We start from the raw sequence: 57084 nt of genomic DNA on the forward strand, positions 1-57084 counted from the left end.
AACCTTACCCCACCGCGTGTCGAAGAACAAATCCACCATCACTGGTGAACACTGCCCCAACAACCGGCTTCCAATGTTTCATCGGCACAACGAAGTACCGAACAAAATGTGGAAGGGGATTGAGTAGAAATTCGGTCGCCCGGCGATTTTCTCCGCAGTATTCCCGCGGTGTCCCTCGCGGCGACTTAGAAAACTATACACACAAAACACCCGAAGGGGAAATCAGCCCACTCCCCCACCAAGAACCGCGAAAACCCCGTATATATAGGGATTCTAGGTCCTTCCGGAAACAAAAAGTCGGGGCAGGGAAGCTGCAGTGATCAGCAGCACTCCCCCACCCCGACTTTTCCTGCCTTTCGGCAAACCAGGCGTTGTTCCCCTAGCTAGGCAACTTCAACGACAGCCAGGTTCTTCTTTCCGCGTCGTACCAAGAGGTAGCGGCCATGAAGCAAATCATCCTTGCTAATAACCGCATCAAGGTCCGAGTACTTCACGTTATTAACGTATGCCCCACCCTCATTCACCGTACGGCGAGCCGCCGACTTCGATTCGGAGAGTCCCGAAGCCATCAACACCGAAACGATGTCTAGGTCATCACCGCTAATAGTGGTGCTCGTCAGTTCCTGGGTTGCGGCGCGAAGTGTCACTTCATCCATGTCGCTCAGTTCGCCCTGGCCAAAGAGTGCTGCAGATGCCGCGATAACCTTCTCGGTTGCATCAACTCCGTGGACCAACGAGGTAACCAGGTAGGCAAGTTCCTTCTGACCCTTGCGGGCAAAGGGACGATCTGCCACTTCCTGCTCCAGAGCTTCAATCTCGGCGCGGGTCAGGAAGGTGAAGACCTTCAACCGCGAAGCAACATCGGCATCGGCGGTGTTCAGCCAGAACTGGTAGAAGGCGTACGGGCTGCACATCTCCGCGTCCAACCAAATGGCATTACCCTCGGACTTGCCGAATTTGGTGCCATCGGAGTTGGTGATCAACGGCGTTCCGTAGGCGTACGCGCTCTTGCCCTCGGCCTTGCGAATCAAGTCGGTACCGCTGGTGAGGTTTCCCCACTGATCCGATCCACCGGTCTGCAGGGTGCAGCCGTATAGCTTGTGTAGCTGCAGGTAGTCGTAGCCCTGCAGCACTTGGTAGCTGAATTCGGTGTAGCTGATGCCCTCATCGGAGTTCAGGCGAGCAGCAACGGTTTCCTTCTTGATCATGGTGCCCACGCGGAAGTACTTGCCCACTTCACGCAGGAAGTCGATGGCGCTGAGGTTGGCGGTCCAGTCAAGGTTGTTGACCATGCGCGCTGCATTCTCACCCTCGAAGGATAGGAAGCGAGCGACCTGCGCTTGGAGCTTACCGACCCATTCGGCCACCGTCTCCTTGGTGTTCAGGACACGTTCGGCGGTCTGGCGCGGATCGCCAATCAACCCGGTGGAACCACCCACCAGTCCGAGAGGCTTGTGACCGGCCAATTGCAGTCGACGCATATTCAGCAGCTGGACCAAGTTGCCCAGGTGTAATGAGGCTGCCGTGGGGTCAAACCCGCAGTAATAGGTAATTATCTCCTCGGAGAGCACCTTTTCGAGCTCGGTTTCATCAGTGGAAACGTGGACCAGGCCACGCCACTTCAGCTCCTGCCAAATGTTGGCAAACGACGGATCATTACTCTGTCCCGACAAGGCGGGATTCTGCTCAATTTCAGACACCCTACTAAATTAGCAGTCTCCGCGCGGAATTACTTCTCCGAGTCAATGCCCGCCGGAATCGTACCCTCAGCCAGAATGCGCAAGCGCTGCGTCGTACGGGTCATCGCGACGTAGAGGTCACCGACGGTGCCTTCTACCTCATCGATCAGTTCCTGCGGCTCCAGCACCAGCACCACATCAAACTCCAGGCCCTTGGCTTCGCGTGCGCCAAGCACCACAATGTCCTGGCTCAGACCACCGGATCCGGTTCCTACGCGGCGACCAAATTGCTCCACCACTGCCGCGCGCACCACCGGGAGCCGAGATTCGGGAACGATCACTGCCAACAGCCCGCCATCGGCGATTGCCACCTCACCGGGCAGCACCTCGCGCAGCTTGGGCAGCAGCTCCCCCGGGGCCAAGCGATCAACCAACGGCGGCCATTGGCCCTCGCGTACGGCCTTCGGGGTCGAGATTTTTAGTCCTGCCGCATGGGCAACCCGGGTGGCTGCCTCGGCAATCTGCATCGGCGTGCGGTAGTTGACAGTGAGTTCCTCGAGCGTAAAGCGCTCGGCAACAAACGGCTTCATGGCCTGCGCCCAGCTGGTGGCGCCGGAGGCCGAGGAGGTCTGGGCAATATCGCCGACCACGGTAAAGGATTTCAGCGGGCAGCGACGCATCAACAACCGCCACTGCATTGGGGAGAGTTCCTGCGCCTCATCCACCACCACGTGACCATAGGCCCATGAACGGTCGGCGACGGCCCGGTCGGCAGCTGATTGCCGCACGGCGGTCTCCTGATTCATGTCCGCCAGATCTTGGGCCTCGACCAAACCGTCGATGCCGGCGTTGAACATCATTTCGCCTACGTTGCGCAGTGTTGCCTCGGCGTTCTCGAGATCTCGCTTCAGCTGCGCTTCGGTTCCGTTATCGGCGTTGCCCACTGCCTTGAAATCGCCGAGTAATTCTGCCGCTTCATCAAGCAAAGGTACGTCGGCCTCGGTCCAGGGTGAACCGGGGGTGCGCTGCAGCGCCTTGAGTTCGTGCGGGCGCAGCTGTGGAGCGGCGGCGGCCAACAGGTGTTCCTTGGCGAATAGCTCCTCCAGCAGTGACTGCGGAGTCATCGGCATCCAGCACAGGTTCAACGCGATGCGCGCGTCTCGTGATTCGCGGACCTCTTGGAGAAGGTAGCTGCGGTCCACGGCGTTGCCGTTTCCCGAGGAGTCCTCGAGGATTTGCTGCAATTGTGCCGCCAACTCGCGCACCAAAATCTTGGTGAATACCTCGCGGGCCTCATTGTGCGGTTTGCGCGAAGCACGTGCCTTTTCCCGGGCATGGCGAACCTGTCCGCGACTGAGCACCAGCCGGGTGCCCTCCACCACCACGCGGCGATCTTCGTGCAGCAAGCGTTGGCGGTTGGACACCGCCTTGGCGACCACCTTGGCCATGAAGGCCTTGCCCTTGATGCGCGCCGTCTCACGGTTGTGTTCGGCCACGGCGACCAGACCCGGGTAGAGTTCGCCGACCGATGACATCACCACGCCGGTCTCACCCAGGGAGGGCAGGACGCGTTCGATGTAGCGCATGAAGGAGGACGAGGGGCCCACCAACAAGACGCCGGCGGTATTGAGTCGCTCGCGGTGTTCGTAGAGCAAGAAGGCTGCGCGGTGCAGAGCCACGGCGGTCTTCCCGGTTCCCGGGCCACCCTGAACAACCAACACCCCGGCCAGTGGGGAGCGGATGATCGCGTCCTGTTCGGCCTGGATTGTGCCGACGATGTCGCCCATGCGACCGGTACGTTTTTGCGTCAGGGCCGCCATGAGCGCGCCCTCGCCCTGCAGGTTATCGTTTTCGATAAAAAGGTCGGTGTCCAAAACCTCATCATCAATGCCCAGCACGCTGCGCCCGCGCAGCATCAGGTGCCGCCGACGCCGCACTCCTTGTCGGCGCAGGGCGGTGGCCTGATAGAAGGCCGCGGCTTCGGGAGCACGCCAGTCCACCATCAAGCGGGTGAGGTCTTCGTCGGTCATACCGATGCGACCGATGTAGCGCGGAGCACCGGCTTCCTCACCGGCACGGTTCACATCATCGTCCAGATCCAGCCGACCGAAGACCAATCGGTCCTCTACCGCGTTGAGCTGTGAGAGACGATCCTCGTAGAGCGCGGCAAAGGAATCGCGTTCGGACACGTTCTGGATCGATCCCTGAGCACCGCCGCGGCGAGTCCGGGTGAGCTGTGCGAGCTTTTCGGCGCGCAGTTCATCCAGGCGGGAGTAAAGCATCGAAACATACTTGCGTTCGGCTTCGAGCTCCGGTTGAACGGTCGTGGACTCTGGCATTCAGCACTCCGATGATGTTACGAAATCGTGGACAGACCAGTTTACGCTCTGTCGAAGGAGGGGTTTGACCGGATGTCATAAAGACCTCCGGGCGAGGTGCGGTGATTAGACCAATTGGAGGGAATGGACTTCAAGTCCCTCGAGCTTTTCACGGCCGCCGAGTTCTTGAAGTTCAAGGACCACACCGATCCCGACAACCTGTGCGCCGGCCATGCCGAGCAAGCGGGCAGCAGAGCCGACGGTACCGCCGGTGGCCAGCACATCGTCAAGGATTAGCACACGGGTTCCCGGAGCAATATCGTCGCGATGAAGCTCTAGCGTCCCGGTCCCGTATTCAAGGGTGTAATCATCGCGGTGCACGGCACGAGGCAATTTGCCGGCCTTGCGAATGGTGATCATGCCCGTGCCGGTGGCGTAGGCGGCCGCGGCGGCCAGCACGAAGCCGCGCGCCTCAAGTCCGGCGATGACATCAAACTTCCCGGCGAAGGGTGCGATGATCTCATCAACAATGCGGCGCAGACCCTGCGGATCGGCAAAGACCGGGGTGAGGTCCTTGAAGGAAATGCCGGCAGAGGGGTAATCGGGAACGATTTCGCTCAACCGGTCAAGAAGGTCATTAATGGTTTCGGGCTCTGGATTCACCCAATAAGTCTAGTCCCTTGGGCCGCGGGCCCTGCGCGGCGCCGCCTTGCGGTAGGGCGAGACGCTGGGCTCGCCCGGAAGCCAGAACCGGTACGGGTACTGGTCCCCGCCGCCGCTGCCGGCCACGCCGGTGCGCGGGCCGGTAAGGTGCGTCGTCGGGGTTGGGGCCAGCCTGTCCAGGCCGAGGTCCGGGCCCGGAGGCGTCGCGGTGCCTCGGCGGAAACGCGCGAGGTTGTGTTCCAGCGTCAGCCCGAGGCCCTGCGCCAATCGCGCGGGGCCGCTGAGCAGCCTGGCTGCCGGTCCCCCGGGGTTGCCGCGCCTGGCCGTCGCCGTTTCGAGGCCGGATACGACTTCGCCGGCGCGCAGCAGCACCGCCGAGGCCGTGCCCTCGGTCCCGCACACCACATTGGCGCAAAAGTGCATCCCGTAGGTGAAGTAGACGTAGGCTGTGCCCGGAGGGCCGAACAGGCCGGCGTTGCGTGCCGTCTTTCCCCGATAGGCGTGGGATCCGGGGTCCAGGGCACCCTCGTATGCCTCCACCTCGGTCAGCCGGACCACCACCAGCTGCCCGCCGATGAAGGTCGAGACATGGGCGCCGAGCAGGTGCGGCGCCAGCTGCAGCGAACCCAGCCGCAGCAACGGATCTTCCATGTCCAGCACCGTCGTTCCTCCCTCCGGGACTCGACGCTAGTTGGGGGCCTTGAGCCCGGAGGGCCAGGGGCCCAGCTCCGGAAGGTCGGCACCGTCCGCGCCGGCGGTGGCCTGCACCGGCCCCAGTGGCTGGCGCCCGGCCAGCCACGCGGCCAGGTCGAAGTCGGTGCCACTGAGGACAACGGCTTCATCGCCCGAGCCAAGAGAGATGCGCTGGGCACCATGTGGCTGCAAAATATAGCGTTTGGACTTCGGGACACGAGATGCCAGCTCGGTGAATAGGTGGGCATTAAATTCTGGTTCCCAGTTAGCTGGCGAGTGCGACCGCAACAGGTCCGAGGAGTGGATGACGCTTTCGCGCCAGATGGCCTCAAAGAGTTCTGCCACGGAGCCTGCGCCACGGAATCCGGTGGCTAGTTCCCAGTGTTCCGCCTTTATGGCGTTCACCCCAGATCCCAGAGCAGCGAGGGATTGATCAACTCGCTCGACCAGGGCGTCTGCGCGCATCAATGCCAACAGCTCAATGGCATTGTTTCTACCTTCGGCTCCCCCGTCATACATGGGGAAAGGTTCGGTTGCCCCGATTGATTCAAGTTGCCGGGTTGCCGCCCGGGCGAATCCATCGATGTGGGCTAGGAGGTGAGCACGACTCCAGCCGGGCAGGGCGCTTGGTTCGGCCGCTGCAGCGGCATCAATCGTGGCCACCAGCGCGCGAAGCGTGGTCAAGGAGGCAACAATCTTGGCGGTCAGTTCTTGTTGTGTCAGCTCACTCATGCCCACAGCCTAGCCGCACGAGGTGCGTTAAATGGCGAAGGTAGGGTTCCTGACCGTGGTGGCGGGGAACCCCACCTTTTGCATCGGGCCGGTTCGTTTTAGGCCGAGTAGGCCCGCAGCGGAACCAGCGCTTCCTTCAGGGCGAGAAGTTGCGCGGCCACGGCCGAGGGTGCGGTGCCGCCCTGGGCACTGCGCGAGTCAAGTGATCCCTGGGTGGAGAGCACGGTGCGCACCTCGGGGGTCAGGTGTTCCGAGATCCCGGCGTAGTCTTCGTCGGTCAGGTCCCAGAGTTCGCCGCCCTTGGATTCGGCTAGTTTAACTGCGGCGCCGGAAAGCTCGTGTGCCTCGCGGAATGGCACACCCTGGCGGACCAACCATTCGGCAATGTCGGTGGCCAGGGCGAAGCCCAGCGGGGCCAGTTCGGCCATGCGTTCGGTATTGAATTTCAGGGTGGCGATCATGCCAGACACCGCCGGCAGGAGTAGTTCAAGAGTGTCGGTCGCATCGAAGACCGGCTCCTTGTCTTCCTGCAGGTCGCGGTTGTAGGCCAGCGGCAGGGCCTTGAGTGTTGCCATCAGTCCGGTGAGGTTGCCAATGAGGCGACCTGCCTTGCCGCGCGCCAGCTCGGCAACGTCCGGGTTCTTCTTCTGCGGCATGATCGACGAGCCGGTGGAGAAGGCATCGTCGAGGGTGACGAAGGAGAATTCCTTGGTGGACCAGAGGATGACTTCTTCGGAGATACGGGAAAGATCAACGCCGATCATGGCGGCGATCCAGGCGTATTCGGCGAACACGTCGCGGGCCGCGGTGCCATCGATCGAGTTCCAGACCGCGGAGTTGAAGCCGAGTTCGGCGGCCACGGCGTTGGGGTCAAGACCCAGCGAGGAGCCGGCCAGAGCTCCGGATCCGTAGGGGGAAACTGCCGCGCGCTTGTCCCAGTCGGCCAGGCGCTGCACATCGCGCAGCATGGCCCACGCGTGGGCCAGAAGGTGGTGGGACAGCAAGATCGGCTGCGCGTGCTGCAGGTGGGTACGTCCCGGCATCGCGGCGTTGGGATGCGCCTCGGCCTGTTCGATCAGGGCATCGATGGTGGCCAGCACGCCAGCGGCAATGATCCGCGCGTGGTCGCGCAGGAACATGCGGCCCAGGGTGGCAATCTGGTCGTTGCGTGAACGGCCCGCGCGTAGCTTGCCGCCCAGGGCGGTGCCAGCGCGCTCGATCAGTCCACGTTCAAGAGATCCATGGACGTCTTCATCGGCGTCGGAGGCAACATAGGCACCCGAAACAACATCGGCCTCTAGGGTGTCCAACGCCTGGATCATGCCGGCGAGTTCCTGTGCATCAAGAAGACCGGCAGTGTTTAGCACGCGGGCGTGGGCGCGGGATCCGGCGATGTCATAGCGGGCAAGCCGCCAGTCAAAGTGTGTGGACTTGCTCAGGGCCGCCAGCGCGTCTGCCGGGCCTCCGGCAAATCGTCCGCCCCAGAGTGCGCCTTCGTTTGTTGCCGATGCCATGTTCATCCTTCCGTGTGCCCATGCCGGGCGCCGGTTCGCGAGGTGTCCAAATCCAGTGTTCATCCTAGTGCAGGGCAGTTCGTTGGCCCCTGATACAACACCACTCTTCTAATACTTATTCACAAGTCTACATAAATATTCACTTGCTTGCGCTGCACGACTCCCTCGCCTCCTGCCGCCGGTACGATTTGGCTATGACCGACCCGAACGCCTCCGCGCCACTGTCCGACGAAGAACTCGCCTACCTTCACTCAATCTTCGACCTTGCCCGCGAGGGAAGTACCGAAAAACTCATGGCCGTCATCGACCAAGGAGTACCGGCCGACCTGACGGACTCCAAGGGTGACACGCTCATGATCCTGGCCGCCTATAACGGCCACCACCAGATCGTAGCGGGACTCCTCGAGCGTGGAGCCGACGTCAATCGACTCAACGACAAGGGTCAAGGCGCGCTGACATGCGCAGTATTCCGCAAAAATGAGGCACTCACCCGCCTCCTGCTCGAAAACGGGGCGGACCCCCAGCTGGGGGCACAAAATGCCATTGCCGTCACCGAGATGTTTGACCTCCCGGAACTCAAATCCGTGATCAGCGAATACCTCTAGGCACCAAAGCGCTGCCGAAACGCGGTGGGGCCGTCAGTCCCACCGCGTCACAACAATTCAACGATTCCTGTTCGAGCCACGTTGCCCAGCGTCACAAAACACCGCTTATCAGCCAGCGCTTCGCAGCATCCCCGCGCGCTTCTCGGTCACAACTGAGAATCCGCTGTGCGTCCCTCCACAAGACCCATACCCGGGCGTATTGTGTTGCTTATCAGGTGTTTTAGATCACTGACAGGAGCAGAAAAATGCTGATCGAGATCGTGCGCGGAGACATCACCGAACAAAAGGTTGATGCGATCGTCAATGCCGCAAACCCCTCACTGCTAGGCGGTGGCGGCGTCGACGATGCGATCCACGTTGCAGCCGGCCCTTCCTTGCTGGCCGAATGCCGACAGCTGCGAGCAACAAGCCACCCCGACGGACTTGCCTCGGGGCTCGCCTTGGCAACGGGCGCCGGCAATCTTCCGGCACGCTGGGTCATCCATACTCCCGGACCCAACAGGCACGTGGGACAGGTAAATCCCAAGACCTTGGAGAAATGCTTCAGCAATTCGCTCTACGTCGCCTCACGGCTTGGCGCCACCAGTATCGCTTTTCCCGCCATCGGCGCAGGATCCTATGGCTGGTCACCCGAAGATGTCGCATCCATTGCTGCCCGCACGATTCACGAGTGGTTCGGAATGTACAGCCATTCGACGTCGATTCACCGCGTAGTGCTCGTCGCGTTCAACGACGAGGTCGAGACGGCGTTCCGCAAGGCTTTTGAAACACCTCGCGTCGAAAGCCAGCTCGTCCACGGCCCCTGACCCAAAATGACACGGCACGGCCTCCGCGCACAAGTCCCTCAGTGGGACTGGCGCGGAGGCCTTTTTCTGTGCCGCGCCCATCAACCCAGCCCCCTCACCCAAGACCCAGGATAGAAGGGCCACGATCCCCTATACGGACCCTCGCCGAATATATCCATCGGGTAGTCTTCTAGGGTGCCTAGCTCACGTCACTCGTACCCGGGCACATCATCAACCGAAGATTCGCACCTTGGAGGGCCCCACATGAAGAAGTTCACGAGCAAGATTGCACTTATTCCCATTACTGCCGGTCTGGCTTTGGCATTGGCCGGGTGCAATGGCGCATCCACACCACCGGATCAATCTTCAACTTCCACCACGGCTGCCGGGAGTGCGGAAGTCGCCGCCGAGACAACCACCACCGACACCATCGTCGTTCCGGAAGCTTCCGACATTTTTCCGCGGGCCCTAGAAGCAATGCAGTCGGCGTCTTCGGCCGCTCTGATCGGTGACCTCACGCGGGGTTCTGAAGCGATGACGCTCAAGCTCTCCGGAACGCGCGATGGTTCCAACACGTTGGCAGAAGTCACCGCCGAGGGGTCCACCATCCAGATTCTCAACGTTGGGGGCACGGGATACCTCAAGGCTGACAAATCATTCTTCTCTCAACAAGCCGGTGAGGATGCGGCCAAGATGATTGACCTCGTCGCCGGGGATAAATGGATCTCGGTCTCTGACACCAGTCAGTTTGGAGACTTCAGTGTGGGCAGCCTCATCGACTCGTTCGGTGAAGATGGCCTCAAAGAAGCAGATTTGGCCAAAATAGAGCCGGGCGCGATCGAGGATGTCAACGGAGTAAAAGCCTTCAAATACTCCGACGATGAGACCGATATGTGGTTCGCTGCCGAGGGTGAACCCTTCCTCCTAAAGATGTCTAGCGACGGAACGGCCGGAGACGACGCGGGAACCATGACCTTTAGCGATTGGAATGCAGTACCACTGCATGCCGCCCCGGATTCTTCGGAAACGGTGACGATCCCCGGACTCTAGGCCGAAGCGTTCCATCAGGGCTGTGACGGCACGTTCGCTTGCGAAGCTGCCGTCACAGCCGAAAATCACCGGGCCGTCTCCGAACAGCTTTCATAAAATACCCCGACGAGATGTGCCGCTCGCGGGATAACTAGGCGCGGCGATCTCCTCGCAGCTGATTGATGAATTGCGAGACAGGGGCCAAGCCCTCCACCACCGTCTCAAAAACTGTCTCCCGACCGGTTCGGTTTCGCTTGACCAAGCCCGCCTCCAAAAGGATTCGCAGATGCTTGGCTACCGCTTGGCGGCTGATCCCCAGTGGAACACTCAATCGTGAAGCACTGGAGGCGCTTTCACCTAGGAGATTAAGCAGCCGAATTCGGGTGGGGTCCGCAAGTGCGGCAAAGACCTGCCGCGTCGCCTCGGGAACCGACCAAGAACTCATGAATCGCTCAAATATCTCTGTGCTGCAAGCATCTCTGCCGCCCAGCCCCGGGCATTAGCTCCGATGACGCGGTCGTACTCCTCATCACCAAACGCGGTAAAACCACTTTCCATCACCCGTAGTCGGACGTCGCCGGAGTGGGTGGTTTCGACCCAAAACTCAATCAGGGTATTCGGGACCGGGTCGTCCCATTCGTCCCCGCCCAATGAGCGGAACGCTGCATACCCAGGTTCCTCCAGCCGAACAGTTTCAAATTCAAACGTCCCGTAAATGGCGTCGTGCACGGTGGAAAACGCCCCCCGCTGCTCAATGCGGTGCTCGGTAATGACGCCACCATTGATAAACCATCCGGGTTCGCTGACAAGCTTCCACACCGATGCCGCGGTGGAGTGAATGTCGATGGACGCCTCAATAGCATCTTGGCGTTTAGTGTCCATCAGATCCCCCTCAAACGGCAAAGCCCCTATGCAACATCATGGTTGCATAGGGGCTGGAGCCACACAAGACTTACCGACCGGTAGCTGCGAGTGCTTCCCGCGCCTCCGCGTGGGCGTTGAATCCGGACGTCACGGTAGAGATCGCATTCAGCGCGCCGAGGACACCGACGATGATGGCCACGGCGATGAGTAGCAAGAGAAGAACAAGCACAATGGAGCCCACGACAACCGCTATCTTGGAAGTTGCCATCGGCCCCCTCCGTTTCATCGGGTCAACTACTCGTCGTTTCGACTCTTTTACTGCGGGTCCGCCAACGCCAGGAAGCGGGCCGCGACATCGGCACCGCCATCCACATCTCGGGTCACCAACATGACCGTGTCGTCTCCTGCGATGCAGCCCAAAATCTGCGGCATGGTCGAGTGGTCAATAGACAATGCCAGGAAGCTCGCTGCGCCCGGTGGGGTGCGAAGCACCACAATGTTTCCCGAGGCCTCGGCGGTAATCAACAGTTCCGCACATTGCTTGGCCAGCTTGGCATCATGCACTTCTTGAGTGACGCCTGCCTGTGGGCTGCGATCTCCACCTTCCTGACGGACGGCATATACCAAACCGCCATCGACACCGCGAACCCGCACCGCACCCAGTTCCACGAGGTCGCGCGAGAGCGTCGCCTGAGTGACGGCCATTCCCTCATCGGCCAACAAGGCCACCAATTCGGCCTGTGAACGAACGGTTTTGGTCGATAAAATGGCGCTCACCCGAGCTTGGCGGGCGATCTTGGTGGTGGGCTGGAACGATGCGGGGGTGCTCATCGCTTGGCGCTTACTCCGGCGACCTCGGCCAGGTTTGACTTGGCCATCAGCCAGCCCATGATCGCCTTCTGCGCATGAACTCGGTTTTCGGCCTCATCAAAAACGACCGACTGTGGGCCGTCGATGACGTCCGCGGAGATTTCATAACCGCGGTACGCCGGGAGGCAATGCAGAACTACTGCGTCCTTATCGGCGTGGGCCATTGCAGCGGAATCAACAGCGTACTCACGGAACAGTTCCATGCGTTGCGCCTTCTCATCTTCCTGCCCCATGGACACCCAGGTGTCGGTGGCCACGACGTCGGCACCCGCTAGCGCTTCTGCCGCATCGGTGGTGATGAGCACCGAACCGCCGGTTTCTGCCGCACGCTCCTGAGCTGCAGCGATAATCTCGGCGCTGGGCAGGTATCCGGCGGGGCCGGCGATACGTACGTGCATACCAGCGGTGACGCCGGCCAGCAGGTACGAGTTGGCCATATTGTTGGCCGAGTCACCCAGGTAGGCCATGGACAGGCCGTCAAGCGCACCCTTGTGCTCGCGCACGGTGAGCAAATCCGCCAGCAACTGGCAGGGGTGGTAATCATCGGAAAGCGCGTTAATGACCGGGACACTGGAGTTCTCGGCCATTTCTTCGAGCCCCGACTGTGCGTAGGTACGCCACACGATGGTGGAGACCATCCGCTCAAGAACCTTTGCGGTGTCGGCGATCGATTCCTTGTGGCCCAGCTGGGATTCACCGGAGTTGACGATCAGCGGGGACCCACCAAGTTCGGCAATACCAGCGGCGAAGGACACCCGGGTCCGCGTGGAGGTCTTATCGAAGAAGACAACGACCGTCTGCGGACCGGCATACGGCTTGTATCCGTATTTGTCTTTTTTCATGGCCAGGGCCAGATCAAGGACCTCGGTCTGTTCGGCCTGCGTGAGGTCGAGGTCGGTCAGGAAGTGGCGAACTGAATTGCTCATGGTGCGATGTTTCCTATTCCTTGGTATCGGCAACAACGCCGGCGTAGAGCGCCGGCAGGGCTGCGACGAAGGTGTCGAGTTGTTCGGTGGTGACGATCAGTGGCGGTGCAAGGCGCAGCGTATGCGGGCCCGGCGCGTTGATGATGAACCCGGCATCCAGTGCCGCGTTGACCACGGTGGGGGCCACTGCCTGTTCCAAGTCCAAACCGATCAGCAGACCGCGTCCACGAACGTCGGTGACGAAGTCGAGGGCCGCGAGTTTGCTGCGCAGATCCGCACCGACGGTTTCGACGTGGGCCAGCACGTTTTGGGACTCAATCACGTGCAAAGTGGCCAGCGAGGCCGCGGTGGCCACCGGGTTCCCGCCAAAGGTCGTTCCGTGTTGGCCGGGGGTCAACAGCGTGGTGGCGCGAGTCCCGAAGACGATCAACGCACCAATCGGGAATCCGCCGCCCAGACCCTTGGCCAGGGTCATGGCATCGGGAAGTACGCCGGCGGAGGCAAACCACTGCCCGGTGCGACCGATACCGGTCTGGACCTCGTCAAAGACCAGTAGGGCTCCGGCCTCTGCGGTGATCTCGCGAGCCGCCTGAAGGTAGCCGGGCGCAAATTCGATCACCCCGGCCTCGCCCTGGATCGGTTCGATAAATACCGCGGCGGTGGTCTCATCAACCGCCGCACGCAGCGCCTCGATGTCCCCGGCCGGAATCCATTCAACGCCACCGGGAAGCGGCTCGAAGGGTTCGCGGTAAGCCTGTTTCCAGGTCAGGGCCAAGGCACCCATGGTGCGGCCGTGGAAGGCATGCTCGAGCGCGATGATCTTTCTCCGCGGAACCTCCGGGGTACCGGCGTTGCGCCGCGCGAGCTTAAAGGCCGCTTCGTTCGCCTCGGTTCCGGAGTTGGTGAAGAAGACTTTGGAGCCCTCCGGGGCTTCACTCAGTGCCAGCAGTTTCTCGGCCAACGCGATCTGTGTGGGGCTGGTGAAGAAGTTGGAAATGTGGCCCAGCGTGGCCAGCTGGGAGGAGATCACGCTGGAGAGCAGCGGGTGGGCATGGCCCAAGGCGTTGACGGCAATGCCGGCGAGCAGATCAAGGTATTCCTTGCCGTCGGCATCCCATACGTGGCAGCCGGCCCCGCGAACCAGGACTCGCTGCGGGGTACCGAAAACACCCAGTAGTGAATGGTTGTAGCGGGCCAAAAGCTCACTGCCCTGCAGCGCGCCGAGCTCCCCGGTTTCCTGTTCAATAATCTGGTTCATGCCCGGTCCTTCGGAGTAACTTGGGTGCCCACGCCCGCGGAGGTGAAGACCTCGAGCAGCATGGAATGTGGTTGGCGTCCGTCGACGATGTGGGCCTGACCCACGCCCTCGTCCACGGCCTTGAGGCAGGCAGCCATCTTAGGGATCATGCCCGATTCGAGCCGCGGCATCAAGGCCCGCAATTCCTCGGTATCAAGAGAGGTGATCAGCGAGGATTTATCGGGCCAGGCACCATAGAGACCTTCAACGTCGGTGAGGATGACCATCTTGGAGGCACCCAACGCGCTGGCCAGGGCCGCTGCTGCGGTGTCGGCGTTGACGTTGAGCACCTGACCGGTCGGGTTATCGTGTTCGTCGACCTCGGGGGCCACGGTGGAGATCACCGGGATCTTCCCCGCCGCCAGCAAGTCAAGAATCTGATCGGGCTTCACACCCGTCACCTCACCCACGAGTCCGAGGTCTACGTGTTGGCCGGCAATGTAGGTCCCGGTTCGCACGGCGCGCAGCAGCGCACCGTCTTCCCCGGAAAGCCCCACCGCGTAGGGTCCGTGCGAGTTGATCAAACCGATCAGCTCGCGCTGCACCTGTCCGGTGAGCACCATGCGCACCACATCCATGGCCTCGGGCGTGGTGACGCGCAGTCCGCCTTTAAACTCGGAGGTGATGCCCAGCCGGGACAGCATGGAGTTGATCTGCGGACCGCCACCGTGCACCACCACCGGGTTGATACCCACGTGGCGCAGGAAGACGATATCTTCGGCAAAGGCGCGGCGCAGATCCTCGTTGATCATGGCGTTGCCGCCGTACTTGATGACCATGGTGGAGCCGGCAAAGCGCTGGATCCAGGGCAGTGCCTCGATCAGGGCTTCGGCCTTACGTTGCGCCACGTCCATGGGTGTTGGCGTGGGTTTCTTCTCAGACATGCTCGGGGTGTTCCTCACTGAAACATTTGAGCCAAATGGGAGTGCCGGTGGGGGTCGCGGGTTCGAATCCCACTAGCCCATCCGGCAGCTGTGGCACTTAGCTGCTGTAGGCCGAATTCTCGTGGACGTAGTCGTGGGTCAGGTCATTGGTCCAGAGGCTGGCTTCATCAATTCCCGCGTTCAGGTCAATTTCCACCAGAACGTTACGGCCCGTTAGATCCACCAGATTCCGGTCATCGCCCACGCCACCTAAGCGGCAGACCTGAATCCCGTTGATGCTCACGTTGAGTTCATCGGGTTCGAAGGCGGCCTTGGTGGTGCCCACCGCGGAAAGTACCCGACCCCAGTTGGGGTCCTGGCCGAAGATCGCGGTCTTAAACAGGTTGGAACGCGCCACGGTCCGGGAGACCTCCACCGCGTCATCTTCCGTGGCGGCGTTAAAGGTGCGGATGGTGATTTCGTGGGCGGCGCCCTCGGCATCGGAGATCAGCGCCTGAGCCAATTCGACACAGACTCCCTTGAGACCGTCGGTGAATTCGGCGATGTCCGGAGTGGTTTCGCTCGCGCCGGAGGACATCAGGATGACGGTGTCGTTGGTGGACATGCAACCATCGGAGTCCGCCCGGTCAAAGCTCACGCGGGTGGCTTCGCGCAGCGCTGCATCAAGCTGTGGCGCATCAAGGACCGCATCGGTGGTGATGACCACGAGCATGGTGGCCAGCCCGGGGGCGAGCATGCCCGCGCCCTTGGCCATGGCACCAATGCTGTAGCCGGTGCCGGCGAACCCGGCCTGCTTGCTCACGGTGTCGGTGGTCATGATGGCGGTCGCCGCCGCCGCTCCCCCGTCGAACTCATTGCCGGTGTCCAAGGCCGCTGCCGCGGCGTCAACGCCGGGCAGAATCTTGTCCATCGGCAGCTGCTCACCGATCAATCCGGTGGAGCAGACCAGTACGTCCCCGCTGCCAACACTCAAGACCGCGGCGACGTGTTCGGCGGTTGCGTGGGTATTGGCAAAACCTTCGGGTCCGGTGCAGGCATTGGCGCCGCCGGAGTTCAGCACCACGGCGTCAGCGCGGCCATCTGAAATGGCTTGGCGGGACCAGTGCACCGGAGCCGCTGCTACGCGGTTGGAGGTGAATACCGCGGCTGCGTCAAAGCGTGGTCCGTTGTTTCGCACCAGGGCCAGATCGGGGTTGCCCGAGGCCTTGAGGCCAGCGGTGATGCCGGAGGCGCTGAATCCTGCCGGAAAAGTGATTCCCTTAGTGGTCGTGCTCACGGTGCTACTCCTTCGTAGGCCAGCCCGGCGGTTTCGTTCAGGCCGAGGGCAATGTTCATGGATTGGACGGCGCCGCCGGCGGTGCCCTTGGTGAGGTTATCGATCACGGAGGTGACGATCACCCGGTTGGTGTGGGCGTCATAGGCCAACTGAATTTGCGCGTGATTTGAACCCATGACCGAGGAGGTGGCGGGCCACTGGCCCTCGGGCAGCAGGTGCACAAAGGGTTCGTCACGGTAGGCTTTTTCCCAGGCCGCGCGCAGCATCACCGCATCTACACCTGGCTTAACCTTGGCCGTGGCGGTGGTCAGGATGCCGCGGGGCATGGGGGCCAGAGTCGGGGTGAAGGAAACGCGCACCGGGACACCCGCCGCGTTGGAGAAGCCCTGCTCCATTTCCGGGGTGTGGCGGTGACCTCCGCCGACACCATAGGGGTTCATCGAGCCCATGACCTCTGAGCCAATGAGATTTACCTTGGCGCTTTTGCCGGCGCCCGAGGTTCCCGATGCGGCAACAATCACCACATCATCGGGTTCCAGGAGGTTTGCTGCGAAACCGGGGACAAGGGCCAGCTGGGCGCTGGTCGGGTAGCAGCCGGGCACGGCGATGCGCTTGGCTCCGACGAGCTTGGCCCGGGCACCGGGTAATTCCGGCAATCCGTAGGGCCAGGTGCCGGCGTGGGAGGATCCGTAGAATTTTTCCCAGTCTTCGGCAGATTCCAGACGGTGGTCGGCACCCGCATCAATCACCAGGGTGCTTTCGGGCAGCTGAGCGGCAATTTCTGCGCTGGCTCCGTGCGGCAAGGCGAGGAAGACGACATCGTGGCCGCTAAGCTGCTCCACGGTGGTCTCCACCAGGATGCGGTCGGCCAACGAGTGTAGATGCGGGGCGAGTTCGCCCAGTCGCTGTCCGGCGTTGGAGTGAGCGGTGATCGCTCCGATGGTCACGTCTGGGTGGTTCGACAGCAAGCGCAAAACCTCGCCGCCGGCATACCCACTGGCTCCGGATACAGCTACTGAAAACGTCATAAATCAATCCTACTACGCATTTATGCATCCCGGCTAATAAATATTCACGCGCAGTGACTTCTTCCGCAATACTTCCGCACAGCTTCTGCGATCTTGAGAAGTCACACCGCTATGGTGGAAGCTGATCCAGAGGTCGACCAAGGAGTAAAACACGTGAGTTCCCATGCAATTATTGCCCGTCAGGCCGGCGGACCGGAAGTATTCGACTATGTTGCCTCCACTCTCCCCTCCCCCAGAGCCGGACAGCTGCTGATCAAGGTCGCCGCCGTCGGCGTGAACTTTATCGAAACGTATCAGCGCTCGGGCGTCTATCAGGTCAAGTACCCCTTCACCCCGGGCAGCGAATGCGCCGGAATCGTCGAAGCGGTAGGTGAAGGTGTCACGGATTTTGCCATTGGAGATCGGGTAGCCACCACCGAGGGCTCGAAAACCTATGCCACCCACACCCTGCTAGATGCCGATAAAGCTCTGCCCGTTCCCGAAAACGTGTCATTGGAAACCGCCGGGGCACTCCCGCTGCAGGGCATCACCGCCCACTACCTCATCAATTCCAGCTACAACGTGCAGCCCGGTGACACGGTACTCACCTACGCCGGAGCCGGAGGAGTCGGACTGCTCCTGATACAGCTGTTGAAGCTACGCGGTGCCACCGTGATCACCACGACCTCAACGCCGGAAAAGGCGGAACTGGCGCGCACCGCCGGAGCCGATCACGTATTGACCTATGACGAAGTAGCCACCCGGGTCCGCGAGATCACCGGCGGCCGGGGCGTGGACGTCGTCTACGACGGCATCGGCAAAGACACCTTTGACGGCTCCCTGGCTGCCCTGAAGATCCGCGGCACGTTGGTGCTCTTTGGCGGAGCCTCGGGCCAGGTCCCACCCTTTGATCTCCAGCGCCTGAACGCGCACGGATCGCTGAGCGTGACTCGCCCCAAAATTGCCGATTTCTTGCTTAATGCCGAAGAACGACGCTGGCGCTCCGGCGAGCTCTTTGAACTGGTCTCGAATGGCAAGCTTGATGTTCGTATTGGCGCAAAGTTCCCGTTGGCCGAGGCCGGAGCCGCCCACACCGCGCTCGAATCGCGCTCCACGACGGGAAAGACGATCCTCATTCCCTGATCGATCATCGCTTTTCCCGAAACCACGGGCCGCACTTCACCTTTCTGAGGCGAGAGTGCGGCCCGTGGCCGTTAAACAGTTGGCTGCTGTCCAGTCACGGCGACTCAATATCACCAAGGACCTTATGTTGAGTTTCTACGTGCAGTTAACGAAGAGCTCGGAGATACCTTCGTCGAACAATTTGCTGCACGATCAGCAGCAGTGGGTACAGCGCTCGCCAAGGCTGCTGCGGAGCAGCCCGGGTCAGGGATCGAATGGTGATATGTACCGCGTCACCATGGCGACTGACGATAAATGCTTCCTCTCCCGACACCGGATGTCCGGGAAGCGTTCGGTAGGAAAAACCGACGCGGTCTACTTCTTTTACAACAACAACGACTTCCACTGGTTCAAGGATCCGCAGACCAAATAGTTCCGCGGTGACCTCTATCCGGTCCCCCGGCGTCACCGCAGCGGATGAGCTCACGCTAAAACCGCTGGCAGTCTTTACGCCCCATTCCAGCACACGGGTTGAGGCTCGCTCCCAAAAGAGTTGACCGCTGCCAATCTGCGCCGAAACTTCGGAACGGCGATATTCGTTTCCCGTGGGCGGCCAGACCTCAAGGTTCGGTTTTGTCATGTTTCGTCTTCCCCTCATCATTCCGAGCAGACATTCAAACGCGGCTGCCTGCGTCTACTCTGAGGGTCAGTGCGCCTCCGCGGGCTACCGCCACGCCGATCCGGTGCCCTGCAGGTCATCGCGCGTCGAGGGACATCACCCTGGGGAGGGCCGATGATTGCGCTTTTGCTGACTTCAAGAAATAACGCAATTGATTAATCTTGTGTTCATCTCTTGACCGCAAGCATATATGTCACGCACGCTACTAGACATGGGTCCAGATCAACGCAGCTCCCCCACCGCGATAAACCCCGGCTCGCAGTCGGCGCTACGCGAATTAAATGAAGAACGAATCCTTGCCATGCTGCGCAGCCATGGGACGCTGACGCAAGCCGCATTGGCCCGCTCCACGGGCTTATCCACCGCTACGATTTCAAACATCGTCAAGTCCCTTGTGGCCACACAGCGTGTGGAGACCGCCCCCACGACCAGCTCGGGGCGTCGGGCGATGGGAGTGAGCATCATTGACGCGGCGGATGTCGCGGTAGGCATCGATTTCGGACGTAGCCACGTTCGCGTTGTCCTCGCCCGCGCCGGGTTCCATCTGCTCGGTGAGGACCATACGGCATTGCCAGTGGGCCACCGCGCGGAAGAAAGCATTTCGATTGCCGCATCGATGCTCAAAAAGCTTTGTGCGAATCTCGGCGTCGACCACACCCAGCTCCTCGGCGCGGGCATTGGCATCCCCGGGCCCATAGACCACCGAACCATGACCGTCATCAGGGGCGCCATCCTCCCGGAATGGGTGGGTATCAATATCGAATCCCAGCTCCAAGCTGCCCTCAGCTTGCCCGTATTCATTGACAATGACGCCAATTTGGGAGCCCTGGCCCAGGTGACGTGGGGTGAGCATCAAGAAAGCTCAAATCTCTGTTTCCTCAAGATTGGCAGTGGCATCGGCGCCGGTTTAGTTCTCAACGGGTCGCTGTACTACGGAAGCCTAGGCATCACCGGAGAAATCGGGCATTCAACGATCTTCAATCAGGGATTGATCTGCCGCTGCGGAAATCGAGGATGCCTTGAGACCGTGGCTTCCACGGGAGTCATCATCGATCTCCTCAGCCAAAGCGAGGGCACCCCGATCGGCATCGAGGCGGTGATTGAGCGCGCGCAATCCGGGGACTCGGCAACGCTTCGCATCCTTGGAGACGTCGGCGCGGCTGTCGGCCATGCATTGGCCAACGTTTCCAACTTACTCAGCCCCGAGGTCATTGTCATCGGAGGACCACTGGCACCGCTGGGTGAGCTACTCCTCGAGCCCATTCGTCGTGGCCTTTTCCGCCACGCCATCCCCATCATTGGTGAGAACACGGTGGTGCGTATGGCGGCGCTGGGCGACCGCGCCGAAGCACTCGGCGCGTCAGCACTGGTGCTCCGCCAAGGCCAACCACGTCAGATTTAGGCCTCCATTTTGGCAACGATTCGGGAAAGTTTGCGTTAAGTAGTTGACGACAAACTGTGACGTAGGCAACCATTAGGTGATCCCTGACACATCACTCGACAAATTCTCACATTTTCAAACAACTTTTGGAGGCAAATATGCGCCGTCGTCTATCGCTCATCGCAGCGGCCGCAACATTGGGACTGACCCTAGCTGGGTGCGGCGGTGCAGCCGAGACTCCCTCGAACACCGCGGCTCCGGCCAGTGAGGCCACCGGCAAGGTCGGCGTGTTCACATGGTGGGCCGACGGTTCGGAGAAGGTCGGACTTGATGCCCTGGTGAAGGTATTCAACACCGACTACCCGGGTCTCACGTTCGACAATCTCGCCGTAGCCGGCGGTGCTGGTTCACAGGCCAAGAGCGTTTTGGCGGCCCAGCTGAAGGCGGGCAACCCGCCAGATTCCTTCCAGGCACACGCCGGTGCGGAGCTGCAGGACTACATTGATGCCGAGCAGCTTGAGGATCTCACCAGCTTCTACACCGACAACAACCTCACCGACCAGTTCCCCAAGGACCTGATCGACAGGCTCACCGTGGATGGAAAAATCTACTCGGTTCCCTCCAATATTCACCGTTCAAACGTCGTCTGGGCCAATGTTGAGGTCCTGAAGGACGCGGGCTTGGATCCGACCAAACCCGCCGAAGACCTCGATGCCTGGATCGCGGACCTGGAAAAGATCAAGGCCAGCGGGAAGACCCCGCTAGCGGTCGCCGGTTCTTGGACACAGGTTCAGCTCTTTGAAAACGTTTTGCTTTCCAGTCTTGGGGTCGACGGCTACAACGGCCTCTGGGATGGAGCAACGGATTGGAAGGGCGCCGATGTCACCAAGGCCATCGAGTCCTACAAGAAGGTCCTGAGCTACACCAATACCGACCGCGATTCACTCAGCGACTGGGCGCCAGCCACCCAGCTGGTCCAAGACGGCGCGGCAGGCTACAACCTCATGGGTGACTGGGCCGAGGCTAAGTTCGCTCAAGACGGAGACGTTGCGGGCACCGACTACACCTACTTCCCGATGCCGGGAACCAAGGGTGTCTTCAACTTCCTCGCCGATTCCTTCACTCTGCCGGTGGGCGCGCCCAACCCGGCCGGAGCCAAGGCATGGTTGACAACGATCGGTTCGGCCGAGGGCCAGGCAGCTTTCAACAAGGCCAAGGGATCAATTCCGGCCAACACCACGGCCAAGACGGATGACTTCTCCGAGTACCAGAAGAGCGCCATCAAGGACTTCTCGCAGGACAAGATCGTCTCATCCCTGGCACACGGCGCCGCGGTGCCAGTGGCCTGGCTCAACGATCTGAGCACGGCAGTCAGCAAGTTTGGTGGCGACAATGATGTGGCAGCCCTGCAGGAATCCGCTGCAACTACCGCAGAGAAGTTCGCCAAGTAAGCACTCTCCACCACGCGTTTGGGGGCGCTCACAACCACAACGGTTCGTGATGCGCCCCCAAATGTTTGTGACGCGACTTTCCTCTGAAAGGAAACCATGTTTGCGCGCGTAAAACACTGGGGCCCGGGGCTCTTACTCCTGGCACCCACCATCATCTTGGTTGGCGTCTTCGTCTACTGGCTCATCATTGAAAACTTCCGAGTCAGCCTCACCAACCAGCACACCGCAAAACCCAGCAACGATTACGTTGGATTCTCGAACTACAGCAATCTGCTGGCCGATTCGAACTTCCAACATTCGCTCTTGAACCTGCTCATCCTCACGGTCGTCTTCCTCGCCGGAACGTTGATTTTCGGATTCCTGTGGGCCTGGTTGCTGGATAAGCCAGCCAAGGGCGAAGGAATCTTCCGCGCCGTCTACCTGTTCCCGATGTCGATTTCCTTTATCGCCTCCGGTGTTGTCTGGCGGTGGTTGCTCTCCAGCCTGCAAACGGATCAACCCGGCGGTGAACGCACCACCGGCCTGAACCGTCTTTTGGATTCCGTTGGTCTGGGCTTTATGCAAAACGACTGGTGGTCCAACCCCACCTGGGGCATTGCCGCCATCGCCGTACCCGCCATCTGGCAGCTCTCGGGCTACGTCATGGCCCTGTTCTTGGCCGGTTTCCGGGGCATTCCCGAGGAACTACGCGAGGCTGCCCGGATTGACGGCTGTAGCGAATGGAAGCTCTACCGCCACGTGATCTTCCCGCAGCTGAGCCCGGTGATGCTCTCGGCCGTGATCATCATCGGACACATGTCCTTGAAGCTCTTTGACTTGATTCGTGCGATCGTCCCGGATGCCAACACCTACGACGTCCAGGTTCCGGCGACCATGATGTGGGTCAAGTACATTGGCAGCGACTACGCGGATGCCGCGGCCATCGGCATGATCCTGCTGGTGCTCGTAGCGATCGTGGTCATCCCGTACCTCATGTACACCTCGCGAGCGGAGAAGCGCTAATGGCTACCTCAACATTGACCCGACCCCGCGACGCGGCCCCGCAAAGTGCAGCTTCGGCACCGAATAAGGGACGCCGCCGCATTAACCGGACGTTGAAGTACGCGTTGCTGATCTTCTTCGTGATCATCATCCTGATCCCCGCCTACGTCCTGTTCATTACCAGCTTCAAGGGCACCTCGGATGCAGATCCATCACGCGCCTGGTTGCTGCCCCAGTCGTGGGAAACCGCCGGCTGGGACAAGGCCTGGACGACACTGGCCCCCGCCCTGGGCAGAACCTTCCTGCTGGTGATTCCTGCGGCGCTGATCTCCGCCACCCTGGGTTCCATCAACGGCTACGTGCTCTCCAAATGGCGTTTCCCCGGTGCCAATCTGGTGTTCACGCTGATCCTTTTTGGCATGTTCATCCCATACCAAGCAGTCATGATCCCGCTGACGCAGCTGATGAGCAATATTGGGATAGCCCAAGGCATTCCCTCACTGTTGTTGCTGCACATCGTTTACGGTTTGCCGATCTGTACGCTGATCTTCCGCAACTACTACGAGTCGGTACCCAACGAGCTGATTGAGGCGGCCAGGATGGACGGCGCGGGAATCTTGCGCACCTATGCCTCGGTCATCCTTCCGATCTCGGCCCCCGGCTTTGTTGTCGTGCTGATCTGGCAATTCACCTCGGCCTGGAACGACTACCTCTTTGCCGCGTTCTTCTCCTCGGGACGTAATGGCCCGGTCACCATCGCGCTCAGCTTCCTAGCCGGTGGTCAGCTCACCGACTACGCCGCCTCCATGGCAGGTGCGCTGATTGCCTCGGTTCCGACGCTGATCGTCTACATCCTGCTGGGCAAATACTTTGTTGGCGGCTTGATGAGTGGTTCCGTCAAGGGCTAGACGACAACGGTAAACCACTCCCTGACGCGGGGGCGCTTCGTCTATTCGGCGAGCGCCTCCGCGTTTTTCCTTCTCATTTGGTGCTTCGCGGTGCCCAGAGCAGGGCGCCGACTAAGGTATCGGGCAAATGGCGGCCTAGAGAGTCTGGTGTGCGCGAATCCAGGGTGAGGGTCCGCGTTACGGGAGTGGACAGCAGTACGTGCTTACCGTCCCCCTCCACGATGGGGATACCGCCCTCCCCCGCAAGACCAACACCGCTGGCCTTGACCACGGCTTCCTTCAACGACCACCAGCTAGCTCGTTGGTGGATTCGTTGAGGTTGGTTCAATCTCTGCAGGTGGGAGCGTTCCTGGGGCGAAAAGGCATAGTCATCCAATAGTTCACCGGCTCCCGGCGCAAAGGCCGGATCTGCGGCATCTGCCACATCGATACCAAGCAGCTGTTCCGCACGCGATACCGCTACCACCAGCCAGCCACCGGTACGTGCATACGATAGGGCGAGGCTCCCCCCACGATCGGGAAGCCGCAGTCGCGGATTCCCGTGCAGTGTTGAGGCACATCCGGGACAGAGCTGTTCGATGGTTAGATCGGCTGCGCTCAGTTTCGCGCTGTGTTCACGGTCGCGGTTGAGCATCTCCGCGGCAAGGACTTTAACCAAAATACGTCCGTTGCTAAAGTTCTGACGCGGTGTTCCTTCGTGGTAGCCCCGAGCGCGTTGCTGCTCGATGCTGTTCAGTAAAACCTCTGGGTACAGGGCCGCATCACTCAGCCGCCCAACAGACCAGCAGGGTTCGGTGCCCGGGGTGATAGAACCCACTACGGAGTGCTTTTCACTGCGCATCGGTGCCTCCGTCCGTGATGATCAGCCGCTTGGTTGGTCTCTTGGCTGCCCCTTGGGCAAATCTGCCATGGCTCTACATTACGGTGAACTTACCGTGTCTATCCGCTAGACACCTTCCGTTAACCTTTGCTGATTAGGTTTGACGCGTATGTGCCGACCGGGCGGTCGCGAACGCTTCGGCGGCGCGCTTCCGGCTCCTGGTTGGGTCCCAGCGTTTGGGTCGACCCCTACTTTGGGAAGGCCGAGCGCCACGTCAAGAAAGCCACAGTGGAATCGACTCGCAGCATTTCCGACCAAGTTACTCCTCCGCCAATTTATCTGCCCCAGTACCCCGGCAGTGACTTGGCCCCGGCTCCCCGCACCCTGCTGAACATCCTTGAAGCCAGTGCGGCTGCTCACCCCGACGCCTCCGCAATAGATGACGGCGAGCGCGCGCTCACGTATGCCGAACTCATGGTGAGTATCGATGAACAGGCCGAACGCATGCGAACCGCCGGCCTCGGGGCCGGCGACAGAGTCGGCATCCGTATTCCCTCTGGGACCCGCGAACTCTACATTGGCATTCTTGCCACGATGATGATTGGTGCTGCCTACGTCCCGGTGGATGCCGATGACCCGGAGGAACGAGCCCAGCTGGTCTTCTCCGAGGCCAATGTTGCTGCCGTCTTGGGCGTCAAGGGAGAAATCGCCGTACTGCGAAGCGAAGCCAATACATCACCGGCTCGGGAGGCAGAACTCGGTGACGATGCCTGGATCATCTTCACCTCCGGCTCCACCGGTACCCCCAAGGGTGTGGCCATCACCCAGCGCTCGGCCGCGGCATTTGTTGACGCCGAGGCAGCACTCTTCCTCCAGAGCGAGCCGATGGGACCCGAAGACCGCGTGCTCGCCGGCCTCTCTGTCGCCTTTGATGCGTCCTGTGAAGAAATGTGGTTGGCTTGGCGCCACGGTTCCTGCTTGGTGCCAGCTCCGCGTGCTCTGGTTCGTTCGGGCATGGATTTGGGGCCGTGGCTGGTAACTCGCGGTGTCACGGTCGTCTCCACCGTTCCCACCCTTGCGGCACTCTGGCCCGCCGAGGCCCTAGAAAATGTGCGCCTGTTAATTTTTGGTGGTGAAGCCTGCCCACCCGAGCTAGCCGCCCGTCTAGCCGTCACCGGACGCGAACTCTGGAACACCTATGGACCCACCGAGGCCACGGTGGTGGCCTGCGGTGCCCAGATGAACGGTATTGACTCGGTCCGTATTGGTCTGCCACTGACCGGTTGGGATCTCGCCGTGGTTGATACCTCGGGTATCCCGGTGGGTCCTGGTGAGAGCGGAGAACTGATCATTGGCGGAGTCGGTCTAGGGCGTTACCTTGATCCGGCAAAGGATGCGGAAAAATACGCTCCGTTCCCCACCCTCGGCTGGGACCGTGCCTACCGCTCCGGTGACTTGGTACAGGCCGACCCCGAGGGCCTAATTTTCCTGGGTCGTCTGGATGAACAGGTCAAGCTCGGTGGCCGTCGCATTGAGCTCGGCGAGGTTGATGCCGCGCTGCAATCATTGCCCGAGGTATCTGGAGCTGCAGCGGCGGTGAAGACCACCGCCGCCGGAAACCAGATCTTGGTCGGCTATCTGGCCGCCGATGCCTCCTATGACACGATCGCTGCCCGCACCCGACTGGCCGATATGCTCCCGGCTGCGCTGATCCCCTTACTCACGGTTGTGGATACGCTACCGACAAAAACCAGTGGCAAGGTTGACCGTCACGCTCTGCCGTGGCCGTTGGCCACGGCAGCCGATACCTCCTCCTCGGTACTGCCCGAGCTGGGCGAGGACGCGAGCTGGGTCATCGAGCAATGGAGGCGGGTACTGGGTACCGAGGTCTCCTCCCTTGATGCAGACTTCTTTGCCTCAGGTGGCGGATCCCTCTCCGCCGCTCAACTGGTCTCCGCACTACGCGTTCGCTACCGCACCATCACGGTGGGGGAAATTTACTCCCACCCACGCATCGGTTCCTTGCTTGAAGCCTTGGGCACCAGCACCGGGGTAGAACCGGAGACTCGGATCGTGGCCCGGACCACCCGACGCGCCCAGGTCTTCCAGACGCTTATGGGCATCCCAACGTTCATTCTGGTGGGCATGCGCTGGCTGGTGTATTTGGCACTCGGCAACAACGTGCTCGACGCGCTGGGCGTCTTCACGCAGGCACCACGGCTGTCATGGTGGACGGTGCTGGTGCTCTGGTTGGTCTTTGTCTCCTCCCCGGGACGCATGGCCATCTCCGTGATCTCGGCACGCATGTTGCTGCGCGGAGTGAAGCCCGGAAATTACCCCCGTTCCGGCAAGGTGCACCTGCGTCTCTGGCTGGCCCAACAAATTTCCGATTTGGCCGACCCCGTGTCCCTGGGCAGCGCCCACTGGATTCAGTTCTACGCCCGAGCCTTGGGCGCCACCGTTGGCCCCGATGTGCAATTGCACTCGGTACCTCCAGTCACCGGTCTACTCACCGTTGGCAGCGGAGCGAACATCGAACCCGAAGTTGATCTGACCGGCTACTGGATCGACGGAGATCGTGTGCACGTCGGCGCCATCACCATTGGGGCAGATGCCAGCATTGGGGCCCGCAGCACGCTGATGCCCGGTGCCAGCATCGCCGAGGGTGTCACTCTGGCCGCCGGCTCTGTTGCTGCCGGTCCCACCCGGGCGTTCTCCGCCTACTCCGGTTCCCCGGCCACTCGCCTGGGAAAGGCCAAACCGGCCTGGCCCCAGACCATCACCACTGCCCGCCGCGTGGCCAGCACGTTCTTCTCTCTGGCTTCGATGGCTCTGGGCGCCCTGCCACTGGTTTCGATCCTTGGTGCGCTGGTGATTGCCGCGTGGCTGCTGCGCGGGGGCACTTCGCTGAGCGATTCGTGGCTCACGTTGCTTTACGTGGTTCCCGTTGCCGCCGTGACATGGTTTGTGCTGAATATGCTCCTGATTCTGGGCGCCACTCGCATCTTGGGCCTTGGCCTGCGTGAGGGATGGCATCGCGTCGATAGCCGCATCGGCTGGCAGGTCTGGGCCACCGAACGACTCCTGGACATGGCCCGGGATCTGCTCTTCCCGCTGTACGCATCGCTGTTTACTCCCGTCTGGTTGCGCCTGCTGGGCGCGAAGGTCGGACGCAACGTTGAGGCCTCCACCGTCCTGCTGATTCCCAAGATGACCACCATCGCCTCGGGTGCTTTCCTGGCCGATGACACCATGGTGGCCACCTACGAGCTCGGCGGCGGCTGGATGAAGGTGGGACGCGCCAAGATTGGCAAGCGCGCCTTCTTGGGTAACTCAGGTATCGCCGGTGCCGGGCGACGGGTGCCACGTAATGGGCTCGTCGCTGTCCTCTCGGCAACACCTGCCAAGGCCAAGGCCGGGACCTCCTGGTTGGGCAGTCCTCCGGTTCGACTGCGCCGCACCACCGTTGATGCGGATTCCTCGCTGACCTATGCTCCGCCGCTACGCCTCAAGATCGCCCGCGCGCTGTGGGAATTGTGCCGTATTTTGCCGGTCATCACCAGCGTCGCGGTAGCCACCCTGGTCCTGGTCCTGCTGGATATGCTGGCCACCCACTACGGTTACCTGGCTGCCGCCCTGCTCAGTGGCGCCGTCATGCTGCTCGCCGGCGCCGTTGCCGCCACCTCGGCGGTCCTTGCCAAATGGGTGCTGGTCGGTCCCATCCGTCCGGGTGAACATACCCTGTGGAGCTCCTTCATCTGGCGCAATGAGGTGGTGGACACCTTCATCGAAATGGTGTGCGCTCCTTGGTTCGCCCACTCGGCGGCAGGTTCCCCTGCATTGGTCTGGTGGTTGCGCGCCCTCGGTGCCAAGATCGGCCACGGCGTCTGGTGCGAAAGCTATTGGCTTCCCGAAGCCGACCTGGTCACCCTCGGCGACTCCTCCACGGTGAATCGCGGAACGGTCATCCAGACCCACCTCTTCCACGACCGGGTCATGGCTATTGATACGGTAGAACTCTCCGCAGGATCCACGATGGGTCCCCACGGAGTCATCCTGCCGGCTGCATCGTTGTCGGAAGGCTCCACCGTGGGACCGGGTTCGCTGGTCATGCGCGGAGAAAACGTTCCCCCGTCGAGTTATTGGATGGGCAACCCCGTACAGCCTTGGAGCCAGCCGAACGCATGAGCAAGACCACGCCAGTTGATACGACCACCGTCCCCAGCTTCATCCCGGATCCCTATGTGCCACGCTCCGGAAGCGCACACTACCTGGTGATGCACTACGACCTGGATCTGGATTGCAAACTCGGCGGTAATCGCTTGGACGGCAAGGCGACGATCACAGCGGTGGCCACCACCAGACTCGATCGTATTAGCCTGGACTTTTCCGGCTTGCGTGCCTCACGCTGCCAGGTCAATGGCACCAAGATCGCCAAGTACACCCAGAAATCGGGAAAGCTGGTGCTCCACCTGCCCTCGGACGTGGCCAAGGGCGAGGAATTTAGTGTGGAGATCCGCTACGGGGGCGTGCCGAATGTTCGTCAAGGCATCTGGGGCGAGGTCGGCTGGGAAGAACTCACCGATGGGGTGCTGGTGGCGGGCCAACCAAATGGGGCTGCCACCTGGTTCCCCTGTAATGATCACCCCAGCCAAAAGGCCACCTACCGCATCACCGTAAACACCGATGCCGGATACCGCCCGGTCTCCAACGGCCAGTTGATAAACCGCCAACGTCGCTCACGTGGTGAGGCCTGGACCTATGAGGTCCTTGAGCCGATGGCCACCTATCTGGCGACGCTGCAGATCGGCCGCTATGAGTTGCGTGCGTTAGCAGGCTCCGCCACGGCGGCCAGTGGCACCGGCGGTGCGCATGCAGATGCCCCAACCCCCGTCATCCAACGCGTGGCGGCAAATGGCTCGCAGCTGCGGCGGGCAGGTTCTGCCCTGTCCGACCAGCCACGAATGATGGAAACCTTTATCGAGGCTTTTGGCCCCTATCCCTTCGCCGACTACACCGTTGTTGTCACCCAGGACGATCTCGAGATCCCGCTGGAGGCCCACGGCCTCTCCATTCTGGGCAATAACCACCTAGCGCCGGGCTGGGAGCAACAGCGACTCATCGCCCACGAGCTCTCGCATCAATGGTTTGGCAACTCCCTGACCGCTGGAACCTGGCGGGATATCTGGTTGCACGAGGGCTTTGCCTGCTACGCCGAGTGGATCTGGTCCGAAGCCGCCGGCAACCTCAGTGCCGATGAGCGTGCGCGAGATGCGTGGAGCCGCCTGGCTACCCTGGACTGGGACATCACCATCGGGGATCCCGGTGCAGCCGACATGTTTGATGACCGGGTGTACAAGCGTGGCGCACTAGCACTTCATGCGCTGCGATTGGCCGCCGGGGACCGCGCGTTCTTTGCGATGCTCCGGTCTTGGGTCGGTGCGCGGCGCCATTCGACCGTCACCTGTGAGCAGTTCCTGGAGCACGTGGATGCTCATTTGCCGCTTTCCGTGTCGGCCGCCGATTTCCTGCGGCCATGGCTCTTTGAAACTGCCTTGCCGCAGCTTGCCGCGGAGAAAAACGCCTAGCCAGAGACGGGTAGACCGATCCCACTAGGCCTCCAAATGTTCACCTTCCGTTCATGGCGTTCCGATAGCCTCACCCTATGCAAATGCTTGATTTGGCCGCACATGGCTACTCCGTCCGCGACAATGACGACGACGACCCGGTGTTGTTAACGTCAGCCGGCGATGTAGTGGACACCTGGCGCGAAGACTATCCATATTCCTCACGGATGGACCGCACCCAGTACGAGATGGACAAGCGGCTGCTCCAGATCGAGCTGCTGAAATTACAGGTCTGGATCAAGGCCACCGGACACCGTTTGGTCGTGCTCTTTGAGGGCCGCGACGCCGCGGGCAAGGGCGGAACGATCAAACGTTTCACCGAGCACCTCAATCCCCGTGGCGCCCGGGTAGTTGCCCTCGAAAAGCCCAGCGAACGCGAATCCACACAGTGGTTCTTCCAGCGCTATATTGCGCACCTTCCAGCGGCCGGCGAAATGGTCCTCTTTGACCGTTCTTGGTACAACCGCTCAGGTGTTGAACGCGTCATGCGCTTTTGCACCAAGGAGCAATTCGATAGGTTCATGAACCAGGCTCCGACCTTCGAGCAGCAATTGGTTGATGAGGGCATCACCCTGGTGAAGTTCTGGTTCTCGGTCTCGCGCCAAGAGCAGCTGACGCGCTTTACCATCCGTCAGATCGATCCGGTACGGCAGTGGAAGCTCTCCCCCACGGACCTTGCGTCGCTGGATAAATGGGAAGCCTACACCGAAGCCAAGGAAGAAACCTTCCGGAGCACCGACACCGAATGGGCACCCTGGACAGTTGTGAAATCCAACGATAAGAAGCGCGCTCGGATTGAGGCCATGCGCCATGTGTTGAGCCTCTTCGACTATGAGGGCAAGGACCACGAACTGGTCGGCACCCCGGACCCGCACATTGTCGGACCTGCTTCGGCAGTTGTGGCGGCCGGCGAAGAGTTCTAGTCACGACCCAGTAAAAGTGAAGGCCGGTAGTTTCCCTCGATCAGAGAGAAGCTACCGGTCTTCCGGGTCTAAGGATCATCACCGATGAAGGGGTGGACATTCAGTCGCCGTCGTGCAGTTCACGTGTGGATGGCGAAACCGCCCGAATGTGATGCCACCGTCCTCCTCGAGGCAGATAACGGCATCACATCCAAGAGCGATTAGAGGCCCGTCTTACTCACTCCATATTCTGCCTGCTTCGCCGTGTAGCCCTCGAAAACAAGCTGATCTACGAGCCCGGATCGCGAGAATGCCGTGTACTCGAGATAGCTTTTGGCTGATTTGGCCGCTTGCTCGTTCCAGTCGACCGTCACTCGTTCCACCGCCCAAGTGGCATCCTTCGTTGAGTAGTCCTCGAACTCGAGTTGCGAGATAAGGCCCTTGCGAGAGAATGCAGTGTATTCGAGATAGCTTTCCGCGGCACGCAAGGCATTCTGCTGGCTCAAGGTCCCTGCCTCCGCTTTCGCCTTGGCACTGGCCTCTGCGGCAACCTTGGCTTGGGCTTCTGCTTCCGCCTTCTCGCTTGCCTCGGCCTTTTTGCTGGCTTCGACTTCGGCCTTAGCGCTCGCCTCAGCCTCCGCTTCCTCAATGGCGTTTGCACTGGCCACCGCTTCATCGCTCGCCTTGGCCTCCGCGGAGGTGAGAGCGGTAGAAGATGCTACGGCCGCGGCTGCCGGTGATTCGCTAGGTGTCGCAGTTGCTGACGCTGTTGGCGACGCGGTGCCAGCCGGTGCCGTCGACGGCTCTTCGCCAGATCCACCACAAGAAGCAATGAGGATGGCAAAAACAACAACGACTCCAGCGCCGATGCCGATTTTTTTACCCTTGCTCAGCGGTTTTTTCGATTCCAAAGTTCCCGGAGTTGAGAACCCTGCGGCGGATGAATTTCCCACCGCGGCACTGGCAGCTATGGGTGATCCAGTTGCAGCCGCGGCTGCACCAAAATCGGGCATCACCGACATGTACAAATATGGATTGGCAGAAAATTCTTCCGGCGGCATGGCCGGGGCGCCAGTCTCATTGTCGATCCACATGGGCCAACCGATGGGCGGTGCACCCCACGCCTTTTCCGGAACCCACGTCGGTGTGGGCCGGAACTCGGTAGGAAGATGTTGAAGCCAAAGCGGTGGAGGATTAAAACGAATAGACATGATTCCCCTAATGACGATCGCGAATGTGCGGAGTTCCCGATCCCCCGGGTACCTCCTGATCCAGAGCGTAGGCGGGGCCACAGACATTTCGTCGTTTATCTCAATCCGCATTCACCATAGTGCGGTTTATGGTTCCGCTAGGATCGTTCATGACTCAAATCCCGTCTCGAAACTTTCCCTAATTCAAACGGTGATTCTTACTACGCAGTATGCCAAACCCGTTCAAAAGATCGGCGCTACTCAGTGCCCGAGCCGGGTGACCATGGCAGAAAAAGGTCGGCAGCCTTCCCGTGTGGGGAGGCTGCCGACCTTTGGTACTACTACCCGCGGTGCTGCTTAGCGCTGCACGGCCGCGAATCGCTCGGCGGCAAGTGCCACAGCCGCGGCACGCGCCTCGGAGGCCTCATCGGCGGTCAATGTGCGGTCGGTGGCGCGGAAGCGCAGGCCGAAGGCCAATGACTTTTTGCCGTCCTCGATGCCGGTACCGGTGTACACGTCGAAGAGAGCAATATCTTCCAACAGCTCACCTGCACCCTCACGCAAGGTTTCGAGTACGTCCGAAGCCACCACGCTCTGATCAACAACTAGGGCAACGTCCTGAGTGGAGATCGGGAAGGTGGAGATTTCCTTGGCCACAATGACATCCGCTGCAGCTTCAAAAAGCTCGTCAACGTTGATTTCCATGGCCACGGTGCGGGCCGGCAGATCGAGTTCCGCCAGCAGCTTCGGGTGCAACTCACCGGCATAACCAAGGTGCGTGCCGTCGCGCAGTGCAAGTGCGGCGGTACGGCCCGGGTGGAAGGCCTGGTGGGCCCCCTGCGAGGTAACCACCTCAACGCCCAACACGTCGGCGACCAGCAGTGCGGTATCCAGGGCATCGGCCCAGTCGTAGACGCGCGGGGTGTGCGCTGCGGCAACCGGCGAATCGTTGCCGCTGAGGACAGCCGCAATGTGCATCGGCTGGTGCGGCAGACCGCCGTACAGTGCCTCGAGCTCTGCCTCCGAGGGCTTGATGCCCACCGGCGGGATCGTTGCCGTGCCCAGGGTATCTCCGGGCAGGAAGACCAGTCCGGCCTCGTAGAGTGCCAGATCGCGGAAGCCGCGACCGTGGTTGCGACGGGCAATGCCCAGCAGCCCCGGCAGCATCGAGGTCCGCATGAATCCGAACTCCGAAGACATCGGGTTATTCAGCTTTACGGCCTTGACCTCGCCGGCCACGGGCGCACCGAAGGTGTTGTTCTGCACTGCCGTAACGAACGGGTAGGAGAGCACCTCGGTTAGGCCCGAGTCGGCTAGGGCAGCAACCACACGACGGCGCTGGCCCTGCACCCGGGAGAAACCGCGGCCCGGAGGTGCCGTGGGAAGGGTGGAAGGAATCAGGTGGTAGCCCACCAGACGCGCAATTTCCTCCACCAGGTCCTGCTTGGTGGTGAGGTCCGGGCGCCATGACGGTGCCGTGACGCTGTAGCCGTCCGCTATGGCCTCAAGCTCGGCACCAATTTCCGTCAGTGCCCAGGTCACCTGTTCGGCGGTGTAGTCGATGCCGATCAGTGCCGAGGCGAAATCTGCGGGCAGGTTGATCACCGTTGGTTCCGGAGCGGTACCCGCATCGGTGATCTCGGTGGTGGCGGTGCCACCGGCCAGCTGAACCAAGAGGTCCACGGCACGCTGGGCGGCCTTGTCAGCCACCTGCCAGTCCACTCCGCGTTCGTAACGCTTGGAAGCCTCGGAAGGCAGCTTGTGGCGGCGACGCGAACGCGCAATCGAGATCGCTTCGAAGTGAGCTGCCTCGATGAGCACGTTGGTGGTGGTGCCGGAAACCTCTGTGGCAGATCCGCCCATGACTCCGGCAATGCCAATGGCACCGGATTCGTCGGTGATCAACAGATCCTCGACGTGCAGCTTGCGCACCTTGGCATCGAGGGTCGTCAGCGTCTCACCCTCGGTGGCCCGGCGCACGGTGATACCACCGGTGAGCTGATCCGCGTCGTAGAAGTGCAGCGGCTGACCCAGTTCCAACATGACGTAGTTGGAAATATCCACGATCAGGGAGATCGAACGCATGCCAGCCAGGTTCAGTCGGCTAGCCATCCACGGTGGGGTGGGCAGCGCCGCATTCACGTTGGTGACCTTGCGCGTGATGAAGCGATCGCAGCCGGCCTTGCCGTAGATCCCCGCGGCATCGGCCAGAGTCACCTGGTGACCCGGTGCGGTGGCGGTATCCACGGTGACCAAGGAGGCAGGATCGGTGAAGGGGGTGTTGGTGGCGTGCGCGTATTCGCGGGCCACCCCACGGATGGAGAACGCGTAGGAACGGTCGGGGGTGACGTTGATTTCTGCTGCCTGATCGTAGAGACCCAGCAGTTCCATCGCGTCGGTGCCGACCTCCGGGTCAAGACCCAGATTCGAGAGCACGATGATGCCATCGTGGTCTTCGCCGAGGCCCAGCTCGCGTGCGGAGGCGATCATGCCGGCCGAAATATGACCATAGGTCTTACGCGGGGTAATCCGGAAGTCCCCGGGCAGCACGGCGCCCGGAAGCGTGACAACAACCTTGTCACCCTCCACGAAGTTGTGTGCACCGCAGATGATGCCCTGCACACCCGAGGGATCGATACCCTCGTTGGTGAGGTTTTGTGTTGCGCCCTCGGGCACCACACGAACCTGGCACCAGTTAATGGTCTTGCCGTTGGTCTGCTCTTCCTTCACCAGGGAGAGCACCTGACCCACCACGATGGGACCGGAGATGGAATCGCTGGGACGGTGTACGTCCTCTTCCTCAAGACCGACCTTAACCAGTTCGGCCATAACGTCCTCGGCCGAAGCTTCGGCGGGAACCTGCGCGTATTCGCGCAGCCATGAAAGTGGAATACGCATGTCTTAGATCTCCATCCCGAAGTGCTCGCTGAACCGAATATCGCCCTCGATCATGTCGTGCATGTCCGGGACCTCATTGCGGAACATCAGGGTCCGCTCGATGCCCATGCCGAAGGCGAAGCCGGAGTATTCCTCCGGGTCAATGCCTGCAGCACGCAGCACGTTGGGGTTGACCATGCCGCAGCCGCCCCATTCGATCCAACGCGGTCCACCCTTGGCACCTGCATGCCAGATGTCCAGCTCGGCGCTGGGCTCGGTGAACGGGAAGAAGTTCGGGCGCAGGCGGATGGAGGCGTCATCGCCGAACATCTGCCGCGCGAAGTGCTCCAGGGTGCCACGAAGATCGGCCATGGTCAGGTTCTTGTCGATGGCCAGGCCCTCGAACTGGTGGAAGACCGGGGTGTGGGTGGCGTCCAGTTCATCGGTGCGGTAAACGCGCCCCGGGCACAAGACGTAGATCGGCAGCTCGCGCTCGAGCATCGAACGCACCTGTACCGGGGAGGTGTGGGTGCGCAGCAAGAGGTGCGAATCTACCGGGTCGATGAAGAAGGTGTCCTGCATTTCGCGGGCCGGATGATCCGGGGCGAAGTTCAGGGCGTCGAAGTTGAACCACTCGGATTCGATTTCCGGTCCATCGGCGATTTCCCAGCCCATGCCCACGAAGATGTCCGAGACGCGGTCCTGCAGCGTGGAGAGCGGGTGTCGGGCACCGGCACGGCGGCGGCGCGGGGCGGCAGTGACATCTACCGTCTCCTCAAGGAGGATGCGCGCAGCATCTTCCTCCTCGAGCACCACGGTACGAGCTGCCAGTGCCTTGTTCACGCGTCCGCGTGAGGCTCCCATGAGCTTGCCGGCAACGGCCTTCTCGCTCTTATCCAGGCGGCCGATTTCGCGGTTGGCCAGGGACAACGGGGACTTCTCTCCGGTGTGGGCCAGGCGTGCGCTTTTCAGCTCATCCAGGTTGCTCGCGGCGGCAAATGCAACAAGTGCCGCCTGCACGGCAACATCGATGCCTGCCTCGTCGGTGGGGTGCGGAACGACCGGTGTGTGAGCGTTATTGACGTCCACTTCCGGGCTCGTGGGTTCAGACATGGGGTTCTACGGCCCTTTTCACTGTTGATTGTCTTGTTGGCTTCTACTTCTCATTCTATGTGCTGGCCCCGGCGCAGCTTCAATCACCGCCCCGGTCGTCTTAGCTGTGGCGTTATGGACACCCACCGGGGTTTTACGCAATAGTTAGCCTTATGTCACGCGTTCTTCGAAGAATTGTTCTGCCCACGGCCGCCTTTCTGATGCTGGGCTCGCTGGCAGCCTGCACAAATGCCGCCCCCACGCCCGATGCCACGGCAAATCAACTGGCGACCTCCCTGCAGTCCCTGGACTTCGCTGGCCTGAGCTTGGCCGGGGCCGATCCCACCACCGTATCTACCGAACTCGGCGAGGCGCTGGCACCCCTGGAGTCGATCCCACGCACCGTCACCTTGGAATCGGTGACCGAGGACGAGGGATCAAAGGACCCCAAGACGGCCACCGCCACGCTGAAAACGGTGTGGGACATTGATGCCAGCGACACCGACTGGAGCTATACAACCCAAGGCACCCTCGAACTTAATGATGAGTCCGATTCGTGGGAGCTGCGCTACTCCCCCGAGCTGGCAGTCCCGGGCCTAGCCGCGGGTCAATACGTGGCCAAGCGCAACACCGCCGCTGCGCGGGGCGATATTCTCGGCAACAACAACCAGGGACTGGTCACCGAGCGGCCGGTGCTGCGCATCGGCATCGATAAAAACGCCCTGGACCCGTCCAAGTGGGAGACCTCGGCTAAAAAGCTGGCCGCCTTGGTGGAGATTGATGCGCCGGCCTATGCCAAGTCAGTCGCCGCCGCCGGGCCCAAGGCCTTCGTCCAGGCCATCGTGCTGCGTGATGACAAGGACCGAACCGTCACCGACGCTCAACTCGATGCGATCGACGGGGTGCTGGCCCAGCCGGGCACCGTGCCGCTGGCCAAGAGCCGCAACTTCGCCCGGGCCATTCTGGGCACCGTGGGCGAGGCCAGCGCGGAGATCGTCGCCGAGTCCAAGGGAAGCATCAGCGCTGGACAACAGGTGGGCCTCTCGGGCCTACAAAAGGAGTACCAGGACACCTTGGCCGGTACCAAGGGCTACTCCATCTCGATCTTCGACAAGGACAAAAACGAAGTCTCCTCGCTGCTCACCGCCGAAGCCGTTGATGGCAAAAGCCTGAAGACCACCCTGGATCTGGACATGCAGACCCTGGCCGAGTCACTGCTGGCTGACTCGGCCAGCGACAGCGCGCTGGTGGCGGTGCGACCCTCGGACGGTGCCATCTTGGCCGCCGCGGCGGGACCGGAGACCAACGCGGCGAACACGGCACTACTGGGCAAGTACGCCCCGGGATCAACGTTTAAGGTCATCACGGCACTGGCCATGTTGCGCTCGGGCGACACCCCCACCACGACTGTCGACTGCCCGGCGACCCTGTCGGTGGATGGCAAGGCGTTCAAGAACTACGACGGTTACCCCTCCAGCGCGCTGGGCAGCATCCCACTCTCCGAGGCCCTGGCACAATCGTGTAATACCGTGTTCCTGACCGGTGCCACCAAGGTGAAGGCCGCCGCCCTCTCGGACGCTGCCGCCTCGCTGGGTCTGAACCTGAGCCCCTCCACCGGTGCAGCAGCATTCCTCGGCTCGGTGCCAGATACCTCCACCGGCACCGAACTGGCAGCCAATGGCATCGGCCAGGGTGTTGTTGAAGCCTCCGCGCTAGGTATGGCCACGGTGGCAGCGTCGGTGAAAAACGGCGCGACCGTTTACCCGCATCTGGTGGTGGATCCGGCGCCGGCTAAAGCGCCGAAGCCCAAGAACCCACTGACCAAGGATGAGGCAAAAGCACTATCGGGCATGATGTCCGAGGTCGTAGATCATGGCACGCTCAAGGAGCTCGCCAAGGTCCCCGGTGGCACCATCATCGGCAAGAGCGGAACGGCCGAGTACGACGAGGAACGCAACGCACATGCCTGGGTCATCGCTTCCCAAGGTGATCTGGCCGTTGCGGTATTCGTTGGCGACGGCAGTGGTGGCGCGCAGACGGCCGGCCCAATCGTGGCCGATTTCCTCACCAAGAGTCAGTAGCACCGCCGCGCAACACCTCCGCTTAATGAGTGAAGGACCGGCCATTGGCCGGTCCTTCACTGGTTAAACCGCCCGATCAATCCGGGCATTTGGTGCTCGTTATCTTTAGGCGTGCAGAGTTTCTGCTGTTTCGGGCTTGCGCATCATGACAACGCCCGCGACGGCGCCCAGCAGGGCCAGTCCGCCGAATGCCAAGGACAGGTACAACGCGGTGTTGTCCTTTTCGTTGGCTACGGCCGTGAGGTCGCCCTTCGCGGTGAGCAGGTCGAAGGTCACGGTGTCGCCCTCGATGTGGGCGCCCTCGGTGGCGGAAACAACTTCACCGGGGAATGTCACGGTCATGGTGGATTCGGTGACAGCGCTTGCCATTTCAGCGGCGAGACCCTGAGCGGCGAAGAAGTACTGGCCATCACGGAATTCCACGCTGACCTTTTGGCCCAAGGTACCGGAGGTGTCACTGATCTCGGTCAGCGACTTGTCCTGGAGGGACAGCGTGTAACCACGGAAATCGCCCTCTTCGAAGGGCGAGGCGGTAACGCCTTCCGGAACGCTGGCTAGAAACGCTTCTTCGGTGGTCCCCATCTTGGTCAGGACCTCGGCAACACCAATGTCGCCAATAACCTTCTTGTCAAAGGCCATCACCATGTCGTAGGTTGCTTTTTCCGGGCTTGAAACGACCAGATCCACATCCATCTTCATGCAACCGGTCAGGCTCAACACCAGTGCCACCATGACACCAATGATGGATACGATCTTCTTCATCAATACTCCTCAACAGTTGGGGCGCAGATCGGCGTTCGACGCCCCCGGGTTCTGCCTTCAACTCTAGTGGTTGGGCGCCCCGGTCAGTAATTCGGCAGCTCTCGGCTCCCACCTCATCAATGACTACACTGAGAAATCATGGAGAACCGGGAACGCCTACGCCAGGTCTGTAACGCGATAAATCTCAGCACGCTCAGCGGACTGGGCCTAGCCCGCGCCACCGGCTGCGAGATCGCTCGTGGTCCTCGGGGCCTCATCCTGGCCCGTTTTTACCGACCGGCCTTGCCCAAGGCCGGGGCATTCACGGTGGGGAACGTTATTTTTTTCCGTCCGTCCCTCAGCGGAGCGGAACCGCGTCGCGAATTGCTCAGTCACGAGGAAACACACGCTACCCAGTACGCCTGGTGTCTGGGCTTGCCCTTCCTCCCCTTGTACTTTCTGGCGGCAGGATATTCGCTCTTGCGCACCGGCGATCCAGCATCAAGAAATGTGTTTGAACGCGGAGCCAATCTGCAGGCCGGCGGGTATCTGGAGCGGCCCACGCGTAAATTACTCCCGGTTATCGCTGCACGGTTACGCAGGCACCCGGTAGCCACCCCCACGAGCTCAGGAGACACCCAGTGAACCACAACAACAGCATCACCGTGCAAGGCAGCGCCAGCGCCAGCGCCGTCCCGGATACGATGAGCCTTTCCCTTGCCGTAGAGAACCACCACGCGCAGGCGGCAGAGGCCTTCGAGCAGGTTTCCGCTGGTGCGCAATCGCTGATCACCGCGGTGCTGAGTGTCGCCCCGGAAACCAACTTGTCCACCAGCGGGGTCACGCTCTCTGCGCGGACGGCCTGGCGCGATGAGATGAATGTGCTGTTGGGCTACGACGCATCAACCACCCTCGAAGCCACGTCCGTTCCCCTCGACGCCATTTCGGCGGTCTTGGCAGCCGCCGTAGAGACCGGAGGCGATGCCCTGCGGATCCATTCACTGCGTTCGGAGGTTTCGGATCCCATCAGTGCACTGCGGGCCGCCCGCGAGCTGGCCTTCAACGACGCTCATACCAAGGCGGCAGAACTGGCACAGCTGGCCGGGCGGCACCTGGGGCAGGCGCTGCAGATCCGCGAAACCGGACCCGACTCGGCCGTGCCCCTGCAACGTGCCGGGCTCCGAGCCATGGCCGCTAAGTCCATGCCGGTGCTTGCCGGATCCCAGGAACTTGCGGTGAACTTAGAAATACAGTGGGAACTTCTGGATCATGGGCAAGCTCCAGCGGAGGATTAGTCTTCTTTTCCGGCGCTGAGTCGTGGTTCGTTTGCGCCTGCTAAGGCAAGGACGGCTATCTGCGCCACCGCCCGGGCGTGGACCAGCAATTGTGCCTCATGGGCAGCTACCCAAGGCACGTGGATGAAACCGGCTCGGATCTCTGGATCGGTCCGACTCTGGTGCATGAGCGAATAAAATATTTGGTTGCAGACATAGGTACCGGCCGAATAAGAGATTTCCACGTTTTCGGAGCCCAATTCTTGGAGCGCCGCCTTCAGCGGAAGAGTAGAAAAGTAGGCGGCTGGCCCGTCGGCGAGCACCGGGACATCGATCGGCCGAGCGCCAGCATTGTCGGCGATGCGGGCATCGATCAGGTTAATGGCAACTTTCTCCATGCCCAGCTTTTCCCGACCCTGAGCCAAGCCCAGGCTGAGCACCACATGCGGGCGATGCAACGTGATCAGCTCGTGAAGCACGCGCGGAGCTTGCGCAAAAACACAGGGCAATTCCGCGGCCACGGCTTCGTGACCCTGTTCTCTCAGAATCTTCTCCGCGTGCCGCGCGATGACAATTGATGGATTGAAGTCGCTGCTCGCAAATGGCTCAAAGCCGGTGAGCAGGATCAACGAGTGGCCCCGGCCATGGTGTCGGCTAACACCGCACGCACGATGGGAAAATCGGCGGGAATCCAGCTGAGTGCCTCAAGGGCTTGTTTTTCCAGCTCGACCCAGGCTAATTGGTCGTGATCCTCCAAGGTATCGGGGACGCCGCCGGTGATCTGCGCAAACCAGACACGCATCGCTGCACTCTCATTGAGCACCCAGCCCTCGGGGATGGGGCCAAAAATCTCCGAACCAAGTTCCACCTCGATTCCCAGTTCCTCGCGTAATTCTCGCTTCACGCCCTCGGTGCACTCCTCCCCCACTTCGAGCTTTCCTCCCGGAAACTCCCACATCCCGGCCAGTGCCGGCGGAGCTGTGCGACGGGCTGCCAACAGCTTGGTGGGTGCCACCAAGGAATCAACGATGGCAGCTGCAACAATTTGTTTGTAGGGCATGTCTACTATTTTCCTTCCGTTTCGGAATTCTGGTTCACCATGATGTCGGGTTCGATGTAGATCACGCAGCTGAGCTTGACCGCCGCACGAATGCGTTCTTCCGCTTCATCGATGGCGGCGGCGATCTGGGAGCCGGTGGAGTTGAGCGGGACCGATACCTTTGCCGCCACCAAGACTTCTTCTGGCCCAAGATGCAGGGTCTTGAGGTGGATCAGTTTGGCCCCGTTGGCGGTAATGGCAGCTGTGATGGCCTGCACGACGTGGTCTCGCGCCGATTCACCGAGCAGCAGGGATTTAGTCTCAATGGCCAACACGATGGCGATCATCACCAGCAGCAGGCCAATGCAGGCGGTGCCGGCCGCGTCGTATATCCCGTTACCGGTCAGCAGCGTCAAGCTGACGCCGCACAACGCCAGAACCAGGCCGATGAGGGCGCCGAAGTCTTCGAGCAGAATTACCGGCAGCTCGGGTGCCTTCGCTGTGCGGATGAATGATACCCAGGACTGTTTGCCGCGCTGCGGATTTGCTTCCTTGATGGCGGTGCGGAAGGAGAATGACTCGGCAGCGATCGCGCCGATCAGCACCGCGAGCGGAACCCACCACCAGCGACCCTCGATGCCATGGGGGTGCTGGAATTTCTGCCAGGCCTCATAGAGTGCAAAGAGTCCACCGACGCTGAAGAGCACGATGGAGACAATGAAGGAGTAAACGTAGCGTTCACGCCCGTAGCCAAAGGGATGCGCCTCGTCGGCTTCGCGTCGCGACTTTTTCCCACCCAGGAGCAACAGGAGTTGATTCCCGGAATCGGCCACCGAGTGGATGGCCTCCGCCAACATCGAGGATGAACTCGTCACGGCCCACGCCACGAACTTGAACAGCGCAATGGTCAGGTTTGCAGCAAGTGCCGCAAACACGGCCTTGGATCCGCCAGTTGCCGACATGTCCGCACCAACTTTCCTTCGGGGATGGTCCGACCAGTCAAGCACGCTTCGCGACGTGCTGTCAGGGACCCTGCGGGTGCGAGGCCCCTGACAGCACAAAGAGTGGGAGCAATTACTGTCCCCGAAATAGAAAGCGGAGACATATTCTCGCTCTGGTGGTGCTCCGGGCGAGGTTAACTGGTGCGCTGTGCCCGAGCCGAGGCGTACATGCACACGGCCGCGGCCGTTCCAACGTTCAGCGATTCGGCAACACCATACAGCGGCACGGCGACGCGGTGATCGGCCCTGGCCAGTTCCGCTTCGTTGAGACCCGCACCTTCATTACCGAAGAGCCAGACGGTGGGGTTCTCCAGAACTGGCATGTCCGGTGCATCGGGAGTCTCGAGACCAGCGCGTCGCGCGGCTGTGGCGTCAAGGAGCGTATCGAGGTTGGTTGCTCCGTAACCGTCGGCTGCCAAGACGGTGCTGCCGGCGTTCTTGAAGGCCTCCACGGTTTCCTCGAGGGAGACGTTGGTGACGATTGGCAAGTGGAAGAGGGACCCAACCGTGGAACGTACGGCCTTGGGGTTGTAGATATCTACGCTGCCGCCGGTGAGGATAAACGCGTCGGCACCTGCTGCATCGGCCGCACGCAGAATGGTTCCGGCATTTCCCGGATCCTGGACCCGGCACAGCACCGCGACGAGGCGCGGTTTGGCCGCAACGACATCCTGAAGGCTGATTTCGGGGATCCGGCATACTGCCACGATGCCCTGTGGGGTCACGGTATCGGCCATGCCGGCCAGCACCTCGGGGCTGACGACGCGGCTGCGCACGCCCTTGGCCTTGGCAGCCATTTCTTCAAATTCGGGGTACCGATCGAGGCAATCGTCGGTGGCATAAATGGTGTTGACTACCGCGTCGCGGTTGTTCTCGGCGTTCTCTAGGTGCTGGCGCAGGGCCTCGCGCACGGCCTGCGGGCCTTCGGCCAGGAACTCGCCGCTGTGGGCACGTCCACTCTTTGTGGCCAGGCGCGAAACTTCACGCACGCGTTCGGCACCGAGGTTGTTCATGGGTTCGTCGTAGTATCCAGGGCGGTTCATAACTACGACTTTACCGGGGAGATGACAAAGGGACGGAATCGCAAGCGATTCCGTCCCTTTGGCTAAAGCTTTATGAGCTCATAGACTAGGCATCTTTGATCTGCTGGCGGGATTCGCCACCTGCAGGCTCGAAGCCGGCTGCCTTGGCTGCTTCAACAGAGTTGAACCAGTATTCGGCGTCGGTCTGGTCGTACCAGGTCGAGCCCGGTACGTGGTACTTGTTCGACTGGGCGTTGCCCTTGATGACAAAGCCTTCCGGAGCAGCTTCGCCTTCGACGGCCTTGACGGCGCCTTCAACTTCAGCCTTCTCGGCGGCCGGAGCGGCAGCCTTTGCAGCCTTCTTGGCCGGAGCCTTCTTGGCGGCCGGAGCAACCGGAGCCTCGGCAGCAGCTGCCGGAGCGTTGACGTCTGCCGGAAGGGCGCTCTTGGCAACCTCTACCAGTACTGCGAATGCCTTGGCATCCGAGACAGCCAGCTCGGCGAGCATACGACGGTCAACCTCAACCGCAGCAGCCTTCAGGCCCTGGATCAAGCGGTTGTAGGTCATGCCGTTGGCGCGGGATGCAGCGTTGATGCGCTGGATCCACAGGCGACGGAAGTTGCCCTTACGCTTGCGACGGTCGCCGTAGCTGTACACGAACGAGTGGAGCAGCTGCTCCTTCGCCTTCTTGTACAGGCGCGAACGCTGTCCGCGGTAACCCTTTGCGCGTTCAAGAATGACGCGACGCTTCTTATGGGCGTTGACCGCCCGCTTCACACGTGCCACGTGTGTACTCCTTTGTTTCTGTCTCGTCGTACCGCATCCAAGCGGACGAACGAAAAATCTTTATGTGGTCGAGAACCCGGTACTGGGTTCCCCAGACGGACTGAGTTAGATACCGAGCATCCGCTTGATGGTCTTTACGTCCGCCTTGGCGACCAACTGGTCAGAAGCCAGGCGACGGGTAAGTCGTGAAGACTTGTGCTCCAGGTAGTGGCGGCGGTTAGCCTGCTGGCGCACGAGCTTGCCGCTACCGGTGAGCTTGAAGCGCTTCTTGGCGCCACTGTGGGTCTTGAACTTCGGCATATCCGCCGTTCTCCTTACTTACTCCCGGGGACCTGTCGGGCCGGGGATCTTGCGAACTCCCGCGTTTGCGGGAAATCCGTGGTTCTGGTGTTGCTCTTACGAGCGTGCCCTGCGCGGAGGCGTCCTTACTTGGACGTTCCCGGCTTGGCGGCGCGGGTTGCGGGCTTAGGACCCGGCTTGCCCGCAGGCTTTGGTGGCATTGCCATTGGCTTGGGAATCGCCATTGGCTTGGGAGCTACGGCCGGCTTGGCTGCAACTACCGGCCGTGGGGCCGCAGCTGCTGCTGCCGGACGGCTAGCTGCCGTACGTACCGGAGCCTTTGCGGCTGCCGGGCGGCTGGAGCCTTCGCGGGCCGGAGCCGACTTCGCAGGGGCCTTCGACGCCACAGGGGCGCTCCGAACCGGTGCGACCTTGGGTGCAAGCTTGGCGGCTGCCTCTTCGGCTGCTGCTTCCGCACGTACCTTGGCAAGCTTTTCCATGATGTCGGACTCGATGACATCGGCAACGGATCCACCAATGTCGCCCTGAGGCTCCGAGGTATCCATCTTTGCCTTGGGGTTAGCTGCCTTGGCCTTATCGGCATCGCGCTGTTCCAAACGACGGGCTTCGGCCTTAGCTTCTGCCTTGTTCTTCAGCGGTCCAACGACCATGACCATGTTGCGGCCATCGATACGGGGCGAGGACTCAATAAGTCCGACCTCGGCTACTGCCTCGGCAAACTTGTTGAGCAAACGAATACCCATTTCCGGACGCTGCTGCTCACGACCACGGAACTGGATCATGGCCTTGACCTTGTCACCGGCTCCGAGGAACCGCAGTGCGTGTCCGACCTTGGTTTCGTAGTCGTGCGTATCGATCTTCAGTCGGAAACGAATTTCCTTCAGAATGGTGTTCGTCTGGTTCTTGCGAGTTTCGCGTGCCTTGACGGCGGCCTCGTACTTGTACTTTCCGAAGTCCATCAGTTTGCACACGGGAGGTTTCGCGGTGGGCGCCACCTCCACGAGATCAAGGTCGGACTCGACGGCAAGACGAAGTGCATCCTCAATACGGACAATGCCAACCTGTTCACCGGCAGGGCCGACAAGCCGCACCTCTGGGACGCGGATTCGATCATTAATGCGTGGATCGCTGATGTGTTGCTCCTGAGTAGTTCGTAGTTTCAGGCCACCCCAGCAAAAGGAAAGGCCCTCGGCTGCAGGTGCAGGCGGGGGCCCCAGATTCGATCGATGAAAATTCATCCAGCCAATCAATTCCCGTGGGAATGATCAACACCGAACTTACCCGGCCGCCTAAAATTGGCTGCTGCGGGTGGGAGGTGGCCTCCACTTGCGTACTGAATCCATGACTCTCTGGTCACATCCATCGGTAAGATGATGCATCCAAATACAAAGATTCAGTCGGTCTATGGAAAGCTTAGCAGTATGAGTACTCCTGAAACCAATCCGGTCTCCACTAACGCCGAGAACGAGATTCGCGACATCGCCGAAGTGGCTGCCGTTGAAATCATCACCACCGCCGCCGTTCACCTGATGAGCGCCGCTGCCGTCAAGTGCGGTCTGGCCGCGGGCGACGACGCCGAGGAACTGAAAGACCTCGACGAAGCCCGCAAGCTTATTATTGCCTTGGCCGGCCTAGTTACCTCCGCAGCCCCGGAAATCGGCTCGCAGCACGCAGGTCCATTGCGCGACGGACTGCGTTCACTGCAGCTGGCCTTCCGTGAAGCATCGGCCTTCCCGGACGAGCCAGGCAAGGGCCCGGGCGAAAAGCTCACCGGCCCAGTGAACTAAGCGAACCAACTATCTCCACCACACCGCAGCAACATCTGAAGTACCCCTGAGAGGTTAAGCACAAACCAACCTCACAGACCACGAAACGCCAAGAGGGCCCGGTTCTTATTGAACTGGGCCCTCATTGTTTGCCCGGCCGGAGCCGAGTTGATGTATCAGTCGCCGAGAATCAGCGTGCGTGAATGAGACCGCGCGCGATGCCTACGCAACTGTTGGGCGATCAGGGCCACCACACAAATAAAGCCACCCAAGATCCCGACCACCAGGAATCCTGCGCCGGCCCCGAACCCATCCACCGTGGCACCGGTGATCGGAGATCCAAGAGCCGTACCGCTGGTCAATGCCGACCCATACCACCCCATGGCCTCGCCACGGCGCTTCTCCGCCACCAGATCCGTCAGCCATTCGGAGGCCGCAGAGAGCACCGGAGCACAGAGCAGTCCGGGCAGTACCGAAAGCAAAGCCAGTGAAATGGTGTTACTGGCAAAGGCCATGGGCACCGTCAACAACGCCATGGCCAGCAACAAGATAATGGGTGAGATGCGTCGTTGCATGCTGCCGTAGATCAGACCGCCAATCAGCGATGCGCCACACCAGAGCAGGAAGACGATGCCCAGTTGGCCTTCACTTTGTTCTTGTTCCAGCAGCGCAATGATGCCCACCTCGGTACCGGAGAGGACAAGTCCCGCCCCGGCTGCGGCGATGAATACCGCGACCACCGAGGCACTAACCCAACCGAACTTGTGGCGGAAGTCCCTGCCCCGTGCCGCGACCCGCGCACGCCTGGACTTACCACCGGCCAAAATCAGTTCACCTTCAACATCCGCTAGCCCACCGGGGCCGGCAGCGATCAGCGAGGCCTCGGCACCCAGACGTTCCTCGTGCGGGTTGGCCCTGGTCGCCACGGCTCCGGGTTGCCCGGAGCGAGTCGGAGGGTTCAACAACATCAGGCACAGACCACTCAGTGACGCGGCGATGGCCACGCCACTCATCCCCACGGTGGTATTCAGCGAGGTGGCCACGATGCCCGCGGAGGCAGGGCCGACGATGAAGACGAATTCGGTGCTCATCGCATCCAAAGCGAACGCCGAACGTCGGGTATCCCCGGTGGTCATCACGCCCAATGCCGTGCGCACCACGGAGAATACCGGCAGTGAGAACAGCCCTGCGACGAACACCAAGGGCATAATCCAGTAGAAGGAAACGTGCGGAACGATGCTCCACACCACCGCCTCAACAATGATGGATGGAATCAGTGCCCGGCGTAATCCGTAGAGGTCAACGACGTGGCCGCGCCACGGGGCACCTAGGGCGATACCAATGGTCATGACGGCCACCACTAAGCCTGCCGAGCCCCAGTCCCGATCCAGCTCATTGACCAAGTGCAGCAGTAAGAGCATGCCAACGGAGGCGTGCGGCAGCCTGGCCACCATGCCAATCAGCAGTAGCGGAGTGATGCCCGGTTGCCGCAGCAGCTGCCCATAACGTCCAAATTTCATGCCCGAGAATCACTCTCTGGTGCGGCACCGGCTGCCATGGTAACTTCCAGCGAATCAACGTTTTCGGCAAACTGCGCAATAGCGGCCAGCCGCGAGTGAACACGCCCAACACAGGCACGTGCCGTGGCCTCATCGGTACCGGGGCGGAAACCAAATTCCAGACGCAGTTCCGGGCCCGGTCCCCCACCGGGAACGCTGGTCCCTGCGGCAGTTCGGGTTCCCACCCCGCGGCCCGGCGCCATCTTGATGCTCGCCAGGGCAGGTTCGTCACTCACCTGAGTTGCCACGATGGTGGCCAGCTCCTCTTGGAGGTAGCTGGGGATCCATTCTTGTTGTTGGGCCAGGGCCCACATGGCCGGGCGGCGCAAAACAAAGGTGAAGTCGGCTCCCGGATCAAGAACCAGGAGCGCGGCGTCCTCGCTGACGGCGGAGAGGGCTGCCCGTGGCGCGTACACGGCGACCGGGCGGGCCCCGGTGTGCCACGCCTGGAGGTTCGCTACGCTGCTGAAGACCGGCAGTGCCTTGCGGCCATCCGGAGCGTTGAGCGTGATCAGGGCCATGTCGGCCTCTTTGTCTTCGGTGAAGCCGTGCTCCCCCAGACCACCCTCGGCCAATTGCGCCACGACGGCGATGTAGACGCGTGCTTGGGCCAGAGCGCTATGGACCTTCGCCTCACTGCCGGTACCGGTGACCAGCTCGCTCAGAGCTGTGTGAAGCCGATCGTCGATCAGACCGGTGTCGTTATCAAAATTGTGCAGCGGATTACCTTCACCGCTGAGGTCGCGTCCATCCCAGCTTTGACCCGCAGAGTCCAGCGGTCCACCGGCCCGTTGCAGGGCCGCGGCGATGTGTCCGGGCAGGTGCCGTTCGGCTCCGGATGATGGTGGGGAAGAAGGAGAATGCGAGCTCATATCCACATGCTATCTTGCACGCGGTCCGGGGCCGGACGGCACTAAGTGCGCCTCCGGCCCCGTAACCCGCCAACCACGCCAAGGGCTCCTGCGGAGCACCCCCGGAGGTGTGGCGAAACTCGCTTGCTGCTGGCGTTAAACCGAGCGGCGACCTGCGACGTCCAGAGCTTGCGCCATGGTGAACTTTCCTGCGTACAGGGCCTTGCCCACGATGGCACCTTCAACGCCGTTGGGGACCAGTTCGCGCAGGACTCGAAGATCCTCGAGGCTTGAGATGCCGCCGGAGGCGACGACCGGCTTGGAGGTGCGCTCGCACATCTGGGCCAGCAGTTCCACGTTGGGACCGCGCAGCGTTCCGTCCTTGGTGACATCGGTGACGACATAACGGGCGCATCCGGCATCTTCCAGGCGGGCCAGGACCTCCCAGATATCCCCGCCTTCCTTGGTCCAGCCGCGACCCGAGAGGGTGGTGCCACGTACGTCGAGTCCGACGGCGATCTTATCTCCGTGGCGGGCGATGGCGCGGGCAGTCCACTGCGGATTTTCCAAAGCGGCGGTGCCCAGATTCACTCGAGTGGCACCGAATTCCAGGGCGCGCTCCAGCGATGCATCATCACGGATGCCGCCGGAAAGTTCAACCTTGATGTTCAGTTCGCTGGCGATGCGACCCAGGATCTTGGTGTTGTCGCCACGGTCGAAGGCCGCATCGAGGTCCACCAGGTGGATCCATTCGGCTCCGGCATTCTGCCAGGCCAGGGCCGCGTCGAGCGGGTTGCCATATCCGGTTTCGGATCCGGCCTCGCCCTGGACCAGGCGTACTGCCTGTCCGTCCACCACGTCGACGGCGGGAAGCAATTCCAGGATGGGCTGTGAGTTCTCGGTCATGATCATTCCTTGGTTGTTTCTAGGACGAGGCCGCATCCGGCTGGGGATACAGCGGCTGGCCAGCAAACCGGCGGGCCGGTTGCTCCGTGGGGTTAGAGCGTGAGCCGGTAGGCGGCGAAGAGCGAGAGCCCGGCCAGCACCCAGACTGTGATGACCCACGACAGGTGGGCTCGTTGTTGACGCAGGGAGAGGGCTCCGCCGGCGAGGAGGCCAGCGGCGGCCATCAAAATAATTGACCACATGGTGTTAGAGGGTCTCCAGCCAGTTGCGCAGGAGCTTGGCTCCGGCGTCGCCGGACTTCTCCGGGTGGAATTGGAGGGCGCACAGTGGACCATTTTCCACGGCGGCAATAAACGGTCCCCCGTGCTCGGCCCAGGTGATCTGTGGTGGGATCATCTTGGGCTGGGCAACTTCGAAGTTCCATTCCTGCACGGCATAGGAGTGCACGAAGTAGAAACGTTCATCCTCGATGCCGGCGAACAGCTTGCTGCCGGCCGGCGGGGTGAGCGTGTTCCATCCCATGTGCGGCACGACCGGGGCCTTGAGCAGCGCCACGGTACCGGGCCATTCGCCGATGCCCTCGGTGCGGATCCCGTGCTCCACGCCCTCTTCGAAGAAGACCTGGTGTCCAACACAGACGCCGAGTACCGGGCGGCCGCCAGCGATGCGCCGACCGATCCAACGGATGGCGCCGACGTCTTTGAGTGCCTGCATGACGGCGGCAAAGGCGCCAACGCCTGGCACAAATAATCCGTCGCAGTTCAGGATGTCATCTGGCTTGGCCGAGAGTTTTACCTCGGCACCGGCTGCTTCCAGGGCGCGCACAGCGGAGCGGACGTTGCCGGATCCGTAGTCAAGGACGGTGACGGTCTTGGCCGCCATCTTAGAGCGCGCCCTTGGTGGAGGGAATGGCGTCGCCGATCCGCGGGTCCATTTCCACGGCTTGACGCAGGGCGCGTGCCAGCGCCTTGAACTGCGCTTCAACGATGTGGTGCGGGTCTCTGCCGGCGATCACTGTCATGTGCACGCAGATCTGGGCGTGCAGGGTCAGTGCCTCAAAAACGTGTCGCGTCAGCGATCCGGTGAAGTGCCCACCGATGAGGTGGTATTCCTGACCTGCTGGTTCCCCGGAGTGGACCAGGTAAGGCCGGCCGGAGATATCAACTACGGCGTTGGCCAGGGCTTCGTCCAGCGGGACGGTGGCTTCGCCGAAGCGGCGAATGCCTGCCTTGTTGCCCAATGCGGTGCGCAGTACCTCACCGAGGGTGATGGCCACGTCTTCGACGGTGTGGTGGACGTCAATGTGGGTGTCCCCCGTGGCGCGAACGGTGATGTCGATGAGCGAGTGCTTGGCCAGGGCCGTGAGCATGTGGTCATAGAACGGGACGCTGGTGCTGATATCCGAGCGGCCCGTGCCGTCCAGATCGATTTCGACGAGGACGGATGACTCGCTGGTGCTGCGTTCGAGGCGAGCGCGACGACCCGTGAGTTTTTCGGCAGACATGCACATTCCTTTGGATCAGGCGTTGAGAAGAGGATGTGGGGGCGGGCTGCTAGGCGGACGGGCTGAAAACGTTCTTCGCACCCGGCCGACCATGCCAACCGCCACAAGTTTAGCTTGGAGAGTTGTTTACACCCTGTGTTAACAATTCCTCGAGGCGTACCAAGAAGGCAGTGGTTTCGGCCTCGGTGCCGGCGGTGACCCGCAGGTGCCCGGGGATACCCACGTCACGGATGATGACTCCGGCTTCGAGCAGGCCTTCCCAGATGGCCTTGGTGTTCTTCACTCCGCCAAAGAAGACGAAGTTTGAATCACTTGAGGCCGGGGTGAAGCCCAGGCGGGTCAGTTCGGAAACGATGCGGTCGCGTTGCACCTTGATGGCTTCAACGTTGGCCAGCAAGGTATCGATGTGCTTTAGCGCGGCGTTGCCGGTGGCCTGGGTGACAGCAGAGAGGTGGTACGGCAGACGAACCAGGCGAATGGCATCGGAGATTTCCGGTGCCGCTGCGAGGTAGCCGATTCGGGCACCAGCCAGGGCGAAGGCCTTGGACATGGTGCGCGAGACGATGAGCCGTTCGCGTCCCGGCAGCAAGGAAAGTGCCGACGGGGTGCCGGTGTGAGCGAACTCGGCGTAGGCCTCGTCAACAATCACCACGGTGTTGCTGGCACGACCTGCCTCATATACGGCTTCGACCACGTCCAGCCCCAGTGCCGTTCCGGTGGGGTTGTTCGGTGAGCACAGCAACACGATGTTGGGTGCAGCCGCCTTCACCTGTTCGGCAGCATCGTGTGCCGAAAGGCCGTAGTCCGCCGAGCGCACGCCAGGGATGTAGGTCGTGTCGGTTCCGGAGGCCAGTAGCGGATACATCGAGTAGGTGGGAGGGAATCCCATCACCGAGCGGCCGGGGCCGCCGAATGCCTGCAGAATTTGCTGAAGCACTTCGTTGGAGCCGTTGGCTGCCCACACGTTCTCGGCAGCCAGTCCATGGCCAAGGTAGGCGGCCAGTCGTTCGCGTAATTCGGTGAATTCCCGGTCGGGGTAGCGGTTCAAGCCCACGGCGGCGGCGGATACCTCTTCGACGATGGCGCGATGCACCTCTGCGGGAAGAGGATGGGTGTTTTCGTTGACGTTCAGTTGGATGGGGACGTCAATTTGGGGTGCGCCGTATGGGGCAAGACCTTGAAGATTCTCTCGCAGGGGCAAATTTGCCAGGCGATTTAGCCGTTCATTCACGCTTCAAGTCTACGGCGGCGGTAGAGCGGGTCGAGAATCTTGCGCGGCGCCCCGGTAATAATCGGTTCGCATAGGTGCGCTGCGACACGAGCCAAGGGGCGCTCTTGCTGCGTTAGCTCCCGGTCGGAACGAAGAGTTCGGTGCCTGCCTGCAGTACCGAGCTGTTCAGGTTATTCAGGTCGCCGATCTGGCGGATCGCTTCACGCGGTTCAAGTTCCGGGGCGAATTCGCGGGCGATCCCCCACAGCGTGTCACCCTCAATGACGGTAACGGTGACCGCATCAACACCCAGCGGCACCGAGTCGGAGGCCTTTGCTGGTGAGAGGAACAGTCCCAAGAGCATCAGCACTACTGTGCTGATGATGAAGATTGGAACACCGATCAACACGAATTTTCCGCGTCGGGTCAACCGCAGGGGCGCCAGGTGCTCTTGCAGGTCGATTGGGTAGTCGTTTGCTGTTACTAGGTGGAGCTGGGCCGAGAGAGCAGTGTTTGCCATCGTCTTTGCCTTTCCTCAAGGTGCGTATGTTCGGTGGTGGAGCCGGAGCTCCTTATCGAACACGCGACGGTTATTCGAACGTGTCTATCGAACATGTGTTCGGAGTGCGTATCTTATTTCTAGCACTTTTCGACGACACCTGTCCAGATCTGTTCGAACAAATCTTTGAAAATAGTGTCTTTGTCTACTAGGATGAAGGGAGTGGAGCGATGTATTTACTACATCAGCACGCACCGACAATTTGCGGCACGCGCGGGTAACCGGCGACGATCGGGATGAGGCATTGACAATGACGACCGAACAACGAACCCCTCGACGCGACGCGAAGAGCCTGACGATCCGTCAGAAGAAGGTTCTGGAGACCATCCAGCGCTCGGTGAGCCACAACGGCTACCCGCCCTCGATGCGCGAAATCGGGGACGCAGTGGGGCTAGCCAGCCTCTCCAGCGTCACCCACCAGCTCAGCCAGCTTGAAAAGCTTGGTTACATCCGCCGCGATCCGCGTCGTCCGCGGGCCATGGAAATCTTGTTGCCGCTGCAGCTTAAGAGCGAATCCAAACTTGACGCTGTTGATGGCCAAGCGGATTTGAAGGCAGCTAACGGCATGAACGTCTCCGAGCTCACCACCTCCGCTGATACCGCCATGGTGCCGCTGGTTGGGCGCATCGCGGCAGGCGGGCCGATCCTCGCGGATCAGGCCGTGGAGGACGTTTTCGCCCTGCCACGCCAACTGGTTGGCCACGGCGAACTCTTTATGCTCAAGGTCAGCGGCGATTCCATGATCGACGCAGCCATCTGCGACGGTGACTGGGTTGTGGTCCGACGCCAGCCGACGGCCAACAACGGTGACATCGTTGCGGCCCTGCTCGAAGACGAGGCCACCGTCAAGACGTTCCGCCAACGTGACGGGCACACCTGGTTGTTGCCGCAGAACTCCCGTTACGAACCAATTCTCGGCGACACTGCCACCGTCATGGGCAAGGTCGTCTCGGTGATGCGCTCCATCTAGGGGCAATCCCACCACTCATCCTCGATATACGTCAGGGCCGGTCAATTGACCGGCCCTGACGTATATCTAGCGCTTCCCCGGGTCCCCAGTCATCACGGCTGGGGACCCGGTGCAAAGGCACTCAGTCTTCGCTGAGGCGCTCAAGTGCGGCGATAACCGTCGCCTTGTCCGGAGTTGACCACAGGGGCGGCAGCGAGGCGCGCAGGAAGGTTCCGTAGCGTTCGGTGGCAAGACGAGAATCCAACACGGCCACCACACCCTTGTCATTAATCGAACGGATCAAACGTCCCGCACCCTGGGCCAATCGGACCGCCGCGTGGCTGGCAGCCACGGCCATAAATCCGTTTCCACCATGCTTGGCAACGTCGCGGCTCCGCGCGGATGAGAGCGGATCATCCGGGCGCGGGAAAGGAATCTTGTCGATGATCACCAAACGGCAGGCATTGCCCGGGACATCAACACCCTGCCAGAGCGTCATGGTGCCGAAGAGGCAGGTGTCCTTCTCCGCGGAAAACTGATCTACCAGCGCCTTCATGCTGGACTCCCCCTGACACAGGATCGGGATGTCCATGCGGGCCCGCAAGATCTCCGCAGCGTCCTCCGCTGCGCGGCGCGAGGTGAACAGCACCAGTGCCCCACCGCCGGAGGCATTGATCAGGTCCTCAATCTCGCTCAGGGTTTCCTGAGACATCTGTCGTCCCGGCTTGGGCAGATGCTTAGCAACATACAAAATGCCCTGTTTGGGGTAGTCGAAGGGGCTGCCAACGTCTACGCCGTTCCAGGTCGGAGCGCCGTCACCCACCAGCCCTAGGGCACCGGCAACGGGCTCGAAGGCGGCACCGATGGCTAGGGTGGCGCTGGTGAGCACCACGGTGCGCCCATCAAAGAGACCTTCGCGCAGTTTGCCGGCCACCGAGAGCGGTGCAACGTTCAGGGTGGGTTGACTCGATTCGTCGGGCTGCACGTAGCCCTCCCCCGGGCTGAAGTGTCCAGGACGCGAGGCCCACACCACCTCGCGCTCCTCCGTCATTTCCAGCATCTTGGTGCATTGGTCCACCAGGTACATGACCTGGGAGCGCGCCATCTGCCGACCACCATCGGCCGGTGCATTAGCCTCCGGTTTGGAGTCCGAGAGCACCACGCGTGCCGCTTCGGCGATCTGGTTCAGCGCCGACTGCTGTTCGGGATTAAGACCGTGGGCCATCAGGCCCGTGGGGACTCCCTCGAGGGCACGCGCCAAGGCCTTGGCGCCCTGGTTCAGCGAATCAACGCTGACCGAGCAGTGCTTACGGGCCGCGGACGCCGCGCTCTGGACCATGCTCACGGATAACGGTCGGGTGACCGAGCTGGTCACCCGGTCCTGGAGCTCGTGGGCCTCATCGATGATGACGGTATCAAAGTCGGGAAGTACCGCGATACCCTCGAACGCCGAGACGGCGAGCATCGCATGGTTCGTGATGATGACATCGGCTTCAGCGGCGCGGGCTCGGGCCAACTCGCTGAAACATTCTGAGGCCATCGGGCACTTTTGAGCGCCCAGGCAATCCATGGCGCTCACCGATACCTGGCGCCACGCCTTGTCGCTGACTCCGGGAGTGATGTCATCACGATCACCTGTGTCGGTTTGTTCTGCCCATTGGCGCAGGCGCACCACTTCCTTGCCCAGGTTGGAGCCCGGACCATCACCGGGACCACCAACCACCGGGATGCCCGCATCAAGGGCAAATAGTGCACCCTCGTCGTCATCCGGGTAGCCGCCGCTGAGCTTGTACTGGCATACGTAGTTGGAGCGGCCCTTAACTAGAGCCACATCCATTTCGCGCGGTAGTTGATCTTTCAGCGAGGCCAAAAGCCGGGGCACGTCCCGGCCCACGATCTGTGCCTGTAGGGCCAGTGTTGCGGTGGAAATCACCACGGGCTTTTCCGCTTCCAGGGCGTGAGCCAACGCGGGGACCAGATACGCCATGGATTTACCCGTGCCGGTTCCTGCCTGCACCAGCAGGTGTTCTCCGCTTTCCATGGCGCGCACCACTTGGCGCGTCATTTCATGCTGGCCCGGACGGCTTTGACCGCCCATGCTGGACACTGCCTCGTCCAACAGGGCGATGACCTCTGATTCCTCAGCCATGAATACTAAATTGCTCCACTTCTGCGGCCATGCCTTCGCGGACCTTGACCATCATGCGCGTTCCCGTTTCGGTATGCTCGACGGCCAAAATTTCGGCCTCGGCGCCGTGGAGTTTATTGACCACGTCGCCTCGATCATAGGGAATCATCAATTCTAGTTGGACATTGGGTCGCGGAATTGCGGCACTGATCTTTTCCAGCAGTTCCGTAATGCCTTCACCGGTGCGCGCCGAGACGATGACGTGGTTTGGTTCGCGCTGGCGCAAGCGTTCAACAACAAAAGGATCTGCCACATCTGCCTTGTTCAGCACGATGATTTCCGGAATGTTCCGGGCATCCACATCGTTGAGCACCTCGCGCACGGCCTGAATCTGGCCCTCCGGATCCGGGTGCGCGGCGTCAACCACATGCAGGATCAGGTTGGCGTCCGCCACTTCCTCAAGGGTGGAACGGAATGCTTCAACCAACTGGGTCGGCAGTGACTTCACAAAGCCCACCGTATCCACCAGCGTGTAGTTCAGACCATCTTCGGTTTCGGTCTGACGAACCGTGGGATCCAGCGTGGCGAAGAGCGCGTTTTCCACCAGAACACCGGCGCTGGTAAGGCGATTGAGCAGCGAGGACTTGCCCGAGTTGGTGTACCCGGTGATGGCCACCGACGGCACTTCGTTGCGCTTGCGGTTAGCTCGCTTGGCTTCGCGAGCCGGGAGCATGGCCTTGATTTCCTTGCGGAGCTTGGCCATGCGGTCGCGAATGCGGCGGCGGTCCAATTCGATCTTGGTTTCACCCGGACCACGGGAACCGATGCCACCACCGGCAGCACCGACGCGTCCACCGGCCTGCCGTGACATGGAGTCACCCCAGCCACGAAGACGCGGCAACAGGTATTCGAGTTGGGCCAGTTCAACTTGGGCTCGACCTTCGCGGCTCTTGGCGTGCTGAGCAAAGATGTCCAGGATCAGTGCGGTGCGATCAATGACCTTGACCTTGACAACATCTTCAAGGGCGCGACGCTGCGAGGGGGCAAGCTCGGTGTCGATGATGACGGTGTCGGCGCCGGTGGCTTCAACAATGGCGCGAACCTCTTGGGCCTTGCCCGAGCCGAGGTAGGTGCTGGCGTCCGGCTTGGAACGGCGCTGAACCACACCATCTAGTACTTCGGAGCCCGCGGTTTCGGCCAGGGCGGCCAGCTCACGCAGAGAGTTCTCCGCGTCT

The 57084-nt window shown here is 61.3% G+C and carries 54 protein-coding genes (1 of these 54 only partly in view); 16 read left to right on the forward strand and 38 right to left on the reverse strand.

All coding sequences use genetic code 11. From position 1 onward, the window contains the following. Window positions 1–383: 383 nt before the first annotated feature. The 6 genes from tyrS to argH all read right to left on the reverse strand — a co-directional run bounded on the left by tyrS (window position 384) and on the right by argH (window position 7599). Entirely contained in the window at window positions 384–1673 is a 1290-nt protein-coding gene (gene tyrS, locus HED64_RS17535) for a tyrosine--tRNA ligase (protein WP_210149933.1), read from the reverse strand. A gap of 56 nt (window positions 1674–1729) precedes the next feature. Next, complete coding sequence (locus tag HED64_RS17540) at window positions 1730–4018, reverse strand: HelD family protein (RefSeq protein ID WP_168153271.1); 2289 nt, start codon at window positions 4016–4018, stop codon at window positions 1730–1732. A 105-nt stretch (window positions 4019–4123) separates the two neighbouring features. Further along, window positions 4124–4660 carry an adenine phosphoribosyltransferase gene (locus tag HED64_RS17545; RefSeq protein WP_168153272.1) on the reverse strand — a complete coding sequence of 179 codons (537 nt, stop codon included), beginning with the start codon at window positions 4658–4660 and terminating at the stop codon, window positions 4124–4126. A 9-nt stretch (window positions 4661–4669) separates the two neighbouring features. Further along, window positions 4670–5311, reverse strand: a complete 642-nt coding sequence (locus HED64_RS17550; protein WP_168153341.1) for a DNA-3-methyladenine glycosylase — start codon at window positions 5309–5311, stop codon at window positions 4670–4672. 36 nt (window positions 5312–5347) lie between these two features. Continuing rightward, window positions 5348–6085 (reverse strand): maleylpyruvate isomerase family mycothiol-dependent enzyme, encoded by a 738-nt coding sequence (locus HED64_RS17555; RefSeq protein WP_168153273.1) that lies wholly within the window; start codon window positions 6083–6085, stop codon window positions 5348–5350. Window positions 6086–6183: 98 nt separating this feature from the next. Next, window positions 6184–7599, reverse strand: a complete 1416-nt coding sequence (argH, locus tag HED64_RS17560; protein ID WP_168153274.1) for an argininosuccinate lyase — start codon at window positions 7597–7599, stop codon at window positions 6184–6186. A 194-nt stretch (window positions 7600–7793) separates the two neighbouring features. Between argH and HED64_RS17565 the strand changes: the two genes are divergently transcribed. From HED64_RS17565 to HED64_RS17575, 3 genes are all read left to right on the forward strand, one after another. Then, window positions 7794–8204, forward strand: coding sequence for an ankyrin repeat domain-containing protein (locus tag HED64_RS17565; RefSeq protein WP_168153275.1), 411 nt, complete (start codon window positions 7794–7796; stop codon window positions 8202–8204). Between the two features lie 245 nt (window positions 8205–8449). Further along, window positions 8450–9010, forward strand: coding sequence for an O-acetyl-ADP-ribose deacetylase (locus HED64_RS17570; RefSeq protein WP_168153276.1), 561 nt, complete (start codon window positions 8450–8452; stop codon window positions 9008–9010). A 243-nt stretch (window positions 9011–9253) separates the two neighbouring features. Continuing rightward, entirely contained in the window at window positions 9254–10039 is a 786-nt protein-coding gene (locus HED64_RS17575; protein ID WP_168153277.1) for a hypothetical protein, read from the forward strand. A gap of 130 nt (window positions 10040–10169) precedes the next feature. Here HED64_RS17575 and HED64_RS17580 read toward each other — a convergent pair whose 3' ends face one another. From HED64_RS17580 to argC, 9 genes are all read right to left on the reverse strand, one after another. Further along, window positions 10170–10463: an ArsR/SmtB family transcription factor gene (locus tag HED64_RS17580; RefSeq protein WP_168153278.1), complete on the reverse strand. Its 294-nt coding sequence runs from the start codon at window positions 10461–10463 to the stop codon at window positions 10170–10172. After that, on the reverse strand, window positions 10460–10900 hold the full coding sequence (locus HED64_RS17585) for an SRPBCC family protein (protein WP_168153279.1): 441 nt from the start codon (window positions 10898–10900) through the stop codon (window positions 10460–10462). The genes HED64_RS17580 and HED64_RS17585 overlap by 4 nt, the downstream gene beginning before the upstream one ends. A 70-nt stretch (window positions 10901–10970) precedes the next feature. Then, window positions 10971–11150, reverse strand: a complete 180-nt coding sequence (locus HED64_RS17590; RefSeq protein ID WP_168153280.1) for a hypothetical protein — start codon at window positions 11148–11150, stop codon at window positions 10971–10973. 47 nt (window positions 11151–11197) lie between these two features. Continuing rightward, a complete protein-coding gene (locus HED64_RS17595) occupies window positions 11198–11713 on the reverse strand; it encodes an arginine repressor (protein ID WP_132361318.1) in 516 nt (171 codons plus the stop codon). After that, window positions 11710–12678 carry an ornithine carbamoyltransferase gene (argF, locus tag HED64_RS17600; RefSeq protein WP_168153281.1) on the reverse strand — a complete coding sequence of 323 codons (969 nt, stop codon included), beginning with the start codon at window positions 12676–12678 and terminating at the stop codon, window positions 11710–11712. Before argF ends, HED64_RS17595 begins: the two co-directional genes overlap by 4 nt. Before the next feature lie 13 nt (window positions 12679–12691). After that, complete coding sequence (locus HED64_RS17605; RefSeq protein WP_168153282.1) at window positions 12692–13936, reverse strand: acetylornithine transaminase; 1245 nt, start codon at window positions 13934–13936, stop codon at window positions 12692–12694. Next, window positions 13933–14859 carry an acetylglutamate kinase gene (argB, locus tag HED64_RS17610; RefSeq protein ID WP_168153283.1) on the reverse strand — a complete coding sequence of 309 codons (927 nt, stop codon included), beginning with the start codon at window positions 14857–14859 and terminating at the stop codon, window positions 13933–13935. The genes HED64_RS17605 and argB overlap by 4 nt, the downstream gene beginning before the upstream one ends. 97 nt (window positions 14860–14956) lie before the next feature. Continuing rightward, on the reverse strand, window positions 14957–16135 hold the full coding sequence (argJ, locus tag HED64_RS17615; RefSeq protein ID WP_342590768.1) for a bifunctional glutamate N-acetyltransferase/amino-acid acetyltransferase ArgJ: 1179 nt from the start codon (window positions 16133–16135) through the stop codon (window positions 14957–14959). Further along, window positions 16132–17163 (reverse strand): N-acetyl-gamma-glutamyl-phosphate reductase, encoded by a 1032-nt coding sequence (gene argC, locus HED64_RS17620; RefSeq protein ID WP_168153284.1) that lies wholly within the window; start codon window positions 17161–17163, stop codon window positions 16132–16134. Before argC ends, argJ begins: the two co-directional genes overlap by 4 nt. 111 nt (window positions 17164–17274) lie before the next feature. Here argC and HED64_RS17625 point away from each other — a divergent pair, with 111 nt between their 5' ends. Further along, window positions 17275–18285 carry a quinone oxidoreductase family protein gene (locus tag HED64_RS17625; protein ID WP_168153285.1) on the forward strand — a complete coding sequence of 337 codons (1011 nt, stop codon included), beginning with the start codon at window positions 17275–17277 and terminating at the stop codon, window positions 18283–18285. 145 nt (window positions 18286–18430) lie between these two features. On the opposite strand, the gene HED64_RS17630 is transcribed toward HED64_RS17625, so the two are convergent. Further along, a complete protein-coding gene (locus HED64_RS17630; protein WP_168153286.1) occupies window positions 18431–18904 on the reverse strand; it encodes a DUF1990 family protein in 474 nt (157 codons plus the stop codon). Window positions 18905–19154: 250 nt separating this feature from the next. Between HED64_RS17630 and HED64_RS17635 the strand changes: the two genes are divergently transcribed. The 4 genes from HED64_RS17635 (at window position 19155) to HED64_RS17650 (ending at window position 23664) form a co-directional block, all read left to right on the forward strand. Then, entirely contained in the window at window positions 19155–20345 is a 1191-nt protein-coding gene (locus tag HED64_RS17635; RefSeq protein ID WP_168153343.1) for an ROK family transcriptional regulator, read from the forward strand. A gap of 137 nt (window positions 20346–20482) precedes the next feature. Next, a complete protein-coding gene (locus tag HED64_RS17640; RefSeq protein WP_168153287.1) occupies window positions 20483–21775 on the forward strand; it encodes an ABC transporter substrate-binding protein in 1293 nt (430 codons plus the stop codon). A 96-nt stretch (window positions 21776–21871) separates the two neighbouring features. Continuing rightward, entirely contained in the window at window positions 21872–22777 is a 906-nt protein-coding gene (locus HED64_RS17645; RefSeq protein WP_168153288.1) for a carbohydrate ABC transporter permease, read from the forward strand. Then, window positions 22777–23664: a carbohydrate ABC transporter permease gene (locus tag HED64_RS17650; RefSeq protein ID WP_132361340.1), complete on the forward strand. Its 888-nt coding sequence runs from the start codon at window positions 22777–22779 to the stop codon at window positions 23662–23664. The genes HED64_RS17645 and HED64_RS17650 overlap by 1 nt, the downstream gene beginning before the upstream one ends. Window positions 23665–23737: 73 nt before the next feature. Here the strand turns inward: HED64_RS17650 and HED64_RS17655 are convergent, their stop codons facing one another. Beyond that, the gene (locus HED64_RS17655) at window positions 23738–24505 is read right to left on the reverse strand and encodes a 4'-phosphopantetheinyl transferase family protein (RefSeq protein ID WP_168153289.1); all 768 of its coding nucleotides are present in this window, start codon (window positions 24503–24505) and stop codon (window positions 23738–23740) included. Window positions 24506–24772: 267 nt separating this feature from the next. Here HED64_RS17655 and HED64_RS17660 point away from each other — a divergent pair, with 267 nt between their 5' ends. The 3 genes from HED64_RS17660 to ppk2 all read left to right on the forward strand — a co-directional run bounded on the left by HED64_RS17660 (window position 24773) and on the right by ppk2 (window position 31034). Further along, a complete protein-coding gene (locus HED64_RS17660; RefSeq protein ID WP_342590769.1) occupies window positions 24773–28672 on the forward strand; it encodes a Pls/PosA family non-ribosomal peptide synthetase in 3900 nt (1299 codons plus the stop codon). Then, window positions 28669–30072, forward strand: coding sequence for a M1 family metallopeptidase (locus HED64_RS17665; protein WP_168153290.1), 1404 nt, complete (start codon window positions 28669–28671; stop codon window positions 30070–30072). Before HED64_RS17660 ends, HED64_RS17665 begins: the two co-directional genes overlap by 4 nt. A 77-nt stretch (window positions 30073–30149) precedes the next feature. After that, window positions 30150–31034 (forward strand): polyphosphate kinase 2, encoded by an 885-nt coding sequence (gene ppk2, locus HED64_RS17670; protein ID WP_210149937.1) that lies wholly within the window; start codon window positions 30150–30152, stop codon window positions 31032–31034. A gap of 200 nt (window positions 31035–31234) precedes the next feature. Here ppk2 and HED64_RS17675 read toward each other — a convergent pair whose 3' ends face one another. The 3 genes from HED64_RS17675 to pheS form a co-directional block, all read right to left on the reverse strand. After that, complete coding sequence (locus tag HED64_RS17675) at window positions 31235–32224, reverse strand: Ltp family lipoprotein (protein WP_245326080.1); 990 nt, start codon at window positions 32222–32224, stop codon at window positions 31235–31237. A gap of 336 nt (window positions 32225–32560) precedes the next feature. Further along, window positions 32561–35101, reverse strand: a complete 2541-nt coding sequence (pheT, locus tag HED64_RS17680; RefSeq protein WP_168153291.1) for a phenylalanine--tRNA ligase subunit beta — start codon at window positions 35099–35101, stop codon at window positions 32561–32563. Window positions 35102–35104: 3 nt separating this feature from the next. After that, window positions 35105–36193 carry a phenylalanine--tRNA ligase subunit alpha gene (gene pheS, locus HED64_RS17685; protein WP_132361354.1) on the reverse strand — a complete coding sequence of 363 codons (1089 nt, stop codon included), beginning with the start codon at window positions 36191–36193 and terminating at the stop codon, window positions 35105–35107. Between the two features lie 152 nt (window positions 36194–36345). Between pheS and HED64_RS17690 the strand changes: the two genes are divergently transcribed. After that, entirely contained in the window at window positions 36346–38253 is a 1908-nt protein-coding gene (locus HED64_RS17690; protein WP_168153292.1) for a penicillin-binding transpeptidase domain-containing protein, read from the forward strand. Between the two features lie 105 nt (window positions 38254–38358). Here the strand turns inward: HED64_RS17690 and HED64_RS17695 are convergent, their stop codons facing one another. Continuing rightward, window positions 38359–39015 carry an LppM family (lipo)protein gene (locus HED64_RS17695; protein WP_168153293.1) on the reverse strand — a complete coding sequence of 219 codons (657 nt, stop codon included), beginning with the start codon at window positions 39013–39015 and terminating at the stop codon, window positions 38359–38361. Between the two features lie 138 nt (window positions 39016–39153). On the opposite strand from HED64_RS17695, the gene HED64_RS17700 reads away from it, so the two are divergent. Further along, window positions 39154–39639 carry an eCIS core domain-containing protein gene (locus HED64_RS17700; protein ID WP_168153294.1) on the forward strand — a complete coding sequence of 162 codons (486 nt, stop codon included), beginning with the start codon at window positions 39154–39156 and terminating at the stop codon, window positions 39637–39639. Further along, a complete protein-coding gene (locus HED64_RS17705; RefSeq protein ID WP_168153295.1) occupies window positions 39636–40289 on the forward strand; it encodes an SIMPL domain-containing protein in 654 nt (217 codons plus the stop codon). The genes HED64_RS17700 and HED64_RS17705 overlap by 4 nt, the downstream gene beginning before the upstream one ends. Here the strand turns inward: HED64_RS17705 and HED64_RS17710 are convergent. The 7 genes from HED64_RS17710 to infC form a co-directional block, all read right to left on the reverse strand. Beyond that, on the reverse strand, window positions 40286–40897 hold the full coding sequence (locus tag HED64_RS17710) for a pyroglutamyl-peptidase I (RefSeq protein WP_168153296.1): 612 nt from the start codon (window positions 40895–40897) through the stop codon (window positions 40286–40288). The two genes, HED64_RS17705 and HED64_RS17710, sit on opposite strands and share 4 nt — an antisense overlap. Continuing rightward, a complete protein-coding gene (locus tag HED64_RS17715; RefSeq protein WP_168153297.1) occupies window positions 40894–41328 on the reverse strand; it encodes a (deoxy)nucleoside triphosphate pyrophosphohydrolase in 435 nt (144 codons plus the stop codon). Before HED64_RS17715 ends, HED64_RS17710 begins: the two co-directional genes overlap by 4 nt. 5 nt (window positions 41329–41333) lie before the next feature. After that, on the reverse strand, window positions 41334–42269 hold the full coding sequence (locus HED64_RS17720) for a cation diffusion facilitator family transporter (protein WP_168153298.1): 936 nt from the start codon (window positions 42267–42269) through the stop codon (window positions 41334–41336). 173 nt (window positions 42270–42442) lie between these two features. Further along, window positions 42443–43351, reverse strand: coding sequence for a TrmH family RNA methyltransferase (locus HED64_RS17725; protein WP_168153299.1), 909 nt, complete (start codon window positions 43349–43351; stop codon window positions 42443–42445). Window positions 43352–43436: 85 nt separating this feature from the next. Next, window positions 43437–44117: a 50S ribosomal protein L20, sunset domain variant gene (rplT, locus tag HED64_RS17730; RefSeq protein ID WP_132361372.1), complete on the reverse strand. Its 681-nt coding sequence runs from the start codon at window positions 44115–44117 to the stop codon at window positions 43437–43439. 105 nt (window positions 44118–44222) lie between these two features. Then, on the reverse strand, window positions 44223–44417 hold the full coding sequence (gene rpmI, locus HED64_RS17735; protein WP_132361374.1) for a 50S ribosomal protein L35: 195 nt from the start codon (window positions 44415–44417) through the stop codon (window positions 44223–44225). Window positions 44418–44542: 125 nt separating this feature from the next. Further along, window positions 44543–45655, reverse strand: coding sequence for a translation initiation factor IF-3 (gene infC / locus HED64_RS17740; RefSeq protein ID WP_132361376.1), 1113 nt, complete (start codon window positions 45653–45655; stop codon window positions 44543–44545). Between the two features lie 183 nt (window positions 45656–45838). On the opposite strand from infC, the gene HED64_RS17745 reads away from it, so the two are divergent. Then, complete coding sequence (locus HED64_RS17745) at window positions 45839–46204, forward strand: DUF1844 domain-containing protein (RefSeq protein ID WP_132361378.1); 366 nt, start codon at window positions 45839–45841, stop codon at window positions 46202–46204. A 155-nt stretch (window positions 46205–46359) separates the two neighbouring features. Here HED64_RS17745 and HED64_RS17750 read toward each other — a convergent pair whose 3' ends face one another. The 8 genes from HED64_RS17750 to HED64_RS17785 form a co-directional block, all read right to left on the reverse strand. Further along, window positions 46360–47703 (reverse strand): MFS transporter, encoded by a 1344-nt coding sequence (locus tag HED64_RS17750; protein ID WP_168153301.1) that lies wholly within the window; start codon window positions 47701–47703, stop codon window positions 46360–46362. After that, entirely contained in the window at window positions 47700–48614 is a 915-nt protein-coding gene (locus tag HED64_RS17755; RefSeq protein ID WP_168153302.1) for an SseB family protein, read from the reverse strand. The genes HED64_RS17750 and HED64_RS17755 overlap by 4 nt, the downstream gene beginning before the upstream one ends. Before the next feature lie 135 nt (window positions 48615–48749). Continuing rightward, a complete protein-coding gene (gene priA / locus HED64_RS17760; protein WP_168153303.1) occupies window positions 48750–49499 on the reverse strand; it encodes a bifunctional 1-(5-phosphoribosyl)-5-((5-phosphoribosylamino)methylideneamino)imidazole-4-carboxamide isomerase/phosphoribosylanthranilate isomerase PriA in 750 nt (249 codons plus the stop codon). Between the two features lie 92 nt (window positions 49500–49591). Next, window positions 49592–49741, reverse strand: a complete 150-nt coding sequence (locus tag HED64_RS17765; protein ID WP_168153304.1) for a hypothetical protein — start codon at window positions 49739–49741, stop codon at window positions 49592–49594. A 4-nt stretch (window positions 49742–49745) separates the two neighbouring features. Further along, complete coding sequence (hisH, locus tag HED64_RS17770; RefSeq protein ID WP_132361386.1) at window positions 49746–50381, reverse strand: imidazole glycerol phosphate synthase subunit HisH; 636 nt, start codon at window positions 50379–50381, stop codon at window positions 49746–49748. Between the two features lies 1 nt (window position 50382). Further along, window positions 50383–51003, reverse strand: coding sequence for an imidazoleglycerol-phosphate dehydratase HisB (gene hisB, locus HED64_RS17775; RefSeq protein WP_132361388.1), 621 nt, complete (start codon window positions 51001–51003; stop codon window positions 50383–50385). 109 nt (window positions 51004–51112) lie between these two features. Then, window positions 51113–52234, reverse strand: a complete 1122-nt coding sequence (locus HED64_RS17780) for a histidinol-phosphate transaminase (protein WP_168153305.1) — start codon at window positions 52232–52234, stop codon at window positions 51113–51115. Between the two features lie 112 nt (window positions 52235–52346). Next, window positions 52347–52733 carry a LysM peptidoglycan-binding domain-containing protein gene (locus tag HED64_RS17785; protein ID WP_168153306.1) on the reverse strand — a complete coding sequence of 129 codons (387 nt, stop codon included), beginning with the start codon at window positions 52731–52733 and terminating at the stop codon, window positions 52347–52349. Between the two features lie 289 nt (window positions 52734–53022). On the opposite strand from HED64_RS17785, the gene lexA reads away from it, so the two are divergent. Then, window positions 53023–53742, forward strand: a complete 720-nt coding sequence (gene lexA, locus HED64_RS17790) for a transcriptional repressor LexA (RefSeq protein WP_168153307.1) — start codon at window positions 53023–53025, stop codon at window positions 53740–53742. Window positions 53743–53863: 121 nt separating this feature from the next. Here lexA and HED64_RS17795 read toward each other — a convergent pair whose 3' ends face one another. Then, a complete protein-coding gene (locus HED64_RS17795; RefSeq protein WP_168153308.1) occupies window positions 53864–55870 on the reverse strand; it encodes an ATP-dependent DNA helicase in 2007 nt (668 codons plus the stop codon). Next, window positions 55863–57084 carry the 3' portion of a GTPase HflX gene (hflX, locus tag HED64_RS17800; RefSeq protein ID WP_168153309.1) on the reverse strand. 350 nt of this gene lie beyond the right edge of the window, so 1222 of the gene's 1572 nt are visible here — the last part of the coding sequence; its start codon lies beyond the right edge, outside the window; its stop codon occupies window positions 55863–55865. Before hflX ends, HED64_RS17795 begins: the two co-directional genes overlap by 8 nt.

The sequence above is a fragment of the Paeniglutamicibacter terrestris genome (assembly GCF_012271785.1).
GTDB classification, from domain to species: domain Bacteria; phylum Actinomycetota; class Actinomycetes; order Actinomycetales; family Micrococcaceae; genus Paeniglutamicibacter; species Paeniglutamicibacter terrestris.

Bases quoted from the DNA above. Each gene is read 5' to 3' on its own strand.
- HED64_RS17625 (WP_168153285.1), top strand. From the start codon at position 17,275: ATGGTGGAAGCTGATCCAGAGGTCGACCAAGGAGTAAAACACGTGAGT.
- HED64_RS17750 (WP_168153301.1), bottom strand. From the start codon at position 47,703: ATGAAATTTGGACGTTATGGGCAGCTGCTGCGGCAACCGGGCATCACT.
- HED64_RS17665 (WP_168153290.1), top strand. From the start codon at position 28,669: ATGAGCAAGACCACGCCAGTTGATACGACCACCGTCCCCAGCTTCATC.
- HED64_RS17645 (WP_168153288.1), top strand. From the start codon at position 21,872: ATGTTTGCGCGCGTAAAACACTGGGGCCCGGGGCTCTTACTCCTGGCA.
- HED64_RS17725 (WP_168153299.1), bottom strand. From the start codon at position 43,351: ATGAACCGCCCTGGATACTACGACGAACCCATGAACAACCTCGGTGCC.
- HED64_RS17585 (WP_168153279.1), bottom strand. From the start codon at position 10,900: ATGGACACTAAACGCCAAGATGCTATTGAGGCGTCCATCGACATTCAC.
- HED64_RS17605 (WP_168153282.1), bottom strand. From the start codon at position 13,936: ATGAACCAGATTATTGAACAGGAAACCGGGGAGCTCGGCGCGCTGCAG.
- pheT (WP_168153291.1), bottom strand. From the start codon at position 35,101: ATGCGTATTCCACTTTCATGGCTGCGCGAATACGCGCAGGTTCCCGCC.
- argB (WP_168153283.1), bottom strand. From the start codon at position 14,859: ATGTCTGAGAAGAAACCCACGCCAACACCCATGGACGTGGCGCAACGT.
- infC (WP_132361376.1), bottom strand. From the start codon at position 45,655: ATGAATTTTCATCGATCGAATCTGGGGCCCCCGCCTGCACCTGCAGCC.
- ppk2 (WP_210149937.1), top strand. From the start codon at position 30,150: ATGCAAATGCTTGATTTGGCCGCACATGGCTACTCCGTCCGCGACAAT.
- HED64_RS17630 (WP_168153286.1), bottom strand. From the start codon at position 18,904: ATGACAAAACCGAACCTTGAGGTCTGGCCGCCCACGGGAAACGAATAT.
- argH (WP_168153274.1), bottom strand. From the start codon at position 7,599: ATGGCATCGGCAACAAACGAAGGCGCACTCTGGGGCGGACGATTTGCC.
- HED64_RS17570 (WP_168153276.1), top strand. From the start codon at position 8,450: ATGCTGATCGAGATCGTGCGCGGAGACATCACCGAACAAAAGGTTGAT.
- HED64_RS17700 (WP_168153294.1), top strand. From the start codon at position 39,154: ATGGAGAACCGGGAACGCCTACGCCAGGTCTGTAACGCGATAAATCTC.
- HED64_RS17580 (WP_168153278.1), bottom strand. From the start codon at position 10,463: ATGAGTTCTTGGTCGGTTCCCGAGGCGACGCGGCAGGTCTTTGCCGCA.
- HED64_RS17655 (WP_168153289.1), bottom strand. From the start codon at position 24,505: ATGCGCAGTGAAAAGCACTCCGTAGTGGGTTCTATCACCCCGGGCACC.
- pheS (WP_132361354.1), bottom strand. From the start codon at position 36,193: ATGTCTGAACCCACGAGCCCGGAAGTGGACGTCAATAACGCTCACACA.
- HED64_RS17650 (WP_132361340.1), top strand. From the start codon at position 22,777: ATGGCTACCTCAACATTGACCCGACCCCGCGACGCGGCCCCGCAAAGT.
- HED64_RS17565 (WP_168153275.1), top strand. From the start codon at position 7,794: ATGACCGACCCGAACGCCTCCGCGCCACTGTCCGACGAAGAACTCGCC.
- HED64_RS17540 (WP_168153271.1), bottom strand. From the start codon at position 4,018: ATGCCAGAGTCCACGACCGTTCAACCGGAGCTCGAAGCCGAACGCAAG.
- HED64_RS17640 (WP_168153287.1), top strand. From the start codon at position 20,483: ATGCGCCGTCGTCTATCGCTCATCGCAGCGGCCGCAACATTGGGACTG.
- HED64_RS17785 (WP_168153306.1), bottom strand. From the start codon at position 52,733: ATGGCAAACACTGCTCTCTCGGCCCAGCTCCACCTAGTAACAGCAAAC.
- HED64_RS17765 (WP_168153304.1), bottom strand. From the start codon at position 49,741: ATGTGGTCAATTATTTTGATGGCCGCCGCTGGCCTCCTCGCCGGCGGA.
- HED64_RS17755 (WP_168153302.1), bottom strand. From the start codon at position 48,614: ATGAGCTCGCATTCTCCTTCTTCCCCACCATCATCCGGAGCCGAACGG.
- lexA (WP_168153307.1), top strand. From the start codon at position 53,023: ATGACGACCGAACAACGAACCCCTCGACGCGACGCGAAGAGCCTGACG.
- HED64_RS17635 (WP_168153343.1), top strand. From the start codon at position 19,155: ATGGGTCCAGATCAACGCAGCTCCCCCACCGCGATAAACCCCGGCTCG.
- argC (WP_168153284.1), bottom strand. From the start codon at position 17,163: ATGACGTTTTCAGTAGCTGTATCCGGAGCCAGTGGGTATGCCGGCGGC.
- HED64_RS17695 (WP_168153293.1), bottom strand. From the start codon at position 39,015: ATGAAGAAGATCGTATCCATCATTGGTGTCATGGTGGCACTGGTGTTG.
- HED64_RS17675 (WP_245326080.1), bottom strand. From the start codon at position 32,224: ATGTCTATTCGTTTTAATCCTCCACCGCTTTGGCTTCAACATCTTCCT.
- HED64_RS17720 (WP_168153298.1), bottom strand. From the start codon at position 42,269: ATGTCGGCAACTGGCGGATCCAAGGCCGTGTTTGCGGCACTTGCTGCA.
- hisH (WP_132361386.1), bottom strand. From the start codon at position 50,381: ATGGCGGCCAAGACCGTCACCGTCCTTGACTACGGATCCGGCAACGTC.
- HED64_RS17715 (WP_168153297.1), bottom strand. From the start codon at position 41,328: ATGCCCTACAAACAAATTGTTGCAGCTGCCATCGTTGATTCCTTGGTG.
- HED64_RS17595 (WP_132361318.1), bottom strand. From the start codon at position 11,713: ATGAGCACCCCCGCATCGTTCCAGCCCACCACCAAGATCGCCCGCCAA.
- HED64_RS17555 (WP_168153273.1), bottom strand. From the start codon at position 6,085: ATGAGTGAGCTGACACAACAAGAACTGACCGCCAAGATTGTTGCCTCC.
- argF (WP_168153281.1), bottom strand. From the start codon at position 12,678: ATGAGCAATTCAGTTCGCCACTTCCTGACCGACCTCGACCTCACGCAG.
- HED64_RS17575 (WP_168153277.1), top strand. From the start codon at position 9,254: ATGAAGAAGTTCACGAGCAAGATTGCACTTATTCCCATTACTGCCGGT.
- HED64_RS17795 (WP_168153308.1), bottom strand. From the start codon at position 55,870: ATGGCTGAGGAATCAGAGGTCATCGCCCTGTTGGACGAGGCAGTGTCC.
- priA (WP_168153303.1), bottom strand. From the start codon at position 49,499: ATGACCGAGAACTCACAGCCCATCCTGGAATTGCTTCCCGCCGTCGAC.
- rpmI (WP_132361374.1), bottom strand. From the start codon at position 44,417: ATGCCGAAGTTCAAGACCCACAGTGGCGCCAAGAAGCGCTTCAAGCTC.
- HED64_RS17690 (WP_168153292.1), top strand. From the start codon at position 36,346: ATGTCACGCGTTCTTCGAAGAATTGTTCTGCCCACGGCCGCCTTTCTG.
- HED64_RS17745 (WP_132361378.1), top strand. From the start codon at position 45,839: ATGAGTACTCCTGAAACCAATCCGGTCTCCACTAACGCCGAGAACGAG.
- HED64_RS17590 (WP_168153280.1), bottom strand. From the start codon at position 11,150: ATGGCAACTTCCAAGATAGCGGTTGTCGTGGGCTCCATTGTGCTTGTT.
- hisB (WP_132361388.1), bottom strand. From the start codon at position 51,003: ATGTCTGCCGAAAAACTCACGGGTCGTCGCGCTCGCCTCGAACGCAGC.
- HED64_RS17550 (WP_168153341.1), bottom strand. From the start codon at position 5,311: ATGGAAGATCCGTTGCTGCGGCTGGGTTCGCTGCAGCTGGCGCCGCAC.